The organism is Palleniella muris, assembly GCF_004792655.1.
Classification (GTDB): Bacteria; Bacteroidota; Bacteroidia; order Bacteroidales; family Bacteroidaceae; genus Prevotella; species Prevotella muris_A.
The window spans coordinates 57672-115342 of the sequence record NZ_SRZC01000010.1 but is presented as its reverse complement, the minus strand read 5'-3'; the positions used below and the strand labels follow the sequence as shown (position 1 = coordinate 115342).

The following is a 57671-nucleotide window of genomic DNA, read 5'->3' as shown; positions in this document are numbered from 1 at the left end:
CATAACGACCGCGGACGGCATAAGGATACATATCCTCCGTGATGACACACCGCCGTTCAGTTGGTTTGGCAACATCATCATCGGCCGAAGCGACTACGAATCAAACAGCCACGCCATCATCACTCACGAAACGGCACACATCCGCCGCCTGCATTCCGCCGACATCCTGCTTTGCAATGTCCTTGCGGCAGTGCAATGGTTCAATCCCGCAGCGTGGTTACTGAAATCCGAGTTGCAGGACATCCACGAATACGAGGCCGACGAGGCAGTCCTCGACAGCGGAGTCAATGCCACCGCCTACCAGATGCTCCTTGTGCGCAAGGCTGTAGGCGACCAACTGTTCGCAATAGCAAACAACCTTAACAAATACTCACTCAAAAAACGAATTACAATGATGAAGACCGAGAAGACAAATCGTTGGGAATGCGTGAAGGCATTAGTAGCGCTCCCTCTGGCAGCCGTGGCTGTAGTGGCTTTCGCCAACCCTGAAATGGAGAAGATGGAGGAAAGCATCGTAGAGAATTCCGAGACACTCGTGCGTGCCGCTGACAAGCATGTCTTCAGCCAACCGGCAGAAACCGAAAAACCAACCGTTGCCGCAAAGGAGGAAACTCCTGCCGTAAAGGATGTGCAGCCGAAGGATGATGACAAGGCGTATGACGTCGTGGAAGAGATGCCGCAGTTCCCCGGAGGCCCTGCAGCGTTGATGAAGTTCCTCGGTGAGAACATCAAGTATCCGAAAGAAGCTGGCACAATATGTGTGGCAGGACGCGTCATAGTTTCGTTTATCGTTGACACTGACGGTTCCATAACAGATGTGGCTCTCATGAAATCCTTGTCTCCGGAGTTTAACAATGAGGCTGTGCGTGTAGTGAAAGCCATGCCGAAATGGATTCCGGGCAAACAGAAAGGCAAGCCGGTGCGTGTGAAATACTTCATTCCTGTTGTCTTCCGAAATGACACAGCGACAAAGTCCGGCAGTGCATCGCAGGCTGTTTCCGTAGGCACAAATGACACAAAAGCCCCGTTGATCATTGTCAACGGCAAGCCAATCAGCGAGACTGAGTACAAGTCCATCAAAGACATTAAGCCTGACAACATAGAGAAGGTGGATATTCTGAAGAACGAAGAATCCACCAAGCAATATGGCGAGAAAGGCAAGAATGGCGTGATTCTTATCACATTGAAGAGATAAAAACACAACCGGAGGGGCGGATTGCCCCTCCATACCATATAAAATTAACACCACATTAGTACAAATACTTTTACCATGAAAACAAAGTTCATCGCATTGCTTGCCGTGCTGTTTGCGGCATTGCCCATGCAGGCACAGACCGAAACGGAGAGCAGTGAAGCACCGTACTGCATCTCCGACGGATATTTTTTCAGCAAAAAGCACGCCAGGGATGTCATGCCCGGTGGTTCTGCCATGGCATTCATAAAGACTCCTGACGGTGGCAGGATAATCGCAATCTATGCTCCGGAGGGATTTGTGCTCGACAAAAAGCTCATCGCCCAAGCCATCCCTGCCGATAAAGTGAAGTATGCGGAACAGATTTTGCGTGACTATAACGGGCGAAAGCCTTCTGTCAGAAGCAAATACGAAGGTATCGGGGTGGAAGTTGGCAAACCGTTCATCAAGTTCAGCTATAAGGACACCGATGAGAAAACATGGAGCAATGCATCCCTAAAAGGCAAGGTCTATGTGATAAACGTATGGCAAAAGGAGTGCGGACCGTGTCGCCGCGAGATGCCTGTCCTGTCGACATGGAAGGAAAAGTTCCCTGATGTGGTGTTCCTTTCCGCATCACGCCACAAGTCGGACGAGATACTCCCTATCACCAAGCAGCACGGATTCACATGGACTCACCTGCAGGAAGCGTCCGACATAGTTGCCCTTGTCGGGCAGCAAGGCTTCCCTCTCACCATCATCATCGACAAGGACGGTATCGTGCGCTTTGCCAAAGTGGGTGTCTCAGAGGATAACCAAACGGAGGCGGTAGCCACAATCGAGAAGCTGGCGAAATAGCCTTTCCGGTTGTGTCTTTGGCGGAACATATCAGAGATGAAGAAGATTGTACAATGGTAAAGCCACCGTCTCCACCCTTTCCAACAGCCTTCTTAGGGTTTTCCCATGCACTATTAGGGAATTTCCGTTTGTCGTTCCGGAAAAAATGAGTATCTTTGTGCCGGATAATAAAAAGAAACACACAAAGATTATGAAGACAAGAAACATCATTATGGCAGCATTCATTGCAGCAACCATGAGTGCATGCACAACGGAAAAGACAATCCTTAACACCGGCGGCGGACTCTTCGGAGAGTGGAAAATAGAGCAGGCTATGGGCAAAAGCACTGCCAATGGCGACCGCCCTGCCACTATAAATTTCGGCAATGACGGACGCATCAACGGCAATGCCAGTGTGAACTCCTTCTTCGGAGGCTACACAAGTGACGGCAGGAACATGTCCTTCACTCAGGTCGGCATGACACGGATGATGGGTCAGAGCATGGAAATCGAGGACGCTGTCACACAGGCTATCAACACCACCGCACGCATCAGCATCAATGGCAACAGCGCACAGGTGTATGACAAGGACGGCAATGTCATCATGAAACTGACAAGAGCTGAGAAGTAAGTAATTTTATTTATACGCAGAAAAAAGAGCGACAGGCTTGCACAATCCCTAAGGACTATGGCAGACCATGTTGCTCTTTTTTTTGTTAACATATCACAAAAAATCACTTATTCACCGCAAATGACTATCTTTGCAGAAAAGAAACTGCACGTCATTAATAAGGAATATATTAATACCGTTTTCAAATCAAGGCACTGCTTCTGTAAGTTTTCTTATTTTAATTATATGTATCTGACGCATTTGACTGTACTGTAAATTCGCAAAAAAACTGTGCTTTTATACAAAATTACATCTTATGCGCACAGAATTACATATATCTTCCGCTTGTTTTTGCTAATTTTGCAGCATAATAGCATAGTTTCTTCCATAATAAGGAAGAGACGCATTGTCTATGTAAAACAAACTTATAGCTAAACCAAGAAAAGAATATGAAAAAGATTTTGTTGTCGGCTGCTTTTGTTGCTTTCTGCATCATGGGAGCCAACGCCCAACGAATGACCGACAAGTTGAATCGGGGACTGGTTGCGGTAAAGACAGACAAGGGTGTGTTCTGCAGTTGGAGAATCACAGCCGAGGAGTATTATGACGTTAAATACAACATCTATCGTGACGGCACAAAACTGAATGCAGAGCCATTGGATGCATCCAATTTTACGGATACTAACGGCTCTGCAAGCAGCACATACACCGTGGAGGCTGTTGTGAGAGGAGTGGCACAAGCAAAAAGCCCTGCCACAAAAGTATGGGAGAAAAACTACAAGACGATAGTCCCGAAGCACGACCCGTCACTTAAAAGTACTTATGTGCCTAACGATGCTTGTTGCGCTGATGTGGACGGCGACGGAGAATTGGAGATTCTCATGAAATATGACAACCAGAGCGAGATAAACGCCAGCTACCCACGTGACGGCTACAATGGCGAGTATTCGCTGTTTGAATGCCTGAAGCAGGACGGCACGGTGCTGTGGTGGGTAAACTGTGGTCCTAACATGGGAGACTTCCAGAACAACGAACAGAACATCGTGGCTTTTGACTGGGACAAGGACGGCAAGGCGGAAGCTGTGTTCCGTGCTGCTGACGGCACGACGATTCACATGGCTGACGGCACGACACATGTTATCGGTGATGCTTCCAAGAACTACCGTGCTGCAACAGGCGGCGGAGCCAACTGGTTCATGCATGACGGAGCGGAATATCTTGTCTACGTGAACGGACAGACGGGAAAGCCTTATCAGGTGAAGGACTATCCGCTAAAGAGACTTGAGGAGGGAGAGACAGACCTTGACAAGGCTTGGGGTGACGGCTATGGGCACCGCTCGACAAAGCATTTCTTCGGTGCTCCGTTCCTTGACGGCCGTAATGCAAGCATCTTCCTTGCACGCGGTATCTACACCCGCCATAAGATGATTGCACTTGATGTCAATCCTGCCACACATGAACTTGTGGAGCGTTGGCGTTGGAACTGCAATGATGCCGGTTCGTCATGGTACGGTCAGGGTTATCATAATTTCGGTATTGCAGATGTTGACTGGGACGGAAGGGACGAGATTGTCTTCGGCTCTATGGTGATAGACGACAACGGACATGGACTCTCAACAACAGGATTGGGACATGGTGACTCGCAGCATTGCAGTGATTTTGACCCTTACACACATGGTCAGGAAATCTTCGCCTGCAACGAGGATCGCCCTAACAACAATTTCCGCGATGCAACAACATCAAAGATTTATTACCGCACAACTGGTGGCAATGACGATGGACGCGCCAATATGGGCAATTTCCTTAATGACTATCCGGGAGCACAGGGCGTGACAAGCCGTGACGGGAATCTGATAAGTTCGGTGACGCATACCGGAACTGTCGGCGATGACAAGGCTTCGGTAAGCATCACACAGAATTTCCGCATATATTGGGACGGCGACTTGTGCGAGGAATCATTCGATTACAGCAACGGCAAGAACACCCAAGGTGCGATCTTCAAAGCCCGCGAAGGAAGAATAGCGTTGCTTGAGGGCAGCAAGACAAACAACGACACCAAGGGCACACCTTGTTATCAGGGCGATGTTTTGGGCGACTGGCGTGAGGAGGTCATCATGCGCGACGGTGACAACAACATACGTATCTACACCACAGACATAGAGACTCCGTGGCGCAACTACTCTTTGTGGCATGACCATCAGTATCGTAACGCCATGGTATGGCAGATGTGCGGATACAACCAGACACCGCACCCAAGCTATTTCCTTGGTGAATTGGAAGGCATTACAAAAGCTCCGGCACCATTGACAATGACAGGACGCACAGAGGTTGCTAACGGAACAACCATTGGCAGCAATGCGAACGACAAGCACCTGATTATGTGTGAGACAGGCAACATGACGGTCAATGTAGCGGATGGTGCAACGCCTTACATCCTTACTGTGAATGCTCCGACATGGGTGCAGGGACATGACAACAACAATAATATCACCACTGAGGTGTTCACACATACCATAACAGGCGGAGCATTTGCCGGTGAGATGCGTCTCATCAAGCAGGGTGACGGCATACTTACATTGCCAAATGTCACAGAGACATACAGCGGTGAGACAGACATTTGGGCAGGAACGCTGAATTTCGACGGCACATTGCAAAACAGTCCGTTGTGGCTGAACCGCTTTGCTGTGCTGAACACCAACGGCGGACGCTTTATGAAAGGCATAAAGATGGATTATGCCTCAGAGGTGAATATCGGCACTGACGACAAGGCAAGCTCTATGGAGACAACAACCTTGGCTATGGGCTTCGGCTCCCGACTGAAGATTGACATCTTCGGCGATGGACTGCAAGCCGACATGGTAAAGGCGGAAGCACTGACCATTGAGAAGAAAGACTGGACTAATGGTCCACAGTACCTTGCACCGGTCATAGAGCTTACAGACCACAACATGCAGAGCGGAAGGTATCTTATTGCCGAAGTGGCAAAGATAGAAGGAAACCTTGACGACCTGATTGTTGAGGGTATGGATGACTACAAGAAGGTGTTTGCCTACGAGAATGGCAAGCTCTATCTTGACATCACTGCCTATGAAGCAGGCAACGCGACTTGGACTGGCAGCGAAGACGGCAACTGGGACCTCGATGACACACAGAATTTCGTGGACGGCACATCGGGCGAGAAGAGAACGTTCGTGCCTGGAGATGATGTTACTTTCGATGACAATGCCACAAACACCAACGTTAATGTCATGGCAACTGTTGCACCGGGCAATGTTGTTTTCAACAATGAGAACAAGAACTACACCATCAATGGCGAAAGCATCCTGAGCAAGGGCACTCTGACAAAGAACGGTGCTGGCAATGTGACACTCAACAACATCAACACATTCGAAAGTGGTGTTGTTATTAACGGCGGCAAGCTTGTTGCCAATGTGTTTGCAAACGCAATCGGTACTGACCTTGGCTCACTTGGCGACATAAACACAAGAGTCACTATCAATAATGGTGCTACACTTTCAACCAATGAGAGCACAACATTGGGTCAGCCTGTTTCTATCGGTACAGGCGGAGGCACAATAGAAGTGGCAAGCGGCAAGACACTGACAATGGGCAGAGGCATCTCCGGTGCTACCCAGACTCTTACAAAGACGGGGGCTGGAACACTTGCACTCGGCAACAGCAACAGTGTGACAAAGCTTGTCATCAACGGTGGCACCGTACAGGCTTCAGAGAACAGCAGCAGTGTGCAGCAGTGGCCTTCCACTGTAGAACTGAGAAACGGCACTATGCGTGATGCAGACAACATCTACTCTTTCTCTTCAAACAATGTAAACATCATCGTACCGGAGAAATGCACAGGTCACTATTACCTTGACGGCAGATGCGACTATAAAGGCAAACTGACAGGTGCTGGTTCTATCACTGTCTATGCAAGAAGCGTAAGAAACCAATTGCAGGGCAACTGGTCAGCATTCGAGGGTACAGTAACAGCAGCTTACTCTAAGAGTGGTTCTTATGATCCTGATTTCATTTGGGATAATTCTTATGGATTGCCTAATGGCACTCTGAACATCAATTCCGGAGTTGTCGTAAATGCCGGTTCACGACAGATGACAATAGGAAACATGAAGGGCGCAGGAGAGCTCCGCACTACGGGCAATGTCACTATCGGCGGACGCAATGAGACAATTTCCTATACAGGAACATTCGCCGGCATGGCTCTTACCAAGACCGGTGACGGAGAATGGAAGGTGACAAAGGCATTGGGCACACCTAAGAGCGTGACCGTCAACAAGGGCATCATGTCATTGCCTGCCGCAGCCGGCAGAGGCGTATCACTGCCTGATTTGTCATCAGCCAACACTATCACTCTTACAGGTGAGACAGTGAAGATGCGCGGCCAAGGCACAGTAGCTTCCATCAGTGTGCAGAATGGCGCAATGTTAGAGCCAGGCTACTACACAGGAACATCCGCAACTCATTACGGACTGATTACGGCAACAAAGAATGTAAATATCGCCGAGGACGGTGTACTTAGTCTTTACATCAACAATGCACCTGGCAAGACCAATGTCAACTCTTCTATGGACATTGCGGGCAAGATGACACTCAACGGCACATTGAAAGTAGGAATGAATAGCAACTATTCTCCTTCTGTAGGCGATGAGTTCACACTTTGGACGGCCGGTTCATTTGAAGGCATGCCTAAGTTTGAGCTTCCTTCATTGCCGGCAGGCATGGCATGGGATTACTCTGCTTTAAGCACCTCCAACGGTGTGCTGAAAGTTGTGGTAGCAACAGCTATCAACCATATTCCTGCCAACGAGATTATAAGATGTGATGTCTACACCATTGAAGGCGTAAAAATCGGCACACTATCCGCAGTGCGCGCCAATGTAGAGACTGTGGCAAAAGAAAATCTGTCACTTGCCGGCGGCACTTACATAATAAGAATGACAGCTAAAGGCTGTAACGAGACAATAAAGATAATTGTGAGATAAAAATATCAAAAGAGCCCTGAAAGTTACGCAATAACTTTCAGGGCTCACTGTTTACAAATAATCCTGAGGCAATTCTCTCAGCCTCAGCACGTGCAGGCTTGCCGGTTGCGGTCATCGGCAGGGACTCCACCGAAGCATAAAGGCGGGGCTGCCAATAGGGAGGGAGTACGCGTTTGCAGACATTACGCACTTCATCCATGTCGGAAGACTGAGCAAGCAGGACAACTATCTCGCCGAATTTTGCATCCTTGCGCTTAGTTATCATGAACGGAACGGAGAGGCATTGGCACAACTTGCGCTCCACTTCCTCTATCTGAATCTTTATCCCACCGCTACATATCACATTATCCTTCCTCCCAAGAATACGGAAACGACGGCCGTCGGGCGCAATCTCCGCACGATCATTGGTCACAAGCAACGATGAACATACCGCCGGTGCATCGATGGCAAGGCAGTCATCGGCATTAAGACTGACACTGACATTCTCAAACGGTGTGTACCATTGGCTTGCCTCCGGACCATTTATCCTACGCAGAGCGATATGGGAGAGTGTTTCTGTCATTCCGTAAGTGCTCCACACTGCATTGGGGAATGTGCGCAGTTCCTTTTCCAACGCTTCGTCAATGGCTCCACCACCTATTATTATATTACGCACACGCATGAGAGCCTCGCGCTCCTTCGGACAGCGGAGTGTATTGTAAACCTGCATCGGTACCATTGCCACAAGGGAAAAAGGCTCATCTTCGTGCGTACCGCCATCAGCCACAAGCGATGAAAACGGATGACCTGAGGGTGGCACACTGACAAGGCGGAGTCCGCAAACTATCGAACGTACCACTATCATCTTCCCTGCAATAAAGTCCAACGGCATGCACAGCAAGGCACTTTCCCCGGCTTTCAGACCAAGAAAAGAGCATGTAATCCGTGCGCTTGCCTCCATACGCTTCTTCTCTACCCACAAAGGTTTGGGCTTTCCGGTAGATCCACTTGTGTGGACAAGCAGCTTATCGGCAGGCGAATGCCAGTCGTCTATAAACTCTTCTACTGTCATTCCACATCACAGTTTTATCACAGGACAGACGGAGTTTGTCTCAGGCTTCCCCGTATACCACAGCTTGTCACCACGGATTTCCAACGGCATCGGTATGTTATCCGTGAAGAGCATTCCCGTTCCCAATCCTTGCGGCATCGTTATTCCCGAGCCATAGGCATGGGCAGTGAAATGGGCGATGGCGTTAAGCCCGACATTGCTCTCCAACGCGCTTGTCACCCAGCTTCCCATGCCACGCTCACAGGCAAGACTTATCCACTCCTCCGCACCGTTCAGTCCTCCATGCAGAGATGGTTTAAGAATAATGTAAGCAGGGCGGATTATGTCCAAAAGTTCCTGCTTGCGTTTGCTTTCGTTCACCCCAATCAGTTCTTCGTCAAGCGCAATGGCAAGCGGCGATTCTTTGCAAAGCCTTGCCATTGCCTCCCATTGTCCTTGGCGGATGGGCTGCTCTATGGAATGAATGTCATAACGTGCGAGCCTTTCAAGCTTTTCCAAAGCCTCTTGCGGAGAGAATGCACCATTGGCATCCACGCGGAGTTCTATCTGCTCCTTTGTAAAATTCTCGCGGATATGGCGTATAAGCTCCAGTTCATGGTCGAAATCTATTGCGCCAATCTTCAGCTTTATGCAACGGAAACCTTGGCGCATCTTCTCCTCCATGCGCGCAAACATCTCGTCAAACGTTCCCATCCATACAAGTCCGTTGATTGGAATGCCTTCTTCACCGCGTCCGAACGCTGTGTCGAAAAGCACCGGAGAGCATGCCTTGTAATTCTGGAGGGCAGTCTCCAAACCGAAAAGCATGGATGGATAAGGACGCATCAGGTCGTAGTCAATGATGCCGGAAGCCTCAAAACGGTCGCACATCTCACGCAACACGGAGGCATAATCCGGAATATCATCGCAACTGAGGTTTGGCAAGGGCGCACACTCCCCTATCCCAACCCGTCCGGACTGTTGTTCACCGGAGGTCAACCGCAAGAACCATGAACGCCTTGTAGTATAGGTTCCGCGCGATGTTCCTGCAGGCTGCTTAAAGTGCAGGACACGCTCCGTTATGTCTATCTTGTAAGCCATTGATTCATTTTTACTCTAATATTCAAAATGTTTTATTTTCCCGCAGATTACGCTGATTTACGCTGATAGTTGTTTGTGGCATTATCTGCAGGAACGCATTCATTGCAAACGTTTTACGCACCACAATTCTGACATCAGCGGAAATCTGCGTAATCTGCGGGAAAAACATTATCTATAATCATTCACTCTGCGATGGATATTAGCGTTTATGTCATCGCATGTGAAATTCACGAGTATGCCAACTCGTTTGTCGGTCAAGCGGAGATATGTCATCAATTGCTTGAAAAAGAGATTCTTTGTTTCCTCTACAGACTTTAACTCCACAATTACCTTTTCCTCTACAAGCAAGTCCAGTCGGTAATCAACCGGCAACCGCTTTCCATCATAAAACACTTCAACTGCTTTCTGACTTTCCACCTTCAATCCACGCTTGCGCAACTCATAGACCATGGCTGCCTCATAAACATTCTCCAACAAGCCAGGCCCAAGTTCATTATATACATTGTATATTGCTCCACGTATCTGATACGTTATTTCATTTTCCGTCATATTATTTTCTTTTATTGTCACGCAGATCTCGCAGATTTCCACAGATAGTTGTTTATTGCATTATCAGCGTAAATCTGCGAAATCTGTGGGGGATATTCATTGCAAACGTTTTTCACCCCACCATTCTGACATCTGCGTAAATCTGCGGGAAAACATTACTACGGCAGTTTTGGATATTTCTTGAAATCAGGCTTACGCTTCTCCAGGAAAGCCTTGCCGCCCTCCTGAGCCTCGTCAAGGAAATAGTAAAGCATCGTTGCATCACCGGCCAACTCCTGAATACCCGCCTGTCCATCAAGCTCGGCATTAAGTCCGGCTTTTATCATGCGGAGAGCCAGCGGACTGCGCTCCATCATTGTCTCTGCCCACTCTACACACTCGTCTTCCAAGCGTTCCAACGGCACGACTTTGTTCACCATGCCCATCTCCTCTGCCTCTTTCGCTGAGTACTGGCGGCACAGGAACCATATCTCACGTGCCTTCTTCTGACCAACAATGCGGGCAAGGTAGGACGCTCCGAAACCGGCATCAAACGACCCCACCTTCGGTCCTGTCTGTCCGAAAATGGCGTTCTCACTTGCTATCGTAAGGTCGCAGACAAGGTGCAGCACATGTCCTCCGCCAATGGCATAGCCGTTGACCATGGCAATTACCGGCTTTGGCAAACGGCGAATCTGCATCTGAACGTCAAGCACACTCAGGCGTGGCACGCCATCACCGTCAATATATCCTCCACGTCCCTTGACATTCATGTCACCTCCGGAGCAGAAAGCCTTGTCGCCTGCACCCGTAAGAAGCACCACACTGATGTCCTGCATCTCACGGCAGAGCGAGAATGCCTGCGACAATTCCCATGTGGTCTTAGGAGTGAAGGCATTGCGATAGCGTGGACGATTGATTGTTATCTTCGCTATTCCGTTATATTCCTCAAACAGGATTTCCTCGAAATCCTTGATTTTCTTCCATTCTCTGTTTTTCATTGTTCTATATAATTAAGTGCTTTAATTTTATGCAAAAGTACAACAAATTACGGACAAAACAAACAAAACCATTAAAAAACTGACATGAGCATATTACATTGCATCTTACGATTCCACACTCTCCATTTTAAGAATTTTGGAATCAAATCTAAAAAACTTATAATAATTTCGGAATTGAATCCCAAAATCTTAAAAACATTTTTGGAATTATAGTTTTTTATTTCTAACTTTGTGACATAAAAACAAATAATCATTATCCACACATTACGTATGATAGCATTCCCTTGTTGCAAAATAAACCTCGGTCTGAATGTCATTGCGAGGCGCGCCGACGGTTACCATGACCTTGAGACCGTGTTCTACCCTATCCCATTGTGTGACGCACTTGAGATAACGGAGATGGACGAAAAGTTCCCTTCCGATGTGGCGTGCGACCTGCTGACAAAGGTCAAAACTGCCGGCAATGGCGAGGAAGCGGAATCCTGGGAGCCGTTATGCCCGGAGCAAAAGAACCTTGTCGTGAAGGCGTACAACCTCATCGCCAACGACAGAAAACTGTCTCGCGTGCATGCCCACCTCTTCAAGAACATCCCGTCACAGGCAGGTCTCGGAGGTGGTTCGAGTGATGCTGCGGCAATGATAACGCTCCTCAACGAGCAGTTCAGCCTCGGTCTGAGCATCGAAGAGATGGAGCGTTACGCAGCAAAGTTAGGTGCTGATTGTGCCTTTTTCATCACTTCCCGACCGGCTTATGCCACAGGAATCGGCGACCGCCTGTCCCCTATCGGTGACGCTGCGGACATCCTCCACGGCTACTACATAGCCTTGGTGAAACCCGACATAGCAGTCTCCACAGGCAAGGCTTATGGCATGATTACTCCACGCCGTCCGGCGATGTGCTGCAAGGACATCATCAAGCTGCCGGTAAGCCAATGGAAAGGTCTGCTGACCAATGATTTTGAAGAGCCGGTGTTCACAATGCACCCTGAACTTGGCGCGATAAAGGAACGCCTTTACACACTCGGTGCGGACTTTGCGCTGATGTCCGGCAGCGGTTCCACACTTTTCGGACTCTTCAAGGACTGTCCGCAAGGCATTGAAGAAGCGTTCCCCGACTGCTTTACGGCTGTCATAAAGTTATGACTATGGCAATATACAAACCATAGAATGCAAAACAGAGGGTACATCAAAATACAGATGCGCCCTCCATTATTGCTTCTCTTTCTGTAGTATTAATGCCAAAATACCACGGTAATTATAATTGTCTTGCCAAACATAGTGTTTTTAGAATGAGTCTCCAACTCATCAATATATTTCAATACGAAATCTTCTACACCTATATAATATATACCATTTTCATCATACCATGGGATTATTTTGTCCCGCACTACAACAATCTTACGGTGAAAATCTTTTATGCGTCGCAGTGAGTTGGTTTCCTGCAAGCGTTTGTCCTCGTCCGGAATAGCGAAGGCAGACTGTATGTAACAACGCTTGCTCCCTTTGTTAGCAACGAAATCCACTTCCAGCTTTCAGGGATTACACTTGATTTTATTGCGGATATCCGCATTTTTGTCAAGTGCAAAGATAATCAAAAACGTATTAAACCCAAATCGGTCATTAGGATTATTTTTAGAGTCAAACAGAATTGATTTGCGAAAATATGCAAGCGCATTGCTCATGGCTTTCCCATTACTCCATAATTGTGTTTTTTCATAATCCCCATATTCTGCCATAATCGCTTCCATGCAAAGTGTGGCGCTGCCACACTTTGCATGAACATTTTTACAATAAGGCGTGAGTGTTCTCGCAATTCTGTTTTGTAAAGGCTGTTTTCTAATGACAGTCATTATAAAACAGCCTTTACAAAACACATAATATTAGTTGGTTATGAAAGCAAACACGGATGTTTCTTTCCAATGACCGAGTTGGGTTAAAAACAAAAAAAACAGGGAAGAATTTCAATCTCTTCCCTGTTTTTCCCTATTTTCCTTATATCTGAGCCTTTACCAATGGTAAGAAAAACCTACAGTGATTTTGAACTATATATCGGGGTTCAGCCCTCTGTTATCACAACATCGGCAGGCCGGCGTTGGTTCTCGTCAAAGATAAGTTCGTCGATTTTACCCTCGACAGTGAGCTTTCCGCTCGTAGGATTCTTTATTGAGACGACATCGCCCTTGATAGTTCCGTTCACCGTTGAATACTCGAAGAGGAGGTTCGCGTCATCGCCGAAGGTGCAGTCCTCGAGGATAAGCCCGTCAACATAGCACAGAAGCTGCTCGCCGGTGAGGTGGCAGCGCACAAGACGGATGTTCTTGCCGTACCATGCGAGATACTCGCCATTAAGCTCACTGTCGTAGATTGTCACGTTCTCCGCCTCCCAAAAGGCATCCTTTGAGTTGATTACGGCATTGTGTATCTCAACATTCTTGGCATACTGGAAACCGTAATTGCCGTCCTGGCGATAGTTTTCGAGACGGATATTCTCCGTGTGCATGAAGACATAGTCACAATTCCCTATGGAGACATTGTGCATCTCCACATCCTTGCAGTCCCAAAGAAACTGCTCGCCGTTAGGGAAATCGGTGTTCTCAACATAGATTCCCTCCATACGGCGGAAGAGTTTCGGCGCGTCAACCTTACAGTTTGTCATGCGGCAGTTGCGCGAATACCACAAGCTGGAGCGCGCACTCTCAGCGAAATAGCAGTCGTTGACTTGGAAACCATTTGTCTCCCAGAAGACATATTTTCCCTCGAAGGTGCAGTGTTCCGCCTCGATGTTGCTTGTCTCCTTGATGCTTGACTCACCGACATGTATCGTAACATTCTCGAGCCGCACATCATGGACAGCATACAAAGGGCGTTCGCCGCCATATTCCTTGTCTTTTATTATTGTCATGATAAATGTTTTTACTGTTATTATATAATGTATTTTATGGTCATTCCCTTATCTTCAGCCTGAATTTCAGCCTCAACAAGAATGCTATGCCACGGAATGTAAGTTCTATTGCCATGGCAATCCACACGCCATGCAGCCCCATTGTAGGTGCGAGCAGTAACGCCAACGTAAGTCTTACGCCCCAGATGCTTGCGAGATTCAGCACACTTGACCCCATCGTCCTTCCTGCTCCGACGAACACACTGTAAGTGACTATGGCAGCAGCGAAGCCCGGTTCCGCCCATGCCTCTATGCGCAAGACCTCCGTACCAAGGCGTATGACGTCCGCATCGGAGGTCACAATCGCCATCATCTCCGGTGCAAAGACCCACATCACGACACCCATAAGTGCCATGATAGCCATGCCCAACATGACTGAAATCCATGCAAAGCTGCGCATAAGCTCCTGTCTTTTCGCCCCCATGCTCTGCCCTACGAGTGTTGTGGCGGCCTCTGCCACGCCGTAACCCGGCATATAGCACAGGCTTTCGACATTCACACCGAACGTGTTGGCAGCGATTGCCACACTTCCCATAGGTGCTATGATGCCCGAAATGGCAACCTGCGCACCGGACATCACGCCACGTTCCAGACTTATCGGTGTGCCTATCTTCAGCACATTGGACAGTGTATCCCAATGAGGCTTGAACTTCTGCACCTTATCGAGTGAGAAGCGCAGGTTCCTGTCGTGTGCCACAAGGAAATACATCATCAGAACCATCGTGATAAAGTATGCCGCCCATGTGCCCAAAGCGGCACCGAGAACGCCCATATCCAGCACGAAGATGAACAGGAAATTGAACAAAACGTCCAACACACACATCATCACTCCGAGTGCACTCGGTGTCTTCACATTGCCGCTGCAACGCAGACTGCCGGCTGCAAGACTGTTCATCATCAGCAAAGGCATTGCCAATGCAACGATGGAGAAATAGAGCGTGGCATTCCCACGTATAGCCTCTTCCGCCCCAAGCCATACCGGCAGATGCGGGGCGATGAGAAGTCCCACAAGCGTTATGCACGCACTGAATGCCAGTCCGCACGAAATGCCTTGCCTGACAATGCTCCTCGCACGCTTGGCATCATTCGCTCCTATCTTGTGCGCCACCTGAACATAGAATCCTGTGGCAAGACCTGAAATCACACCTCCGAACAGCCAGCATGTCGTGGACACAAGTCCCACGGCAGCAGCCTCATGAGTGCCGAGGTGACCGAGCATCGACGCGTCGATAATCTGCATCACGACAGACGACAGTTGGGCTATCATCGCCGGCATACTCAGCATGGCTACAAGCGCAAGTTTCTGACGCAAGGTCATCACTTGCGTGCTGTCGCGAACCATCTCAAGCAGTTGGTCCTTTGTCATCCTTCCCAATCCGCTTCTCCCTTATTCAGCTTTAGGATACTCACAATGGAAGGCGTTGGTCAGACGCTCTACATAACGGCGTGACTCCCACTTTGCCATCGGGAGGTCATGAAGCAAGCAGTTGCCGCAGGTGGCAGGCGTTGTGCCCGGCACTTCGCCTTCAAAATCCACGACAAACTTGAATGCACGGAGCATAAATTCACGCATTTCCTCACATGAATGGCTGCCTTTCATGATGAGATAGTTGCCGGTCTGACAGCCCATAGGTCCCCAATAGATTACCTTGTCCTTCCATTCCTCATCGTTGCGGAGATATGTTGCGACAAGATGCTCCATGGTGTGGAGTGCGCCCTGTGCCATTGCCGGCTCATGATTGGGAGCAGTCATGCGTATGTCGTACGTGGTGACGGTCTCACCGCCTACTTCGTCCTGACGGGAAACATAGATTCCCGGCTGCAGATTGGTATGGTCTACTGCAAAACTTGGTATGAGTTTCATTTCTTTTCCTTATTTGTTTGTTTTGATTCTGAGTGCAAAATTACTAAAAATAAGTTAGCCGGCAAAATTAATTCAATCTGAATTATTGGTTCGGTAAAACGCAATGCATCTCTATTGTGTACACAAATGTCCGGAAGTTTCTGTGCGAAAAACCGCGTCAGCGGTTCCCAAGGCAAGCCACTTTTGAAGAAAAACCTCATAAGCTAATGATATACAATAACTTTGCTGCTTGTCATTGTTATTTTACCGGACGACACCAATAAATCAGAACGAATCCGAATCATCCAAACATTCAAGAACACACTAATGCAGCTTATTGTACTCCTCGTCGCTCACCTTCCCCAACCACTCATTAGGCTCTGAGCCGGGCTGTGTGTTCTCAACAGCGACATGAGTGGCTATGTGCTGAAACCAAGAATCCTTTGCAGCACCGTGCCAATGCTTCACACCTTCAGGAATATCGATGATGTCACCGGCCTTCAGTGCTACCGCCGGCTTGCCCCACTCCTGATACCATCCCTTGCCGGAGACACAGACAAGTATCTGGCGCGCCCCGTGATGTATGTGCCAATTGTTGCGGCAGCCCGGTTCGAAAGTGACATTGTTGCACGGCAGGACTGTCGCCTCGCCATCCCTCAGGTTCTTCGGACGGAGGGGAGCAAGGTGGCTGTTGCCGACAAAGTACTGCGCATAGCCCACATTCGGCTCACCCTTTTGCCAATCACCGGCACAAGCGTCGGCAGCGGAGTCATGCTGCGACAGCCCGTTCTCTGTAAGGAAACGGCAAAGCTCGTCCACCTGATCCTGCGTGTTTCCCATGTTCACAGCACCACGCTTGTGGGACGCAAGCTGTGACGCAACGCCTTTCAATGCCGAGAGGGCTGCCACTGTGACAATCTCACGGTCGGCATGGGACAACTGGTCTCCGGCAAAAATGTCACCGAAAAGATGCGCCTTCAGGTAGTAATCGTCCTGAGGACAGAAATCATAGTTGAACGCTCCTCCCGACAACTGTGTCTGAACCTTAGTCCCAAGCTCCAATGCAGCCTTGGCATCGTCCCAGACAGCCGGGCGAGTCCATGGCTTTCCGTCCTTCCACTCCGGTTTTCTGTCATTCAAAGCCTTTGACAACACTCCCAGAGCGTTAAGGGAACGTAGGAAACCCGTGTAGGCATAAAGATGAGAGAATGCCTCTTTCATCTCGTTGACCGTGACACCTCCGTCAAGTGCCTTGCGCACTGCCGTTTCCAGACGCGCAAGGTCGCCCTGTGCCTCAAGACTTGCAACGGTGGCAAGATGCAGCTGACGCTCGGTCAGGGTCTGTGCTTTTATTGTTGACATAGCAAATAATATTAATAATGTTGTGAATATTCTGTTCATTGATTCTTGTTCTTTTTATGGTCAAACAAAATAAATTGTGAAAACACGCATGCCTTTACTGTCAATATTTCCATGCAAAATGTGGCGGAGCCACACTTTGCATGGAAGCGATTACGGCAGAACATAGGGATTATGCAAAAACACAATCAGTGAATAATTTGAAAACCACGAGTAATGCACTTGCATATTTCCGCAAAGCAATCCTGTTTGACTGTATGTTTCTTTTATGACTTTTCCTTCCACCGAAGCCTACTTGTCGATGTTTACAATCTCATACTTCCGTGAGCCAAGCCCGATTTTCTCGCCCCAAGTCAGGATATGCGTGCCATGCTGCTGTGCTATACGGTCAAGCAGGGGCTGCGGATTGTTGTGCGCGTCCTTATGGATTTTGGCGACAATGTCATAGCAAGCCTGGTCACAGGCGACAGGGTCAAGGGAGGCGACTATGCCATAATCGGCAATCAAAGGCTTCTGCGGATTGGCATTGCAGTCACAGTCGATGCTCATGTTGTTCATAACCGCAATATAGACAATCCGCTCACCGTTGCCGAAATAGTCATGCACAGCCTGGGCTGCGGACGCCATAGACTCGACAAAACCGTCCTGATCGTCAATATGGCTCCACATCTTCGCCACATCGTCAGTCACTCCCGCCGAATGGATGTACGCCTTTCCGGCAGAGGAAGCGACACCGATGCTCGCATTCTTCAGCACTCCTCCGAAACCGCCCATCTGATGTCCCTTGAAGTGGGCGAGGTTAATCATGAAGTCATAGTACGCCAGATGCTTGCCGACAATGTCGTATTTGATGTGCGCAGTGTCCTTCACCGGGATGTTCATGTCCCCTTCCTCGTCCATGATGTCCACAGGCGCAACGGCTGTGAAGCCATGCTTGCGGACGGTCTGCCTGTGCGCCTCGGTAGTGTTCCGTGTGCCCGGATAGGCGGTGTTGCACTCCACAATGGTGCCATGCACCTCGTCCAGCAAAGGTTTGATGAACATTGGGCGAAGATAGCCTGTCTTCTGCGACTCGCCTGTGCTTATCTTCACCGCCACGCGCCCTTCGGCAGTCCGTCCCAAGGCTTTGTAGATGCGGACAAGAGACTCCGGAGTTATCTCACGGGTGACATAGACCTTGCTCTGCGCATGCGCACCCAAAGCGAGGAATGCCATAAAAGCAAAACTCAAACAGCGTTTCATATTCTTATATATCATATTCATTAATTCAATCGGCATACACACTGATAAACAACAACTTACATATAACACACAACGCAACGTGATTGATGCTCCGGCGAAAGGTAACACTTTGTGCGGTAAAGTGTTACACTTTGCATGGCAAAAGGTAACCTTTCACAAGGCAAAGTGTTACCTTTCGCAAAGCGGACTGTATGGCAACGTTTTTCCCTATGCCGTGCGATACTGCGTGGGAGTCTGCCCCGTGCACCGCTTGAAGAAGCGCACGAAATGCTGAGGGTACTCAAAACCGAGTCCGGCACTTATCTGCGTGATGCTCAGTTCGCCGTCACTAAGCATCTCCTTGGCGGCAAGGAGCAGGCGGTCAGTGATGAAATCCTTGGCGGTGCGCCCTGTCTCCGCCTTCACAAGTTCACCGAAATAGCCGGTGGAAAGGCAGCATTTGTCGGCGAAATATGCCACATGGGGCAAGCCATTCGTGCGTGCCTTGTCGCGGACATACTCGTCAAGCATCTTTGTAAAACGCTGAACGACACTGTGGTTTATCTCCTCGCGAGTTGTGAACTGACGGTCGTAGAAGCGGAGGCAATAGTTCAGCAACAGTTCTATGTTACTGACAATCAGCTCACGCGTGTGCTTGTCGATGGCATGGTGCAGCTCCTGCTCTATCATTCCCAACACTCCGCGATAGACTTCAATCTCCTGTGGGGAGAGATGCAAGGCCTCGCTGCTCGAATAGCTGAAGAACTCATAGCGTGAAATCTGCCTGCCAAGCTGCGTACGCGCAAGGAAATCGGGGTGGAACACAAGGGCTGTCCATTTCGACCGCACACCTGTCGGTTCGACATGTATGGTCTGCCCCGGGGCGAAGGATGTCACGGTCATCTCGTCAAAGTCGTATTTCGTGCGCCCATACGACAGGCTGCACCCTTTCGTCTCCTTGAGGAAAAGGGCATAAACCCCATAGTGCATGTCGCACTCCTCTTCCTCCGCGCCGCTCTCCCCGTCAAAATACGCCACGGAGACAAGCGGATGGAAGGTCTCAAAGCCAAACCTGTCGTTGAAAGCCTGTACAGAGTCGATGTTTACTGTCTTCATTTTCTTGATTTCTTTATTCCGTTTTCTATGTAAATACCCTTTGCAGGAATCTTATCCAATGCCTTTCCATCAAATCCTCGGACAGCGGTGGCAGCAGTTGTTGTGCCTGTTTTCACTCTCTCCACCGGTGTTTCTCCGGCAAGAGAAAGTGTGACGGTGCAGTCGCCTGTGCCGAGGATGCTCCTTATCTCGGACGCGGAAAGATTGTCAATCCTGCCAAGGCGCGTGAAATTCCACTCGTTTGTGTCGTAGTATATGCAGACGTTGTTCCCCAGATAGAGGATTATGTCGCCGGGAACGGTGGTGATGTACTCATCATTGCGTGGGAGAGCGTGCCCTATGTCGCCTACCTTCTCGAAGTTGCCATAGTCATGCGCATTGTAGGTCAGCGATCCCTGCTCCAGCAATGCCACGAGAGCGGCGGCGGAAGAGTTGTCGGCAAGCGTGGCGGTCATTGACCTGCCGTTGACGCTGATGATTATCTTTTTCATTGTCCGGGTGTCTGTTTTTGTTATGTCATCATTCCTTTCAAAGCAAGAAACTCCTGGAATCCCGTTACATCCTGCCATGGCATGGAGTGAAACGAGCATGGCGCAAAAGACGGAAACAAGTATCCTCATGGCGCATACTTTATTTGAGATATGTCCTGTAGAACTCTCCTATCTTGTCAAAAGGTATCACCTCGAGATTGTCATACAGGTCGGTGTGCACGGCATCCGGTATGAGCAGCAGCTCCTTGTTGCCTGCTTTTGCCGCCACACTCTCGCCATTGCGCATCATGTCGCGGTAGGCGTCCTTGGAGAAATAGCAGGAGTGGGCTTTCTCACCGTGAATCATCAGCACTGCGGAGCGTATCTCGTCACTGTATTTCAGTATCGGTTGGTTAAGGAACGACATGCAGCCTGTCTTCGTCCAACCGCCGTTTGAGTTGCCGCTGCGCGGATGATAGCCGCGTGATGTCTTGTAGTAGTTGTGGTAATCCTTCAGGAACCATGGAGCGTCGGCAGGCAGTTCGGCAGGCACACCGCCACCCTGCTCATGGCTGCCCTGCGCAAATTCCTTCGTGCGCTGTGCGTTGAGAGCGACTTTTGCCTCATGGCGCGCATCGGCATTGTCACCTCCGTCGAAATAGCCGTTGGCGTTCACACGGCTCATGTCGTACATTGTCGATGTCACTGTAGCCTTAATGCGTGTGTCAAGAGCCGCAGCATTTAGTGCCATACCGCCCCATCCGCAGATACCAAGGATACCGATACGCTCCGCATCGACATCATCACGGCAGGAAAGATAGTCCACCGCAGCTTGGAAATCCTCGGTATTGATGTCAGGAGACGCCATGAAGCGCGGCTCTCTGGCAGACTCTCCGGTGAAGGAAGGGTCAAAAGCCAATGTGACGAATCCCCTTTCTGCCAGCGTCTGGGCATACAGTCCGGAGCACTGTTCCTTGCAAGCGCCAAACGGTCCGCATACGGCAACGGCTGCCATCCGTCCTTCCGCATTCTTAGGAACGTAAAGGTCTGCCGCCAGTGTGATGCCATAGCGGTTTGTAAAAGTGACCTTCCTATGGCTGACTTTTTGTGACTGTGGGAATGTCTTGTCCCATTCTTGAGTGAGTGTAAGTGCAGTGTTCATGGTCTGTGTAGTGTTTAATGTTTGTGCTGCCACTGAGAAACACAGCAACGACAGCAATGATATTAATGTTTTCTTCATTAGTGTAATATTCTCTTCATTAACTCACGGACAAAAGGCATCTCTGCAGCCATGCCTTTGTTCCGGGTGCAAAATTACACATAATATCATTACAGTCCCATACCCCAATCATGGTTTGATTTACCGTAATTTCGGTTTTTGGGCATCCTACATGTCATTAACTCTTAGCATTCTCACACCTTATCATCCGCAAATTTAATGATTTCCTTTTGAAAAACAAGCATAAGTGGCATGAAAAAAACAAAGCTCATGAGAAAAATACATCTTGAGACAATACAATATCTCAGAAAACAAAAACGCCATACCATACTCTGTCTTATGAGTATTGGCATGGCGGCAAAGGGCACACATTTATATATAGACTGTTCAGCGTATTCTGTTCATGCAGCTTATATGGATGTACATACAAAAAAACGAGTGGAACATCACTTAAATTTCGCCTCTATGAACTGCGGAAGCTTCCACAGCATCTTCTCCAGCTTCATCAACACAGGATTCATGCCATGGGAACTGTACATGCGGACATCCTCACGCCACATCTGCTTCCTGCGGGCACTGTCCGTGCTAAGCCCGCCCATGCGCATACGGACGATGTACTCAGGAAGATAAGTAACGGACAGCTCGCCGCCAACAAGATAACGGAACAACAGGTCGGAATCCGCTGCTATCTTGTAGCTCTCGTTGTAAAGGCCTTTGCGTTCCATCACGCTACGGCGGATATAGCATGTCGGATGTAAAGGAAGCCAGCCGTGGCGGACTTTCCAAAGGCGGTACTTGCCGCCTATCCAGTTGCGGACAACCTTATCCGTACGCTCATGGTTCACAAACAGCCCATCACCGTAAAGGAAATCGGCATGGCTCTCGCGGAAACGCTCGGCGATATGGGAGACGGTCTCATCGGAATAAAGGAAGTCATCGGAATGGACAAGGCCGATGATGTCGCCGGTAGCCATGCGGATGCCTTTGTTCAGTGCCTCATACATCCCGCCGTCAGGCTCGGAGATGACCTTCATCTCAAAACCCGGATGCATAGACTTGAAACCGTCTTCTTTGGAAAGACGCTCCATTTCCCTTATTACCTCCAAAGACTTGTCCGTGGAAGAGCCATCAACAATGATGTACTCTATGTTCGGATAGTCCTGCGACATAACACTCTCGATCGCGCCGCGGATTGTCTCCTCACGGTTGTAGCAGGAAGTGATTATTGATATCTTCATAACAGTGATTTTCTCCTTATTTAAATAGATGCTGACAGGAATTTCAGATATTTCCTCAGACAGTTTTTATCTTTCTTTTTCTTATCATCACCGCCGGAATACCTTGGTAAATCCCAGCGGATTCTGTGTCCTTTGTTATCACACTGCCGACTGTGGCAATGGAGTTCTCGCGCATCGTTATGCCCGGACAGACAACAACGCGAGCACCAACCCACACACCGTCCTCAAGGACAATCGGGGCATTGCGATATGGCATTGAAGATATGGTATAATCGTGGTTACCGGTGAGAAGCAACGCTCCTTGTGACACACAGGCATTGCTGCCGATGGTCACATAGTCGAGATTGTCAATCCAGCAGTTCTCGCCCAGCCACACATTGTCGCCCACCGTAAGTTTCCATGGGAACTTGATGGTCACATTGTTCTTTATCACCAAGCCTTTGCCTATCTTTGCACCGAAAGCGCGGAGAAGAAAAACCTTTATTCCCATGAAAGGATTCCATGAGGCGCGTACAAACAGCGCATTGACAAAATACCACAGTGCTATCTTCAATCCGCCTGCTCCTTTATCAAAATCACCGGTGGTAAAAGCTCCCAAATCAACTTTTCCCATTGTCAAGCATGTTGTTGTACATTTCCACAAACTCCTCCGCCACCTTGCGCTCGGAATACTTTTCTTCCACAAGTCGGCGTCCGTTACGTCCCTTCGCCTCCAACTCCTCTTCCGAAAGTCCGAGGAAAGAGCGCAGGGCTGCCACCGTAGGCTCTGTGCCTACTGCTGTCCACCAGCCGCAGCCATAATCATGAAGGTCACTCCATGGTGTACCCTCAGTGGTCACGACAGGAGTGCCACTTGCCAATGCCTCAGCGACAACTATACCGAAATTTTCGCTATGAGTAGGCAGCACAAAGAGGTCTGCCCGACGGAACAGTTCCCATTTCCTATCGCCATAGACACCACCTTCGAAACGGATGATGTCAGCGATGCCAAGGTCGGAAGCACGACGCTTCAGTTCGTTGATGTAGGATTCCTCACCCTCACCGGCTATGCGCACAGTGTATCCATGTAGCTCAGATTTAAGTTCCGCCACCGCCTCGATGAGGAAGTTTATGCCTTTCTTCACATGCACACGGCTCAGGAACAATATCTCCTTGTTGCGCTTCCATGATGTCTTCATCTCTATGCTGTCGACGTCTACGCCATTGGCTATGACACTGATTTTATTATTGTAGCCAAGTGCCAGAAGATTCTCCTTTTCGCTCTCCGCTGTGGCATGAAGACGCTCGGCACGGACAACGGCACTCTTCTGATAAAGAAGCAATGCCGGGAATTTCCTTGTCCAATAATGCCTCTGCATAATCCATGGCTCAAGCATGCCATGAGGGGTAAGGACAACTTTATGTCCGCATGACTGTGCCCAACGCTGAAGCATGGCACAACTCGGTGTCCAACAGCAGTTGATGTGGACAATGTCCGGCTTCACATCATTCAATAGCTGTTGCCATTCGCATTTCAGACTACAGTAGTTCTTCCAAAAAGGAAGTCTGTGCACCGTGCTGTAATCCATCGGCAACTCATTGTCACTCGCATGGGAAGCTATGTGCAGTTCGGTCAACTGTCCCAACTCTTTGGCAAGCAGTTGCATGTAAAATGCCGTCCCTCCCCAAGTACGGTCAAGACTGGGAATATAATGTACTATCTTTATCATAAAATACTCAATGCATTATTTACCATGTTAGTTGGCAGAAGTGTTATCGCCAATGCCTTAGCCTCACGCCCCATACGCTCTATGTCCTCACTCTCGCTTTCGGCAATCGCTTTCAGACAATCGTCCATCGAGCCAAGAATCCTGCCGTTATGCCTATCCTCAATGTAACTGTATTCAACACACTGCAATGTTTTCAGCGAACGCTTGAAAGTAAAGACTGGCAAACCATATCCCATTGCTTCGACAATGGACAGTCCCACCCATCCCGGCTGGAAATAAATGTCGGCTATTGAGAAGAGTTCGCGTTTCACCGCCACATCGTACACCGCCCCGAAATCATGGACATTAGGATATTTCGTGAAATCAGGCTTGTTTGCTCCATCGCCGATAATGATGAAGCCAAAACACTTGTTGTCAAGTTTTTCGATTGTCTCAAGCAGTAAGTCAACCCTGCGGTAAGGAGAAGTGAAACGGGCACAGAAAATAAGTAGCCTTTCTTCCGTAATGGCGTATTTCTCTTTCAATTCTGCCTTGGACATGGGCGGAATGTATGAGACAATGTCGTCCATTCCTGTCACAGTGTTGTTAAGTGCCACAATCTTTTTCTTTGGGAAAATCTCTTTCCACTGCTTCTCCTCCTTCGGCATGTAAAGCCATACACCATCAGCCATTGCTCCCATCCATCTCAGCTTCCAGTCCAGTTTCCGTTCTTCTTTAAGATAGCGCTTCACAGAAATGCCCTGACCATACAGCACGATGTGTTTCCTGTGAATGAACTTCGTCAGCAGCAGCAGCCATGTGGTGAGATGTGCAAAATGAAGCATCAATACAAGTGTGTCATATTCCTTATGCAGCAATTTGACGGGATTGTACCACAGCACTCCATGCCATTGCATGTTCGGAATGAATCTGACACCCTCACTTTGCACCTTAAAACCGTTCTTTGCCGCTGCTTCCTGAGAGTTATAGACATATATGTCTGCCTTTCCGCATTGCTCGCGCAGCCCTGCGAAGAACTCCTCACGATAATGCGGCACCTCTGGCTGCAATATCGCTAAATTCCTTAAATTCATAAACTTCTTTTTATCACATGAACCAAACAACCGGCTGAAATCACAATAAAAGCATGTTACTTGCCATTTGCATCCATGTGTGTGTTAAAACAAATACAATTAGTCAGCCAACAATATTTCAAGGCATTTTGCCAAATGCTTCTGACCGTCTTCATTCAAATGAATACCATCGCGGTACATTGCCGGAGTCTCGCCGTCCTCCAGTCCCTTCACACAACGAACATTGTTTTCTTCCGCCCATTGAAGGATTGCTTTTCCCATGTCATTGTATTCTCCGGCTTCCAATTCTCCTTTCTCGGCATGGAGATATATAAGGAAAGGGATTTCCATTGAGTCAGCAATAGCCTTCAATTCACCAAACCCGTCATTTATCGGATATTCCATAGGTGACTTTGGCTGTACCACAGCATTCTCAACATGGTTTGCAACGGTCTCATCCGGATCCAACCGATGCATTGTCCGGTCCCAATACTTGGCTAACTTCGGAATGATGTATCTGTCCAACAATTCCCAAATAGCAACTTTGTACTGCCTGTCAGGATAATTCGGGAATTTGCCGACAACCGGTACATGGGACATACGGTCGTAAGCGTCATGGCTGCTGCACACCAGCACCATTGCCTTAGCACCGAAAGTTCCTTTCTCTTTCAGATATGCAGCACAGTTGTCCGGTCCCCAACTGCCGGCTGAGATATTCAGCATCTGCATACCCGTCTCTAATGAGAAAAGCGTGGACGCCAAGTCATCCTGATCAGTCATGGTACCACCAAACAGCACAGAGTCACCAAGACCTAGAATAATCTGTCTTGATGTGTCCGGTTCCTCACTGTTACGCTGTGAGAAAGAGTTAGTCTTGATGTGCGCACCGAACCGGTATCTGTCCTGATCAGGCAAGGCTATGTATTCGTAAGACGGGCTTTCACGGTAAAGAAGAGCATCACAGAAACCGAAACAGCGGAGGATAAGTTCTATACACAAAAGCAATACCAACACCGCCAGCACATTCCTACAGTTCACCATGTTCTTACACCCCATTCCCCTGTTTACTTAACGCCATCAGCTGCGGTCTGTACATCTGAGCCTCACTCAAAACACCGACACACATCCAACAGACAACACACATGTACCATCCGCCTTGAAACATATAGCCCTCCAGAACCGTATGCACTGTAAAGAAACAGAATATCGCATACATCAAGACATACTCCGTATCATACTTCACTTTCTTCACAGAGGTAAATGTGCGAAGCCACAGTATCAAAGCAACAACAAATCCCACCACACCCGTCTGGGCAAGAATGGCAATCCAGCTGCCGCCTGACTCGTCACGACCTATAGCACGTTTCATACCTACACCATTGACGGCATAACCTACACCAAAAACAGGAGAGGAGTTAAACTCTGCCATACGCTTATTCCACAACGCATCACGTGACGTCACTCCCGACTCTTTTTGTGTTTCCTGTTTCAATATCATGCGTTCCGCACTCTTCATGAAAAAAGGAAAAGACAGCACACCTATCAGGCCGAAAACCATCAGATATTTGAAAATAGCCTTTGCATTGAACGAAAGCCACCAGAAAAGTAATCCAGAAGATACAGCAGCGAGCCCAAATGCGGAACGAGAGGCTGAGAGAAGGCAGACATAGACAGAAGCAAGAAGCATGAATAAGAGGAAATACTGATATTTGGCATTTTTCCCCCTATTTCGGAACAACAGGTAAGAGAAGAAAATGATACTCATGGCTGCGGCCGCACTGTTCCACATCGGGAACTTGGCATAGCCGGAAAATTCGTCTACACCTCCGAACTCTGTCATACTTCCGCCATAACGGATTATCTGGTTATTGACCCCCTGCAACTTTGCTATCAGACTTATTATCACTGTCCCCGCAAAACCGATGACAAAATTCCGCATCAGCTTCTTCTTGAACAAATGCCAGCGCAAACTTGTCACAAAGGGACCGCACAACACAAGAATTGCCGTAAACAGTATCAAACGCAGGTCAAGAGCCATATTGACTATGGAAGCAAGCCACACCACGGCAAGGAACACCACATAGATGGAATATCTCTGCTCCATACGCACACTATACCTGCTCATCTTATACCCTAACAGGGCAAGCCCGATGTAATATACAAAGCCTGGAATATTATAAGGATAGAGATTACTGAAGATACAGAATGTTATCAACAGCTCTATCTTGTTATTCCCATAGTAGTTCTTTACAGTTTTCCACATATCATAATATCACTTTACAGCCTGCAGCCTTACAACCGCAGCTTCAAAACCAAGCACATCCATAGTGTGGCGCACTACCGTCTCTTTGTCCATACGGGAGGACTTTATATCATCAATAACAGTCTTCAGGCATCGCCCGAACTCTTCCTCGTCACCAAAGCTTTGCAGGCATCCGGCAACCTTGAAAGCGGAATAGCCTCTTGCCGACACCTTGTGGGCAATCACAGGCATGCCGTTGCGGAATCCATCCATCACACGGAGCTTCATGCCGCCTCCCAGACGGGTGGGACACAAGAAGATGTCACAATTCCGAAGAACTGCATCCATATCCTCCGGATTTGGTATCAACTCTATATTTTCATATCCCCTAAGACGTTCCACCAGTTCCACTGGAGGGTTCTTTCCGGCAATGACAATGTCCATGTCCTTTGGGACGTATGCATAAAGTTCATCAAGAAAATAGTTGATGCCATCCAGATTCTGGACATTACCGACAGTGCCGCTTATGACCATCCGCAACCTGTCACAGCTGAAAGGCTTCAGCTGCAGCTGGTCAAGACACTCTCCCTTCTTCATGAAACAGCCGCCAACCACTTTCGCCGTGGCAGATTCTCCATAAAGTTCCGCAAACAAGTCCCTGTCCTCTTCTGTCAGAAAAACATTGCAGTCGCACAGACGGTAAGCCCTTCTCTCGTTCCTCCTTACAATAGGGAGAAAGACTGTACGGTTGAGTCTTGAAGGAAAATTGTCCCTGTAGTACTCCTGCTCACAGTTGTGGTTCAGCACAATTGTCCTTACGCCACGTTTCCTGCACAACCTCACCAAAGAGCCGGCAATACTGTTATGGTCAAAAATACACAAGTCATACTTTTCCTTATACAGCAACTCTGACGCTGCGGACTGAAATCTGTGCATCTCACCTGTGACAGGAGACAGCAACTTGGCAAGCATGCCACGCTCCCCTACTCCACGGAAACATACGTCAGGAAATTCCTCTGCCTTACCATGTGCCAGATATTCCGCACAGACAAGAGCGTCAATTTCACTGCCGCTGAAAACCTCGCAAAACGCCTCAAGATAGTTACGGCTGGCAAAACATCCGCCACCGATGCCCCAAGGGTCATGTCTTAATACATATAATATTCTCATTAGACTCTAATTATCAACGATTTTATTTTGCAGAAACCTCCTGAAACAACCAAAGGTCATTGCAACGCCACGCAGCACATCAACTGTCGAATCTTGTTCAGTTGCTTTTTCCATCTGTGATTATTTCGTTATACAATGTGCGCTTCCCTGCAACAGAACAAGCAAACTCATGCTTGTATGTCAATTTGAAAAACCATGTGTTGGCTTTCTTCAACTTCCATTCTGACGCAACATTCTCATAAGGTTCATCAGCCTTGTCACGCAGCCAATGCATATCCTCATTTGTTACAGGAACCTTATCTACAAGTTCTTTACAAACTCTATTTGTCTCACACATGACATGCATTCCATAATCAAAGAAAAGATAATCAATATCACGGTCATACTTCTTCCAATACTCTTCCAGAAATTGCTTCATGTAGACAAATACGGGGCAATTCACGTTGTTGCTCCCTATAACCTGCATATTCCATCGCCCCATCGGGAGATACCTGTGATCATAGACACCGGACTTTACCGTAAAAAACTCCTGCTCATATATCCATGACGGCACTTGCCTTGTACAAAGCACAGTGCTGTCCAGCCAAAGACCACCATACTTGCACAACAAGGCGATTCTTATATAATCAGAAAGATGTGCCAGGCCGATTTCCTTACGCTTCACTCTCTCTTCAAGAAAAACAGGCAAAGTGACATAGTCGCTATAATTATCTTTTGTAATAAGGACAACATCCCTGTTCGAGTATTTTATAATACTATTATATGTCATCTTTATTATTTCCGGCATTTCATTCTCACCTTGCCACCATAATGTCCATATCTTGTAATCAGTGACAGATGCAACATCTGTATCTGTCACTCTTACAGGAATTCTCCTGATGAACCTTAAATTCAATTTATGCTTTATGTCATATAAGTTATCATTTTGCTTAAAAACAAGCTTTAAACTTACATACAGAAACTGCAAAGACTCCTCCCCCCCCTTATTGAAAGTCTTTGCCAAACATTAATGAATATGCCTATTACTAATTTGAGTTTGCTTATCATTTTCTTTTTCTTTTTAATTATACATGATGCAATTATCCGGTATGTCTTCCAGAACAACGGAATTTGCTGCTATTGTAACATTATTTCCAATGTGTATTGGACCTGCGACTACTGCTCCTGTAAATATTCTTACATTATCTCCTATCACCGGTTTCCCGTTATGATTCCAACCAACAGTAACATTCTGATGAGCATAAAAAGGATACGATATGAGGCAATCCCAGCAAACAGTAAAACAGTTTCATTGCTATCTATAATATTTATTGATGCTATAGTTACTTACAAGCAAGCACATTTGCACAAATACAACATCCGGTCATATCCACTACAAATTCATTATCCATTCCGCAAGTTTCTCCTGCAGTTTCATTTTCCTGTATCCCAAAGTCTTCTTCTTAGGGTTCGTGACATCCCTGACCGTCATGCCGGCTTTCTTGTTCCAGCTCTGTGCAACACGGTGGATGCACACCACATCCTTCATGCTTGTATAGCCTGGCTGGTCAAAATACTGGTAAGGATAGACATGAATGCCGTTACTCAGAACCTGCATGCTGTTCACACAATCTCTCGAGTCAAAACCATAGTTCTCTGCAAGACGCATCTGGAGCATCGGGATTATTGTCATGTCATAACGAAGCTCCTGCGGCAGCCGCTCATTATGCGAGCGGATAAAATGCCTGTTCTCATAAAATTCCAGACACTCCTTGATGAACGGATGATGCTTCTCCGCACCGAAACAATGGGAGGTCAGGGTCACATAATCTTCCTTTCCCTGCTCCTTGTGCACATAGTACTCACGCCCGATGAACATACCATCATTCAGGAAAGGGTCAAACGGTTTGAACATGTCAATGTCTGTATCGAGCCATATACCGCCATAATGGAAGACGGCATACAGACGCACGAAATCCGCTGCAAACGCCCACTTGCCGACACTTACCGCCTCATTGGCAAACACATTGTTGCACTCTGCCAGTTTTCCGGCATCCCACAATACAAACTCATAGTCCGGAAGCACTTTCTTCCAGGTGTCCATACACTCTTTAAGAAACTGCGGATACGGCTCGCCACTGAACCAACTGTAATGTATAATTTTCGGTATCATGATATTCCTTTTATTTTCAGATAAATTTTATTAGTAATGAAATACAGGCACACACTGTTATACGCCAGCCTTAGCTTACAGTTTTCAAAACAAGGGAAGCCTATGCCCCGGTACAAGTCCATAATCTCACGCACACGCTTCTGAAATCCAGCCCGGTCCAGCCCGGTCACAAGGGAAGCCGAATAAAGCCAGTTCTTAACGAGCATTTCAAGACGCACGTCAAGCCATGCGGATGGCTCAATGTCATGTTCGGAAATGAATCCATGCAGATTGCGCAGCACAAGATACAGGTCGTCAACAGCATTCCGGCGGTATTGGACGCTGTGTGTCGCAGAGCCTTCACGTATCAGATAATGGTACAACGGCTCTGCAATGGAAACAGGACACCGGCAAAGCATCTCATACTTGTATTGCAGTTCCAAATCCTCCGCCAGCCGTATTCCTCTTGTAAACATAAGTCCGTGATTCCGCAGGATGTCACTCCTGAAAATCATGCACACATTGAAAAAAGAAATCTGACAGCGAAGGAACTCCTCCTTGCCAACGTCCTTCATTTCTTTACCCGCATTGGAGTACGTCATGTCTCCTTCATGCCTGACATGCCCAAACATGACAAGGTCATTCTTTGTGCCATGGGGGCAATTCTCTTTCAAAATATTCACAGAGTCCGGTTCAATCCAGTCATCAGAGTCAACAAACCATATCCATTCGCCGGTCACTGTGGCAAGACCGCTGTTTCTCGCGGCAGCAACACCCTGGTTCTCCTGGTGAATGACTTTTATGCGGCTGTCCTTTCCTGCATAAACATCGCATATATGCGGAGAACTGTCACGGCTTCCGTCATCAACGAGAACCAGCTCCCAATCTCCGCAAGTCTGACTGATGACGGAATCCACACATCGGCACAGATACTGTTCCACATTATAGACCGGAACAATAAAAGATATAAAAGGTTTTTGTGTCATTATTTTTATCTCAATCAATATGCAAACTCTTTTTTACCCACCGCTTCACTTCTGATGTCCGTCGTTCCGTAAAATAATAAATTGCATAAGTCACAAGCATGACACCTGCAACAATGGCACTGTACTGCAACAGACACATAACCGACATGTCCGCTTTCTCCTTCTCAAAGAAAAAGGCAAAAACAACCAAAAGAAGTATCCTGTGAATCAGATAAAGTGAATAGGAGAAATCAGCAAGGCGCGTGAAGGCTCCTTCCACCTTACAAGCCCAACTACTACGAGGTGGAAACAATATCACCTGCTGGCAGAACACGCACATGGAAGCACAGAGAAGCATTGTCGCCTGCATGTTAGTGAATGGCATGTCAAAACTGAAAACCTTTGTGGCAGAAGTCATCTGGCTCAATCCTAAAGAAACCACTATCATAATGAAACTTCCCAAAAGTATCCACTTGTTTCCATTCTTTGGACGGGTCAGCCACGCTACTCCCCCCATTAACCAAATCAAAAGATACAGTGCATTCATCTTGGTATAGACCAGACAACAGATGAAGAAGAGTATGAAGCCTATCATCTTCTTGCGTAATGACAAAGCCAACGCAAAGAGTACAATATAAAACCAAACTTCATAGCTCAAACTCCAAAAAGGAGAAACCAGTGCCTCGCACAGAATACACTGTAGGCTCAAGAGATTCCCCACAACTGTCCATCCGCTATACTCCTGACCTACAATTGGAGCTACAATCATGTACAACAATACAGCAGAAACAAGAGGAATCATTATACGGCAGAAACGGTCAACCGCATAGCTGCGTGCCTTGAAAGTGCCGGACATCATGCGCTCAAAGCCTTTACCACCTACAAGAAAGCCACTCAATATGAAGAATACAAACACTGCCTCCGGACCTAATCTGCCCAAAGTATAAAAAATAAAAGTACCTATCCCCTGCTGGTCATCCGGGAGGTAATTGTATTTTATAAAGAAGTCATTACGGGAATGACAAAACAACACCAAGAATGCCGCGATAAAACGCAGCGCATCAAGCCACGCCAAATGGCTGTAAGATTTATTTTCCTTTACCATTAATTATATTAATTTTATCTATTCATATTTTTTTTCATGGAATCATACAAATCGTATTACCTTCCCCCACAAAGTATCCCAATAAGTTTTGGAGATATAAGCCTCAACACATAATATATTGCCATACACACTGCCGTTGTGACAAACGGCACAATGAGATAGGCAAGGACATGACCGGCATAACTGTCCGGTAACAGTCGTGCAACAATCTTTCCTGTCTGTGCCAGTACGAATGTCTGATGGACAGCATATATAAAGAAGATGGTCGGAGAAAAACGTGACATGAATGTCACAACGCTTTCATTTGCCCTTCCTATCAATGCGAAACTGCTGTATGTGCCCGCTGCGATGAATAATGGGCATAAGAATCCTTGATGTCTTGGCACAACAACCATAAGCAACAGGAGGAACGTGATTGCCACAACACTTGCCTGATACTTCCTGTCTCTGTCTATAAGACTGATTCCATTGTACCTCAAGTACATACCCACATTGAAGAAAAATATTGCTGTAAGGCTTACTCCGGGAATGCTTTTCAAGTCGCCTGGAAGAAATACATATAGCAGAAATAAGACTGCCACCATTAATGTTCCGCATTTCCTGATAAAATAATAGAAAACGGGGGCCATGAGACACATCACAATAAGGTCTCTGAGAAACCATAATGGCGAATCGGAAGGCATGCCGTTTACCTTATCCCACCACAGATGCCACAGACCCTCGTTCCACAGACCTGAAAGGAATGCCAGCAAGTCATCCGGTGATTTCCCACGGAAAAGGATTGAGAACAAGTTGCCACCTATCAACACAAGAGAAGGGACAAGGTTCCACAGCAGATAAGGCACAAGCAATGTCCTTGCACGCTTTGACAGCTTTGCCTTATAAATCTCCCATGTCAACGGCCCCCTCCCAATAAAGAAATAGCCGGCTATCAGGAAAAAGCAGGGCACTGCCACCTGGGCTATCGTATTCACCGTCAAGCCCCAATATCCCAGACTGTCAAAAGTCGGATTCTCGTGGATGAAAACCACAAGGATTATCAAAGGAAGACGGAGGGCTTCTATTGCCAAATTCTTATTATTCATATGTTTTTTTAGTTTGTTTCCAAGTTAGTAATATTAACACTAAAACAGAGATTCATCATTCGATTTTTTTACAAACAAAACCGGGTAAAATATGCATGAGTTTTCCAATGCTCTATTTATCATAATGTGCATAAAACGGTTCAATACATACTTGCACGGCACCTGACATCATCCAAAATGACAGTTCTTTTGATATTTTCTACCGAAAAATCAGGTAATACATAGCCCTTTCCGGTGTAATTCGTGACAGATTGGATGTTAAAAGGTAACCTTTTGGCAAGTAAATGGTAACCTTTTGCACAGAATATTTCAAGAGCGGAACAACATTTTTACAGTAAACCATTAAATACCAAAGCATTAGCTACAACAAGAAATTCAGCGTTTTTTCGGTGTTACATGACTAACCCCCGTTTTTATGCGAGTATTTTAAGGCAAAAATGCCGTGAGTTTTCTTTCGTTCAATATATTTTTCACATCATTACGCTGAAAAACGCTGATAGACTTATCCGCGAGCATCTGCGGCATCAGCGTGACTAATGCCCTATTTACTTCCCAAGGCCCATCGTGTCACAAATCTGCTTGACCTTAGCATCTCACTGACGAACAGGCACAGTGCAACAATTATGAATGTGACAAACATTCCCATAACAAATTCTATCGCCAGTGAGGGATGCTCCACGAAATATCTTCCGACAACATGCAAGTCCTTCGGCAAAAAGAAATAATGCAGAAGATAAATGTCAAGTGTCCGTTTTCCTACAAATGAAAGAGCATTCACCAATCCATTATCTGAAGAAAAATAATAACGATGCCGGTAGAACATGGCAAAGAACAACAGCAACGCCGACATTTCAAACACCACCATACGGACATGGAAAAGCAACCCGCTGCATTCATAATCCAAGCCCCAGAACAAAACAGCAATAAGGATAAAGGCCATCACCGTCACTGTCACTGCTGCATCCCGCCATTTCCATGCACAAATAGCATTCAGATGCACACGTATCAGTCTGCCTGCCACAAAATAAACATAGTATCTTAACAACGGTAACCCTAACACCCCGCCCATATCACCAAAATACTGGCAGACAACAGGAAATGATACTGCATAAGAAACAACAGCTATAGCTACAAGCATAAACAAATACCTGATGCTGTCTTCCACTATTGATAATTTTCTCATCATCCATTCCATAACCACCTGAATCATGAGAAACTCAAATAATGAGAATGTGAACCAATAGCCGTACTTGAACTTATCAGTCAGACATCCCTCTACCGTGCCACCGTTCAATAACAGGAAAATGCTGCCGAAAACAATTGCCGGCACAAGCAACTGCTTGGCTCTTTTCAAAACATATTCAAATTTTACCCCCCCCCGATTTGTTAAATAAAGACCTCACACTGAACAGGAAACCGGAGATGAAGAAGAACAAAGGGAGCTGCACCGTGGATGTAAACAGTCTGAACGAAGAAAAGCTGTCCGTCTCCGCCACCCCATAGCAATACAGTGGAATATGCCCGAAAACAATAAAAAGGATAGCAACCCCACGCATCGCGTCAAGATATTCAAGTCGTTTCTTTTCCATTATTCACTGTCTGATTTACTTATTGAAAAGTTTTCTTATCCCCCTTGCCGTAAATTCCAGAACCTTGAAATAATTGCTTTCAACATCTGCAAGTGTGGCTATCCTGACAAGAAGATTCGGATGTACCAAGTCATGTTGCATCCGTTTGGAGAAATGTTCATCCAATACTTTCTGGCGTTCCTTTTCCCTATTCTCTTTTTGAGAAGAAGAAACTCCTCCTTGAGCAAATCTGCATACGAATTTCTCTATTTTCTTATATGTCCTGTCTTTGATAATCAATTCAAAGAACATTTGCTCCCAATCCGACACTATTCTCAAATCCTCTCTATAAGGTCGTTGTTTCAGTAATGATGTACGGATGAATGTAGCCTGATGGCTCAGGGAATAGACCGCCATCAGATACGTGGTCGGCTGGCTTACCGCGCTCCACACATCGTGACGCCCGTCGGCGAAAGTGCAGAGAGTGTCTCCTGAGATAAAATCCGCTCCTTCCAATAATGGAAGAACATTCTCAATTGTGTCATCTGAATAGAAAGAATCACCCGCATTAAGGAACAGACAGTATTCGCCATCAGCCTGAGCTATGCCTTTGTTCATGGCATTATATATACCATTGTCTTTTTCGCTAACCTTATAATCAATCATTTCACCATACTGTGCCAACAGCTCACAGGAACCGTCTTCCGAGGCTCCGTCTATCACAATATACTGAAATTCCTTACAGGTTTGCCTGTCCACGCTTTCCAGTGTGCGTGTCAAACCTGATTTATCATTATAACATACGGTTATGACTGAAAGTTTCATCATTTATATTTAAAAAAAATTTCTGCCTTGGCGGTTATCCAATAGAACAGATAAGAGCCAAAGACCAAAGCTAATAAGAATATAATAGTTTTTACTCCACATCCTACCGATATGTAATCATAAGACAACAAGGCTAAGTTTGTTCCATAATATATATGTAAAGTATTGCTGCCCAATACCCCCCCCCATTTTATCATACAAACCTGTAAAACAAGAATTTATCTTAAGTTTTTCCGAAATATCATTCGTCAGTGACAAAAGACAAATGAAAAAAGGTGTAATAAGTGTAGTCAGTAAGAAATTCACACTGATAATATGTCTGCAGAACAGCATCCCGATAAAGAATAACAAGTAAAAAAATACAATATACAAATGTTGCCTAATACAACCACGATACATTGCCAAATATATTCCACATATAAACATAGGCAAACGCTGTAACATGGCTAAGTGAGACCAGTGCAAAGAATAGTTCCATGTGATTGTACAAACAAGAATAACAATCAGGAAACAAGACCATGAACGCAACCATTTCACCAAATAATATAAAATAGGGAACAGCAAGTAAAGCTGCTGTATGGCACTGACATACCAATCTACTCCTCCATGACTGAACGTATAATCCAGCGTACTATACATCCAAAGGACTTCACCACCTGTCAGTTCTTTTCCCAATGCAAACATGTGCAGGACAAGTATAGCCCCCATGAGCAGATAACAAGGCAGAATTTTTATCAGCCTATTCTTATAAAAGCGAGATATGCTGTTCTTTTGAAAAGAATAAGTAAGGCCAAAACCACTGAGCAGAAAAAAAATGTCAACTCCAATAAATCCCCACTGAAGCACCATTCCTATATACCAAGGAAAACCTCCTACCCAACACTTATAATGATAAATTACCACAAAAGCGATGGCTAAAGCCATAAGCACAGAACGATGCCTGGAAACATATTCTGCCAAATTCATTGACATGATACCCTTACTATAAGCCTCTATCATGATTTTAAGATTTCTTTATATAGCCTGATATATTGTTTGGCAATAATGCCATAATCAAAACGCCTTAATACATCTGCACGTATGGTTCCACTGCTATATGCTGTCCCCATAGCCTGACGGATACCTGCCTGAAGCGCATTGACTGTAAAATCCTCACAAACTACGCCTGTGACTGTATTAATCTGCTCCGAGGCTCCGCTGCAAGGAAATGCCACCACAGGAGTACCGCAAGCCATAGCCTCAAGCGGTGTCTGGGCAAAACCTTCCTGGAAAGAAGAAAGTACAAAATAATCTGCTGCCGAATAATATCGGGACAGCAAATCCTTATCCGAAACCAAGCCGACACATCTGATTTCGATGCTGCTCTTTGGTATTTCATTGTAGCCTCCCAAACATATCAGCATAACACTGCTGTCATTCAGCCTTTCCAACGCCTCTATCAGCAATGAAAGCCCCTTGCGCTTATCCTCAATGGCAAAAGAGGAGAACAGAAAGACTTTCTTTTTCAACGGTATGCCCAGCTTTTCCCGACATTCCTCCTTGTCAAGCATCTTGTACAATTTGCCTTCCACCCCATTATGGATAAGCGTAACGGGGCAATTTCTCAAAATTTCATTGGAAAGGAAGAAGTCCCGCATCTCCGAAGATATTGCAACAAGATGCGGTGTTTTCCCACTGTTTACGGCCTTTTTCTTGATACCGGCATATATCTTGTCCAATTTAAGATAGGCATCTCCGGCATTCTGTTTGGCACTCACATAATGGAAACCTCCCAAACCAGGGTTTTCATCATGAATTGTCCAGACAACCGGCTTGTCTATCTTCTTGAAGAACGAAGGGAAGTCAACAAAGTCTGAAACCCAATGAAGATGGACGATGTCCGCCGCCTTTATTGCCGGATGCTCCGTAAGACAAGTGTATTCAGTAACAGGAGAAGTGAAAAACACCTTTCCAGAAGCCTCTGCCTTACGACGTAAATACTTCAAATACTCAAAACGTGGCCTTACCATGAATTTGACTGCTTTCATCAGCATACGTACAAGAACATTATCATGTTTCTTGTATATCGCATCCTTTTCTGCAACAGCAATGCCATCCACCTCCTCACCGTTCATCAGGAGCATGGATGACTCAACGTCAGAATCATTCAATGCGGCACTTATCCTCATGGCACACCATGTGGCGCCACCGTCAGGAAGTTTACATATATGAACAACTTTCATAAATCACCAATAACATCCGCCTTCGACACCATCGGCTTTTTGAGGCTTTTCTGTCTCATCGGGACGAATCCAATATTCATTATAATAGGTTGATGCGTACGGATGTATCTTAATACTATAACAGCATTATTATATATGAAATCACTTGTTGAAAAATTTCTTCAATCCACCAAAACGTCCAATCAATCCTGATACGAATGCGTCACGTATAAGACCTGTTTTTGAATCATTGCCCAAAGTCACTCTATAATAATTCCTATAAGCACGATATAGATAATGACTCATTCTAAACCCGCGCCATTTACTTGGCTGCTCCAGCATGATGTTGTATATCCGGTTACGTATGGCACAGTATAGCTTCCAGTCAACATCCACTACTACAAGATAAGCATTGAACGTATCCGCATTTCGAACAATATTCTGCCTGTCAACAGGATGATAATGAATGGCCTTGACGGCCGTCATGCGGTGGAAACCAGCCTTCTCTGCACGAATCTGATAGTTGATTTCATCCCCCCAGATGAACATCTCCTTTTTAGGGTAGCCTATTTTCTTTACCAGACTTGCAGAATAAAGTATGCCGTTGAAAGGAGAAGCCCATCCTTCCACGACTCCGTCCCCATCTGCTTTCTTACAGAATTCACTGTATGTGGTGTCAGGAACGAAAGAACAAGAGTCATGGTCTTCGTCAGACAAGACTATAGGAGCAATGTAGTCCCTGTCCTTCAAGAACGGAACAAGTTCTTTCAGACAATTCCTCTCAGGTTCGCCGTCATCGTCCATTACCCATATTCCATCAAAAGAATCGGATTCTGACGCAAGTTTCATACCTGTGTAAAATCCACCTGCTCCGCCTTCATTCCTCTCACATCTGTGATATTGAAAGAAAATGCCATTGACGTTAAGATTATAGTACCCCCATTGAGCTACCGCTTCAGGAGTGCCGTCGCTACTGGCATTATCTATGATAAAGACTGTTGCCGGTTTATATGTCTGCTCGCTCACAGCATGAAGACATCGATTTAGAAGTTCTTTACGGTTAAAGGTTACAATTACACAAGCTATGGAATATGTTTTCATCATCTATATTTAAAGATATAAAAAGCGTTGGAAAGTTTTTCTTAGGATTTATACTTTCAACTTTGGATGGATGGGTGCATGGATATTATAATTCATCACGGAACGATTTTATTAATATAAGGCATATTCTTTAAGACCAGGATTGTAATGAGACAAAATATATAAGTCAGAATAAAACCATAATATTGATTGGAAAACGCCAAGGCATAACGCTCAGAAACACACAACACTGCACCATGCAACAAGTAAACGCCGAAACTGCATCCTGAAATTCGAGCAATCACAGAAGGTGATACATGAATAAAGAAAAGAAACTTGGACCAAGATGTATATTTAAACCATATAAAAACAGCTATGGGAATAACAACACTCGGCATAAAATCATATACCATACCTTGATAAAACCATTGCCCCATACGGATAGTTTTATAAAGATGCAATCCATATACCCCAACAGCAAGCAGAGTAGCAGCAACGTAAATCCACCTTCTATATTTTAAGCAAATATCATTATGTCCCAACCAATAGCCCATCAAAGCAATGAAAATATAGTGACAACCAAGTGGAAACCACTCATAACTAGACAGCATCTTTAAGGTACATATAACTGCAAAATATGGATATACGGCACAAGCCAAAAATGAAAACAAAAAAACAAGCTACGCTCTCTGTCTGACATGCCATGATAAAGTATCCGAAGATATGGCATACTGAGATACAGACCAAACAAAGGAATAAAAAACCACATATTTGGATTAAAATGTCCCACAAGGAAATTTTGTATAAAACTTTTTATATCATAATTTTCCCCTCTGAAAGTAATATTAAAAAAGAAATATATGAGACTCCACACTACAAATGGAATACCAACTCGCATAAATCGTCTGATGTAAAACTGTTCCTGTTTCTCAGCCAAATTCATTGTATTACAACAACTTAACATAAAAAAAACAGGAACAGGCCAGAAAAAGAATGTATTTAGAAATAAATCCCAGTAATGCTCGATACTTAGTTCTCCACCTTTCCAATTGTCTATTTCATTGCCGGAATGCAACAACACTACACTCATACATGCTGTAATATTAAGCATATCCATCCAGACAAAACGTTTGTTACTCTTATTATTCATTTTTAATATTTAAATATTTGAAATGTAGGCAGCAGCTTATCAAACATTATACAGAGTTTTTGTTTGACAAATACTTTTCTATTATGCCATCGAACCTTTGCAAATGTCCTTTTCCATTCTTTTAATACCTCAGTGCGTTCTATACCATAAGACTCTATCAAGTCGACAGTCTTATTAAAATGTCTCACATCACCAGCATAATGATAATGGCTTAGGACCTCATATATAAGTGAAGTTATTAGTGGATAAGCTGTCACACCATGAGAGGTGAGAAAAGTATATTTTTCCATGAAAACACGTATTAATACAGAATATAATTCATCTGTATAGATACGCGACAAACTTCCCTCACGATAAGTTGCACAATAAGCAGCACGGCGGTCTGCGCAAATAGTAGTAGCATAATAACCTGTTAAATAAGCGAACTTACAATCTTCATGAATACGATATGTGTCAAATTGTATGCCATTCCGGTCAATAAGCTCTTGCTTAATCATTTTCCCCCAAGGTTCGCCCCAATTATAACGCAACATCCAAGCATTTTCTTCCGGCGCTGTCAAATAACTTTCAATAAACTCATTAACATAACCAGTGCGAATTGCATTATAACAAGTATCTGATTCCATGCTGTTTGCATTAAAGTAAACGACATCTTGCGGAGCATCCGCATATTCGTTCATAAGATCATTCATGCAATAATTGAAATAATCGTCCGAATCTGCAAAAAGTATCCATTTTCCCTTTGCTTTCTGTAAGCCATAATTTCTGGCTATACCGGCTCCACCATTTTGAGACATCACATAAACTTCCAATTTATAGCGTGAGGTATGATGACTTAAAATGATTTCTTCAATATTAAAATTATGGCTGCAATCATCAACGACTATTACCTGTACATCTTCTCGCTGAGGTATAGATGCTAAGCAACGATGAAGAAGATGAGGAAGATTATAATGTGGGACGATTATTGTAAAATTATATGTGAACATAATTATAGAACTTAAGTTTTATCTCCAAGCACAACTCCACAAATGCAAAGAAGCTAGTGTGGCTCAACTTTGCCGAAAACGGAACTCCATATAAAATATGGTCGGTATAGAGTATAATGTAATTAAAATTACCTCTTTATATATATTAGATAATCCGGAGTTTACCTACCACATTTAATTATTATCAATAAAATGCAGAAGCTATACTCTACCTCAAACCCAGCAATAATGAATAATGTCAAATATCATTACTTTCCACACATTAGGCGCATAAGTTTAAGTTTTGTCATTACTTTTTGTCGCATCGTTTTAGATAATCCAATATTATAAATACAAATAGATGTGAATAATACCGATGTTAATGTGACTACAACAAAACGTAAAAATCCTCTTTCCATGGATTGACAAAGCAGCAGAGGTATAACAACAGAAATCAAGATTATCAACATAAGTTTCGCAAACGCTTCATATATCAAAGATCTGATACTAAAACCTGTGTATTTTCGCAATAATAGGATATCAATAACCAAAGTTAAAGGGAAGATACAAGCTGCAACTATATAAGCACTTACCGGTGAGGCTCCAAAGTGCAAGCAAACATATATAATGGGGAGTATTGACAGATTGACTAATGAAGCTGTCATATTAAGCAATTTCACTTCACCAAAAGCATGAATACCTTTATTGACAGGAGAATCTATAGCCCCAAGCATCATCTGAAAAAGCGTCAAATGAATAAAAGGCACAACATACTCCGGAACTTGCCCCAGCCATAATTGGATGACATAATCGGTTTCGATCATGATAGGCATGCCTACCAGAAGAAGTAAATAAGTAGAATATTTAGCACTATTGAGAATGAGACGGTTCATCTCAGAAAAATTTTCCTGAGCACGACATTTCATAATTTGAGGTATGACTGCTGTCTGAAAGCCATTCATAAATGCATATACTTTATCACAAACCGTTAAAGCTATGCCCCGCGCAGCATTGACTGCAGTATCGAAAAACAGATTCAGTAAAACTGTTACTCCTTGTGCATTAAGCATATAAGCAGACATTCCTAATGAATTCCATCCTATATATTTCCAAAGGTCTTTGTATAATGCCTTATTGTAATATAGGCGCATATTACATTCCGAGAAATTCCGGTTACAATAATTACGGTATATTACAACACTTAACAGACCAATCAAAAAATAGAGAGACTGGTATAATATCAGTTTATCGGTTGCTACATAAAGTAACAATATCACGACAAACAACTTGGCTACCACATCAAAAATACTCATATAGGCAAAAGCTGACATCCGCTCATGCGACACAACGCTGGCACTATATGGCGACTGGATAACAGAAATGCAACTATAGAACAAAGATAGCTGATATACGACATTAGCAGCAAACATACGGTCACTATCAACAACTAATTTGTTATTAACAAACCATAGACCAACTGTTTCACCAACCAATAGCACAATACCAGCTATAACGAGATGAAGTGTAAAACAAGCAGAAAAAGTGTTTTTCAGCTCCTTCTCATCACCCTTGCCCAATGCAATTGTTAAGAAACGGCTTGTCCCCAAATAAAGAAGACTGTTAGCATAACTCATCAAAGATACAACTCCGCCTACCACACTCAATAGACCATAATCATGCACGCCTAAAGCATTTAATGTCACTCTTGAAGTAAACAAGCCGATCAAAAGAGTGACGGACATCCTTAAATACAGATACAGAGTATTTTTAGCTATTCGTTTATTATTGTCAGACGTAATGCTCATTGGCTAATATTTTTTACATTCATATTTTGTTCTTGCCATAGACAGCCTGCCCCACCTTTGTCTTACCAACATCATAACAGATAAAGATACCAATAACTTTTCATTTGGTAGCTGATGAAGCAAAAAGATTAGAATATTACTAATAACTAAATATTTGACTTATAGGTCAAGTATTTTTATATTTCCTATAAATCGAAAAAGCAACTTGAAAATTCAATTTAACATCACAATCCGTATAGCTTTTCTTTACTGTATTCAGAATCCTTTATAAACACGTCCTAATTGCATCATATGAAAAGCCATAGTAGTCAACGGTTGGGTATATTCCCAATACTCCTTCAAAAGTTTCGGTGTGTTCTTTATGGTAATAATACGTTGTACAAGTTCATCTTCATCCTTGAACATAAACATAGGATGATTATTAAGTTCATGGGCTCCACCATAGCAACTGGTCAATGCGGGTACACCATGAGCAATGGTTTCAATAGTGACTTGCGGCAGATTGTCTTCCCACACTGGCGGGACAATTCCTAAATGAACCCCTTGGAAAATCCGTGGAAAATCATCATGAGTATACCCATCAATTATTTCTACACTTGCATACTTCTCTCGTAAAGCCTCTATTCTCTGGCGGTCAGACAGCTTATCAACCTTCGAAGCAAACCGTAAAGAAATATTATGAGCTTCGCTTGCCGGAAGAGTCTCAAGTGCATCTAATAACAAATAAGCTCCTTTAACAACATTGATATAGCCCATATAAAGCAAGACAAAAGGTTCACCGGTTTCATCTCCAATTGAACGTGGTGGTAACGGATGGTCAGCAACTTTTGTTCCTATATAGCTCACTTGGATTTTTTTAGAATCAATACCAAAATGAGTTGCTATTTCCCCTACCCTTTGCGACACAGCTAACTCCACATCTATATAACAATTGATATTTTGAATCAGCTGTTTCCGATATTGTTGCAATTCACAAAATAATTGATTTTGACGTAAACGCTTTATGGGAGCAGGTAAAATATTTACATATTTATTATAGAGACGATTGTACAACCGGTCTATAATTGTAGCCTTTGAACCGGCCTGCTGACGCCGGCGATAGCTGACCATTTGATAAAATGCCGTGTTCAGTGTAAACGACATACACTGCCCACACGGATGTCTCTCAGAACGAAAGCAATTATACCCCTCCGTATTCCATAACTTTACATTTGAACAATAAAAACCATAATCATGCAGACTATGAACAAAACGAGTTTGCGGATAACATTCCTTGAGAGATAATACATTCGGTGCAAGTCCTTCAAAAGATTGAAAGTGAATAACATCAAATCCACCTTGCTCCTCAATAAATTGACCAATTAAATGAAGGAGGCTTTTGTCACGGTTCATACGCTTATACATAGCAGCAGGACCACCATGGGGAGCAAAAGCAGGTGAATTGACTATGGTATAGCTATTGAAACCATGATAGGGGGACAGTTGCCGTATATAAGCAGAACCAGAAGAATCATAGTAATAACCAGAAGAAAGAAAAATTATTTGCCATGGAAATTCATCTGGATGCTGCTCGATGTGTGCCAATATATTATTGACATAAACGGCAACTCCTCCGCCATTTTCACCTTGAGGAGTCCAATTATATATAAGAATTTTCATTGTGTTGGAACATTTTTGATACTACAGTTGCACGGTCAATGCATGTTCTATGATAGGAGCCATGTCATAATATTTGTATTCCGCTAATCGCCCACCAAAAATAACATTCCTCTCTTTCGCAGCCAGCTGGCGATACTGTTCCGCAAGATTATTATTACGTTCATCATTGACAGGATAGTATGGCTCCATACCAGGTTTCCACTCTGTTGAATATTCCTTGCTGATAACGGTCTTCTGACAATCGTACACCTCCTGCCCGAACATCTCGAAATGTTTGTGCTCTATAACCCGTGTATACGGAATCTCACGTTCTGTATAATTCACGACAGCATTTCCTTGGTAATTCGCCGTATCCTCAACTGTCGTCTCAAAAGATACTGTGCGGTACTGCAAGCGGCCGAGCTTATAATTGAAATATTCATCAAGAGGACCTGTATAAACCAATTTTTCCGCGATATCACGCCAATCCCCCAAAGAAAAGAAATCTGTATTCAGACGTACTTCGGTTCCATCCAGCAATCCTTCTATAAGTTTATTATAACCTCCAACGGGAATACCTTGATATTTATCGTTAAAGTAGTTATTGTCAAAAACCATTCTCACAGGCAGGCGCTTTATGATGAATGCCGGGAGTTCTGTACATTCCCTGCCCCACTGCTTTTCGGTGTATCCTTTGATAAGTGTCTCATAAATGTCTTTTCCAATAAGCAGCTGAGCCTGCTCCTCAAGGTTTTGCGGTTCCCTTCCGTTCATGCGCGCCTTCGCCTCGGCACGCTGTTCCTCCAATTTGCCCTCGGCTTCCTCCGGTGTCTTTACTCCCCACATCTGGTAGAATGTATTCATATTGAACGGCAGATTATACAGCTGCCCTTTATAGTTTGCCACAGGAGAGTTGGTATATCTGTTGAACTCTACTATAGAGTTCACGAAATTCCATACCTCCTTATTTGATGTATGAAATATGTGAGCACCATATTTGTGTACGTTTATTCCTTCAATACTTTCACAATAAACATTGCCACCTATGTGACTGCGTTTGTCTATCACAAGACACCTCTTGCCTATCTGTTGTGCACGATAAGCCAACGTTGAACCGAAAAGTCCGGAACCGACTATAAGATAATCATATTGTTTCATTTGAAAATATTTTGATTGTATTATTGGAACACTGGTCTACAACACCCATTAGTTAATATTATTTTTCAAAACAACGAAAAACAAATACACAGCGTTATAGCAGCATGCAGCCTGTTAATCCCTCCTGAATATATCCCTTGTATATACCTTCTCCTGCACATCATCAAGACAACTGTCGTATCGGTTGGCGATAATTGCCTGGCTCTGGGACTTGAACGCTGCAAGGTCATTAACGACACGACTACCGAAGAATGTCTCGCCATCTTTCAAAGTCGGCTCATATATGATGACATCAGCTCCCTTTGCCTTGATACGCTTCATCACGCCCTGAATTGAGGACTGGCGGAAATTGTCACTGTTAGACTTCATTGTAAGGCGGTAGATTCCTATAACGCACTGCTTCTCTTCGGAAGGCTTAAAATCACCACGGTTGAAATAATCGTAGTAACCTGCTTTGTTCAATACACGGTCGGCAATGAAATCTTTCCTTGTCCGGTTACTTTCTACAATCGCCTGAATGAGATTCTCCGGAACATCAGCATAGTTGGCAAGCAGCTGCTTGGTGTCCTTTGGAAGGCAATAGCCACCGTAACCGAAGGACGGATTGTTATAATGCTGTCCTATGCGAGGATCAAGACTGACACCGTCGATGATAGCCTGAGTGTCAAGACCTTTCACCTCTGCGTATGTGTCTAGTTCGTTGAAATAACTGACACGGAGGGCAAGGTAGGTATTGGCAAACAGTTTCACTGCTTCTGCCTCCTTCAACCCCATGAATAAAGTGGCAATGTTCTCCTTTATTGCACCTTCCTGGAGCAATGCGGCGAACGTCCTGGCGGCCTCTTCCAATGCCGGCACGTCGGCTACAGCACGGATGGCTGCATTCTCTTCCTCAAAATCACCATTACTGATAATCTTCGGATAGCCGACAATAATGCGGCTTGGATAAAGGTTGTCATAAAGCGCCTTGCTTTCACGAAGAAACTCAGGAGAGAACAAAAGATTGAATTTCTTGCCATGGAGCGAAGGAGTCTCTTCGAACTTCCCGGCGTACTTCACATAAAGGCTGCGACAATACCCCACAGGAACGGTACTTTTAATAACCATCACTGCTTCCGGATTGACATCAAGGACAAGGTCTATTACTTCCTCGACATGCCTTGTGTCAAAATAGTTCTTCACTGGGTCGTAGTTCGTTGGTGCTGCTATAACCACGAAATCAGCATCCTTATATGCAGCTGCCCCGTCAAGCGTTGCATTAAGGTTCAAAGGTTTCTCTGCAAGGTATTTCTCTATGTAATCATCCTGGATTGGAGATATCTTGCTATTCAGTTTTTCCACCTTTTCAGCAATTACGTCAACCGCCGTCACCTTATGGTGCTGTGCCAAAAGAGTGGCAATGCTCAAGCCGACATAGCCTGTTCCGGCTACGGCTATTTTTATATCCGCATTTCTTTTCATATAATTATAATAAAATATGTCTACAAGCTTGTTAACGAACTTGATTTATCATAATACTCTTTTAATAAGAATGTAAGTGATTAAATATTTCATCTCTCGCCTGCACCGAAAAGCAAGTCACTTTCCAGCGTTTCCTTCTACCCGCTGAGTTTTTTGTAATATCCTCCTTTATCGCTTCGCTGAGGTTATGGACTCTACACCTGATGCTGCCAGATGCATTATATGTATTAACTTTGCATCTGAAAATGATATTTAATATATTTTGAAGAATTATGAACTATTCTATTCGTGTCTAATTAATGTTCAAAGTCTCAATACTGCAAAATTGTGCCATAAGGTTCCTCTATTCTAAATTCCGAAATCAGATACTGTACATTGACAACAGACAAGGTGCAACATAAAGACCACTGCATCTGATATTTGTCACCTGTCTTACACACCCCTGTCATCAAACAAATAGCCGTAGTTGAGCATGAGCTGTTCACGGTCTGATTCATACTCATGACGAATTTCGGGGGAATGGACAGAATCATTGACTATGGCATCTATCTCCTGAAGGACGGCGGAGCCAGCCTGAAGTATCGGGAACATATTGTCCTTGACGTGCTCAACGGACGGAGCATAGTAACAGGCGATTTCCTCTATGATGAAGAAGAATGTGCCCAGCGCTTCATGGCAGGAGAGTTTGCCTTTTGCCAGTTCTGCAATGGTCTGTGCTCTGAGGATTTCAATGTTCTCAGCCTGCACAGCTATCTCTCTGATTGTCTTGACAGGGTGAAAATAGCGGTCAATGAGTGCCTGACGTTCCTGAAGGTTGCGCTTGTGCAGCATGTCAGCCTCCGAAAGACGTGCTGCAGAACCATCCCTGACAACCTCGAAGCGTTCGGCATGGACTCCAGAGATTGCGACACTCATGCCGCCAACATCCATCACAAGGCGGCGGTCACGGTCAATACGTATGACATAGCCTTCAAGTCCTTCAAGTCCACCTGAAGTGATACGGAGCAATATGCGGTTGCGGGCATAGTAATGGAAAGGATGCAGCAAAAAGCGTATACGCTCCGGGTCTGACTCAGAAAGCCCCATAAAAGGACGCATTTGCTTGTCCGGTATTTCCGCAACCTTTCCTGTGCTGCAATTCTTGCAAAGATACCGTCCGGGAAGTTCCTTGTCCAGATATTTTTGAATTTCCACATGATTTCCTTGCAGGAATATAAGTCCGCTCACTGTAGGTATTTCCTTCTTACGGACAGTTTTTGACTTGCCTTGACGGCGGTAGTAATGGATTGTCTTATGGACGAAGAATGGCAGTCGGTCTCTCTCCAAGATAGAGGAGATGCCTTTCACCTTGGCATGATGGACAAAAAGGTATGACCATGACGGCTTTTTCTCCTCGTATTTGCTTGAAATGCTCTCACAGAATGTTTCATCAGGAGACATATACGAATCCACCTCTGAACCGGTCTTCATTTCCGGTTCAGAAATAAGTATGCCATTGGGAAAGCCTTGCCTTCCGCCTGCTGTAGAATAAGAGTTCGTACTATCCAGTTTCATAAATCCCAATCTACTTTATGTCCTTGGCAACAACCATACATGATGGATACGGAAGCCTGATTGACACTTCGTTTTCTCTCATTTCCATATAGTTATAATCCTCCAAGCTATATTCCCGTCATGGAATGAGCCTAAGAAATTCCTAATCTATGCTTTTTCATGCAGACAATAATCACCCGCTTTCGCGAATATCAAATAACACTATCTTACAAGAAGAAAGGCATTATAGTGCAAAGTTAGTGATTTATTTTGATTTCATTACATAAGTTGATTGTTTTTTTTCTTTTTTTAAGAAAGTATCATGCAAATGTTTGTTGAATCAGCCATTCCGACGAAAAGGAAATGGCTGATTCTGTTTTTAATACAGAGAAATGCCTTTCTTCTTGTAAAAGAAAAGCCTTTCTGTTTTTAGCAAGTCAAACGCTTGTCTTTCATCACAATAGCCACATGCAAGAATCATGCTGCACCTTATTCTTCACTCCCTAATATTGCCTGCATGATTTTCCAATTTGCCTGATTAATTCGGTTTGTGCCTATCGATTCAAGATAAATCTGTGTTGTCCTGTACGAATGATGCCCCATTCCCTCACTTATTGTCGCAAGTGGGATGTTCATGTTCAAGGCTGCACTTGCCCACGAATGGCGGGCGACATAGATTGTCAGTGACATCTTGAAGCCAAGCATTTCACCAATCTTCTTCAGATTTCGGTTCACGTTCTGCAACACCTGCTTGTATGCCCTGTACTCATTGCCGTCCTCCTTCCGTATTATCGGGAGCAGATACGATGTGCCTTGTGTCTCGGAAGCATACGCGTCCACTATGCGCTGGACGGGCGGCTCCCACCCTATTGTCAGGCTTTGGTTCGTCTTGCGGCGGTTATACGAAAGCACTCCGTACCTGACATCACTCTTTTTCAGGAATGCCATATCCACGAACGCCATGCCCCGCATATAAAGACTGAACATGAACATGTCCCTTGCAAAAGCAAGAGCAGAACCTTGACGGAGATGAAGCTGCACAATATTCCTTATGCATTCAATGGATATTGCCCTCTTTGAAGTATGCACACTTGATGTGCGCACATGACGGAAGATGTTGCGTTCCTCCACAAGTCCGGTCTCCACCGCCTTATGGTAAAGGGTGCGGAGCGTGCGCAGATAGTAAGCTATGGTGTTCTGCTTCAGGCGTTGGCAGCACAGCCATGCCTCATAGCCCTCCACCATGTCGGAGGTAAGCGAGCCAAAAGCGATGTCGTTGCCACAGCGGAAGGCACTGAATTTCCTTAAAGCATCACTGTATGTCTTGGCAGTGCCCCAGCGTTTCATCTGTTCTTTTCTCTCAATCTGCGTCCGTATGAAACTGAAAACGCTTTGGCACGAAGGCAAACGACGCAGAGTCTCTGCCAATTCATCTATGCCATAGCCATATCCCTCCTTCTGCAAGACCACCGTCCTCATCTGCCTTAGCTCCCAACAGATTTTGTCTTGTATGAGTTGCAGATGCGCCTTGCGGCAGCTGTCTCTCGCTATATGCACCGAAGCGTGGCGGCTGTCCCACTCACACGGCAGGACATGATAATCTGTGCCTATGCAGCGTATCTCACGCTGGTTGATGATGTGATAATAAACCGTGCCTTCCTTGCCTGCTACCGAGGAGGGGCGAAACTTCACTTTGATTGTTGCCATAATTTTTGTTTGTTGTGATTTTATATAATGTATGAATATGGGATGATATTATCATAACGCAAACATAATATACTTGGCGTTTAAGTCCGTCTGTAAAATCAATATGCATTATCCGCACCGTTATTTCTGTTGTCCAAACCATTACACTAAAATACAACTGTTTTTCATATTGCAGCCTTAAATATTTGGCAGATAAAAACAAAAACATTATCTTTGCATAATAAATAATACGAAAAACTCTGGGCTTATGGGACGAAAACTACCGGGAATCGGAATTCAGACATTCGAGAAACTCATCAAGGAGGACTGCCTGTATATAGACAAAACCGAATTTGTCTATAACATGACACATGGAAAATCAAACTACATGTTCCTAAGCCGTCCGCGCCGGTTCGGGAAATCGCTGCTGGTGAGCACACTGAAAAGCTATTTTGAAGGCAGGAGAGAGCTTTTCAAGGGGCTGGCAATGGAGCACCTGGAGAAAGAGTGGACGGTGCATCCTGTGCTGCATTTCGACATGAGTACTGCAAAGCATGCAGGAGAGAAGGACCTTATATTGGAACTTGAGAGAAAACTGTTCCAGTATGAGAAAATGTATGGACGCGAAGAGGCTGACATCAACCCTAACCAACGGCTTGAAGGACTTATCAAGCGTGCATACGAGCAGACAGGCAGGCAGGTTGTGGTACTGATTGATGAGTACGACGCACCGTTGCTTGATGTCATGCACGAGGACGAGAACCTTCCGAAGCTGCGCAACATAATGCGTAATTTCTACAGCCCGCTGAAGGCATGCGACCCATATCTCAGGTTCGTTTTCCTGACAGGAATAACGAAGTTCTCACAGCTGAGCATCTTTTCTGAACTGAACAACATACTGAACATAAGCATGCTGCCGCAGTTTGCCGCCATTTGTGGCATTACGCAGGAAGAACTGGAGACACGGATGCGGACAGAGGTGGAATACCTGGCGGAACAGCTGGGAGTGACATACTGCGAGACGATGGAAAGGCTGAAAGCGCATTATGACGGATATCATTTCTCAAAGCAGTCTCCGGACATATACAATCCATTCAGTTTGCTTAACGCATTGTCAACAAATGACATAGCATCACACTGGTTCGGCTCCGGAACTCCGACATATCTGATTGAAATGCTCCGAAGGTTTAACGTGCAACCGTCGGACATCGGAGGGTACGATGCAGATGCTGCCGACTTCGACGCGCCTACCGAACACATGACAAGCATTGTGCCACTGCTGTATCAAAGCGGATATATAACAATAAAAGGGTATGATAATATATTGAGTCTTTACACATTGGACATTCCAAACAAGGAGGTACGCATTGGATTGATGCGAAGCCTACTGCCTAACTATCTGCACGAATACACAAGCCGTGGCAACACAACGATAGCCAAAATGTATGGTTTCATGCTAAAGGACGATATTGATGGAGCTTTGCTGTTGATGAAGACTTTCCTTGGAACAGTGCCATATACCTCCAACACCGATTACGAGGGGCATTGGCAGCAAATGATGTATGTCATCTTCTCACTGCTAGGCGCATACGTCGATGTGGAGGTGCACACTCGCAACGGACGCGTGGACATGGTTCTACGCACAGCGAACAAACTATACATATTTGAGCTTAAACTAAACAAAAGTGCGGAGACTGCCATGCAGCAAATCACACTGAAAAACTATGACGAAAGGTTCGCACTCACCGGGCTGCCGGTTGTAAAGGTCGGCATAAATTTCAGCAGGGAGACAAAAAACATAGAGGATTGGGTGATAGAATAATGCACACTTTTTCACAGCACCCACATTCATAATAAAGCAAGAAGTAGCTATTGGAGCCCCACAGCACAAGCTGTAATACCAATAGCTACTTCTTTTTGATTTCTGCCAAAGCAAAGGAAATGCTTCGGCAGGTTATCTATCTATTGCCTACTTAGACACAAGTTCCATTGTGTCAGTAGCAATCATCAGTTCCTCATCGGTAGGGATGACAACAACCTTGACCTTAGAGTCTGGTGTGGAGATGACAGCCTCCTCGCCATGGATAGCGGCATTCTTCTCAAGATCGAGCTTGATGCCCATCCACTCCATGTCCTTACATACCATCTCACGGATGTCGGACTGGTTCTCGCAAACACCTGCCGTGAACACGAGGACATCACATCCTCCGAGGGCAGCAGCGTAAGAGCCGATGTACTTCTTGATACGGTATGTGTACATATCTATTGCAAGCCGGCACTTAGGGTCGCCGTCAACACTGCCCTGGAACACCTCACGCATGTCACTTGACTTGCAGGAAATGCCGGCAAGACCGGATTTCTTGTTGAGGTAGTTGGAAATGCCGTCAGCGTCAAGCCCCTCCTTCTTCATTATGAAAGACACTGCACCGCCGTCAATATCGCCGGAACGTGTACCCATCATCACACCTTCCAGCGGTGTGAGACCCATTGATGTGTCCTGGCACTTGCCGTCCTTGACAGCAGCGAGTGAACCGCCGTTGCCGATGTGGGCTGTGATAACCTTTGTTCCTTCAGCCTCCATACCGAGGTATTCAAGGGCACGTGCAGAGACATAACGGTGGGATGTGCCGTGGAAACCGTAGCGGCGCACGCCATACTTCTCGTACATCTCGTAAGGGATGGCATACATGTAAGCCTGTGCAGGCATTGTCTGGTGGAACGCTGTGTCAAAGACACCCACCTGAGGAATCTCAGGAAGGAGGGCAGAGACTGCCGCCACGCCCTTCAGGTTTGCAGGATTGTGGAGCGGAGCGAGGTCGTTGCAAGCCTCGAAAGCCTTCAGTACCTCTTCGTCGAGGATGACAGACTTGGCGAACTTCTCGCCTCCGTGCACCATACGGTGACCTACAGCGTCAAGCTCGGAGAGAGATTTCAGTGCACCGTCGACAGGGTCGGTGAGAACCTTGAAGATAAGTTCCACGCCCACTGTGTGCTCAGGAATCTCCTGCTCGATGACTTTCTTGCTGCCGTCAGCAGCATTGAACTTGATGAATGCTCCCGGAAGACCGATTTTCTCAATACCGCCTTTTGCAAGGACAGTCTTTGTCTCCATCTCGAAGAGCTGGTATTTGATTGATGATGAACCGCAGTTCAGTACAAGGATTTTCATTTTTTATGGTTGTAGTTTTTGGGTTTATGGTTGCAGGTTAAAGTAGGAAGCCAACCTTCTGATAGGCTTCCAAAGATTTCCCATTTATCATTATTTCTTCGCATCCATAGCCTGGCAAGCGGTGATTGCCACGAGGTTGACGATGTCTTCAACAGAGCAACCGCGCGAAAGGTCGTTCACAGGGCGTGCGATACCCTGGAGGATAGGACCGAGAGCGACAGCATTGCCAAGACGCTGCACGAGTTTGTAGCCGATGTTGCCTACCTCAAGGTTAGGGAACACGAGCACATTGGCATGTCCTGCGATGTCAGAGCCCGGAGCCTTCTTCTCACCAACGGCAGGAACGAGAGCGGCATCAGCCTGCAGTTCACCGTCGATTTTCAGTGTCGGGTCAAGCTCCTTTGCCACCTTTGTAGCCTCAACAACCTTGTCGACAACCTCATGCTTCGCACTTCCCTTTGTGGAGAAAGAGCACATTGCCACACGCGGTTCAGCGAATCCTGCCACCGAGCGCGCTGTCTGTGCCGTGCAGACAGCAATCTGTCCGAGCTGGTTAGCGTCAGGCATAGGGGTCACGGCAACGTCGGCGAACACCATCACGCCGTTCTCACCGTACTGAGGAGTCTCGGTAATCATGAGCATTGCGCCTGAAACACATGTTATTCCCGGAGCAGTCTTGATAATCTGGAGAGCAGGACGCAGTGTGTCGCCTGTTGTAGAGAGCGCACCCGAAATCTGCCCGTCGGCACCTTCTGTCTTGATAATCATGCATCCGAGATAGAGAGGGTTCTTCACAAGCTCACGAGCCTGTTCTATTGTCATGCCCTTCTTCTCACGGAGCTTCTGCAGGAGCTGTGCCATTTCCTCAGACTTCTCATAGTTCTCCGGGTCGATGAATGTAGCCTTGCCGATGTTCTTCAGTCCGTTTTTCTCAACGAGAGCCTGCACCTTTGCAGGGTTACCAATAAGAATAAGGTCTGCAATACCCTGTTCAAGCACCTGGTCAGCAGCCACGAGTGTACGTTCCTCGTCAGCCTCAGGGAGCACGATGCGCTGCTTGTTAGCCTTGGCGCGTGCGATGATTTGTTCTACCAATCCCATAGTTTTAACGATATTAGATTTATTTTTAGTTGATTTATGTTTATTTTTTGCAAAAGTAATAAAAAAAAGCGAACAGCAAAAGGATGTCCGTTTTTTTTTGTTTTTTAGTCGGTTGACGAGTGTTTTTATACGAGGCAAAGCTGTATATAATGTTGCTCCAGCATTAAGCATGCCACTGTTCAACACAACAATCCATCCACACCCATTTTCCTCTTCACTCACTTTTGCTTATCCGGCAATCAGTCCGGGATAAACCGTTTTTATTTGTCCCCATGGCATACTTGCACGGAGAGCATCCAACGGCAGCTTTGAAATATTTCCCAAAGAAGGACGGATTTGCGAAATTCAGCATATCACTGATTTGCTGTACAGTATAGCGGTTGCTTCTCAGCAACGCCTTTGCTTCAATAATCACGTAATCTTTTATCCACTCCCCGGCGTACCGTCCACTGATTTGCTTAACAACACTGGAAAGATATTTTGGAGAAACACAAAGCCTGTCCGCATAAAAACTTATCCCACGTCGTTTAAGGTGGTTTTCTCTTACAAGTTCCAGAAAATCATCACAAAGTCCTTGTTGCCTGCTTTTGCAACAAAATGCTTCTGTATGCTTCTTGTTATCAGCAAGCCATTGATAGCCAATTGCAAACAGCACCTGCATATATCCGTTCAGGACTTCTTTCTTGAATGTAAAATCGGAATGCTGCATTTTCCCATTCATCACCCGATAAAGCATCAGACATTCGTCAACCTCCTTCCTGCTAATGCCCACTACAGCATTGTTGCTCACATACCGCTTCATATCCAGTGCCATAGGTGAATTGGCGGCAATGATGTCCATGCTGCCAGAGAAGGCTATGAGGAACAGACGATAGTCAGGAGTGTACTCCAAACATTCCCCGACAGTTCCCGGCAAAGCAAAAAGGACAGAGTTCGGCTGAAGCCTGTACTCACGGAAGTTGATGCGTACTTTTAGGCAACCTTCCACACAAAACAGAATCATATTGAAGTTTATCTTGAATGGATATTCTGACGAACAGAACTTTTCCAGTTCTGCAGTTCCGTCCGGCACATTCAAGTTGTCTGTCAACATGAATTTATCTTCAAATATCTGAGCCTCGTTTGAAATCGGGAGCATCATCATCTCCAAATCTTTGAATACTGACGTTTTTACCATTTTACTTTTGTGCTTAGCTTATGCAAAGATACTACATTTATCCCGGTTATTTGCAGGAAAATACCGAAGAAATATATGACATCCGACCAAAAGGACATTTTCCTCTCCGACAAGGACAGCACTTTATGAAATAAATTATCGACCTTTGCAGCGTGAAAAATAAAGATAATTAACAAAAACAAACACAAAGACATGAAACAGTTAGTTTTATCGCTCGTCCTCACGGGCATCATAGCGAGTTGCAGTGATAAGGCAGAAAAGCAACCACTGCCCTGTGTTATGTTGACATCTCCGGCAGCTATAGGGGCACACAGCAGCAACAGTTACTCCGGTGTGGTACAAGAAGCGCACGAAATAGCTTTAGGATTCAAGACTCCCGGAGAATTAGTGCGGGTAGTTGTGAAAGAAGGTCAGTATGTCCATCAAGGTCAGCTTATAGCCATGCTTGACGATGCTGATTACAAACTCGGAGTGGAATCTGCAAAAGTACAATACGAACAGATGAAGAAAGAAACGGAACGGTTGGAAAAATTACATAACGCTAAAAGTTTGTCGGATAATGACTATGACAAAGCTATCAGTGGTTTGCAACAACTCAAAGTGCAACTTCAGGCAAACCAGAATAAATTGGATTATACACGACTTTACGCTCCGGTCAATGGCTATGTGAAAAGTGTGAACTTCAGTCAGGGAGAAATGGTAAATGTTGGTACTCCGGTCATAACACTTCTTGACCTGAACGGTCTGGAAGTGGAATTAAACGTGCCTTTTGCGCTTTATAAACAACGTGACCATATAAAACGCATAGTATGCCATTTTTCTGGCGACACAAAATATACCCCGGAGATGAAACTATTGAGTGTAATCCCACAATCGGACGGAACCCAGCTTTACAAGATGCGTCTTGCTTTTACGGATGCAGATGCGGCAAAAGTTGTAACTGCCGGAATGAACGTATCTGTGGATGTGGAAACAAAGGATAGTGAAGCGGCAGAAAAAGCATTCAC

At 45.4% G+C, this 57671-nt stretch carries 51 protein-coding genes (2 of these 51 cut by a window edge); 7 read left to right on the top strand and 44 right to left on the bottom strand.

What is annotated here, in order from left to right; translation table 11 throughout:
• The 4 genes from E5358_RS07505 to E5358_RS07490 all read left to right on the top strand — a co-directional run.
• Nucleotides 1-1195: the 3' portion of a M56 family metallopeptidase gene (locus tag E5358_RS07505; RefSeq protein ID WP_135939613.1), read on the top strand. Its footprint begins 377 nt before the window's first position; the window shows 1195 of its 1572 coding nt (coding positions 378-1572); the start codon falls outside the window, past its left edge; its stop codon occupies nt 1193-1195.
• 75 nt (nt 1196-1270) lie between these two features.
• Nucleotides 1271-2029 (top strand): TlpA family protein disulfide reductase, encoded by a 759-nt coding sequence (locus E5358_RS07500; protein ID WP_135939612.1) that lies wholly within the window; start codon nt 1271-1273, stop codon nt 2027-2029.
• A 190-nt stretch (nt 2030-2219) separates the two neighbouring features.
• Nucleotides 2220-2639, top strand: coding sequence for an META domain-containing protein (locus tag E5358_RS07495; protein ID WP_168354612.1), 420 nt, complete (start codon nt 2220-2222; stop codon nt 2637-2639).
• Nucleotides 2640-3067: 428 nt separating this feature from the next.
• Nucleotides 3068-7618, top strand: a complete 4551-nt coding sequence (locus tag E5358_RS07490; RefSeq protein WP_135939610.1) for a rhamnogalacturonan lyase family protein — start codon at nt 3068-3070, stop codon at nt 7616-7618.
• Between the two features lie 37 nt (nt 7619-7655).
• Here the strand turns inward: E5358_RS07490 and E5358_RS07485 are convergent, their stop codons facing one another.
• From E5358_RS07485 to menB, 4 genes are all read right to left on the bottom strand, one after another.
• The gene (locus E5358_RS07485) at nt 7656-8669 is read right to left on the bottom strand and encodes an AMP-binding protein (RefSeq protein ID WP_135939609.1); all 1014 of its coding nucleotides are present in this window, start codon (nt 8667-8669) and stop codon (nt 7656-7658) included.
• 6 nt (nt 8670-8675) lie between these two features.
• Nucleotides 8676-9749 carry an o-succinylbenzoate synthase gene (locus E5358_RS07480; RefSeq protein ID WP_135939608.1) on the bottom strand — a complete coding sequence of 358 codons (1074 nt, stop codon included), beginning with the start codon at nt 9747-9749 and terminating at the stop codon, nt 8676-8678.
• Nucleotides 9750-9917: 168 nt separating this feature from the next.
• On the bottom strand, nt 9918-10298 hold the full coding sequence (locus tag E5358_RS07475; protein WP_135939607.1) for a GxxExxY protein: 381 nt from the start codon (nt 10296-10298) through the stop codon (nt 9918-9920).
• 158 nt (nt 10299-10456) lie between these two features.
• On the bottom strand, nt 10457-11278 hold the full coding sequence (menB, locus tag E5358_RS07470) for a 1,4-dihydroxy-2-naphthoyl-CoA synthase (RefSeq protein ID WP_135939606.1): 822 nt from the start codon (nt 11276-11278) through the stop codon (nt 10457-10459).
• 270 nt (nt 11279-11548) lie between these two features.
• On the opposite strand from menB, the gene ispE reads away from it, so the two are divergent.
• The gene (gene ispE / locus E5358_RS07465; protein ID WP_135939605.1) at nt 11549-12421 is read left to right on the top strand and encodes a 4-(cytidine 5'-diphospho)-2-C-methyl-D-erythritol kinase; all 873 of its coding nucleotides are present in this window, start codon (nt 11549-11551) and stop codon (nt 12419-12421) included.
• Between the two features lie 389 nt (nt 12422-12810).
• On the opposite strand, the gene E5358_RS07460 is transcribed toward ispE, so the two are convergent.
• The 37 genes from E5358_RS07460 to E5358_RS07280 form a co-directional block, all read right to left on the bottom strand.
• On the bottom strand, nt 12811-13128 hold the full coding sequence (locus E5358_RS07460) for a hypothetical protein (RefSeq protein ID WP_135939604.1): 318 nt from the start codon (nt 13126-13128) through the stop codon (nt 12811-12813).
• Nucleotides 13129-13334: 206 nt separating this feature from the next.
• A complete protein-coding gene (locus E5358_RS07455) occupies nt 13335-14180 on the bottom strand; it encodes a DUF3737 family protein (protein ID WP_135939603.1) in 846 nt (281 codons plus the stop codon).
• 40 nt (nt 14181-14220) lie between these two features.
• Nucleotides 14221-15585, bottom strand: coding sequence for an MATE family efflux transporter (locus E5358_RS07450; protein ID WP_135939635.1), 1365 nt, complete (start codon nt 15583-15585; stop codon nt 14221-14223).
• A gap of 21 nt (nt 15586-15606) precedes the next feature.
• The gene (locus E5358_RS07445) at nt 15607-16083 is read right to left on the bottom strand and encodes an S-ribosylhomocysteine lyase (RefSeq protein ID WP_135939602.1); all 477 of its coding nucleotides are present in this window, start codon (nt 16081-16083) and stop codon (nt 15607-15609) included.
• A 303-nt stretch (nt 16084-16386) separates the two neighbouring features.
• Complete coding sequence (locus E5358_RS07440) at nt 16387-17424, bottom strand: carboxymuconolactone decarboxylase family protein (protein WP_277821207.1); 1038 nt, start codon at nt 17422-17424, stop codon at nt 16387-16389.
• 288 nt (nt 17425-17712) lie between these two features.
• The gene (locus tag E5358_RS07435) at nt 17713-18663 is read right to left on the bottom strand and encodes a DUF362 domain-containing protein (protein WP_135939600.1); all 951 of its coding nucleotides are present in this window, start codon (nt 18661-18663) and stop codon (nt 17713-17715) included.
• Between the two features lie 207 nt (nt 18664-18870).
• On the bottom strand, nt 18871-19758 hold the full coding sequence (locus E5358_RS07430) for a helix-turn-helix domain-containing protein (protein WP_135939599.1): 888 nt from the start codon (nt 19756-19758) through the stop codon (nt 18871-18873).
• Entirely contained in the window at nt 19755-20249 is a 495-nt protein-coding gene (locus tag E5358_RS07425) for a cyclophilin-like fold protein (protein ID WP_168354611.1), read from the bottom strand. The genes E5358_RS07430 and E5358_RS07425 overlap by 4 nt, the downstream gene beginning before the upstream one ends.
• A 139-nt stretch (nt 20250-20388) precedes the next feature.
• Entirely contained in the window at nt 20389-21468 is a 1080-nt protein-coding gene (locus E5358_RS07420; protein ID WP_135939598.1) for an alpha/beta hydrolase, read from the bottom strand.
• Nucleotides 21469-21893: 425 nt separating this feature from the next.
• On the bottom strand, nt 21894-22685 hold the full coding sequence (locus E5358_RS07415; RefSeq protein ID WP_135939597.1) for a glycosyltransferase family 2 protein: 792 nt from the start codon (nt 22683-22685) through the stop codon (nt 21894-21896).
• Nucleotides 22686-22740: 55 nt separating this feature from the next.
• Nucleotides 22741-23298, bottom strand: a complete 558-nt coding sequence (locus E5358_RS07410) for a WcaF family extracellular polysaccharide biosynthesis acetyltransferase (RefSeq protein WP_135939596.1) — start codon at nt 23296-23298, stop codon at nt 22741-22743.
• Nucleotides 23285-24391, bottom strand: a complete 1107-nt coding sequence (locus E5358_RS07405) for a glycosyltransferase (RefSeq protein ID WP_135939634.1) — start codon at nt 24389-24391, stop codon at nt 23285-23287. The genes E5358_RS07410 and E5358_RS07405 overlap by 14 nt, the downstream gene beginning before the upstream one ends.
• On the bottom strand, nt 24391-25467 hold the full coding sequence (locus E5358_RS07400; protein WP_135939595.1) for a glycosyltransferase: 1077 nt from the start codon (nt 25465-25467) through the stop codon (nt 24391-24393). The genes E5358_RS07405 and E5358_RS07400 overlap by 1 nt, the downstream gene beginning before the upstream one ends.
• Nucleotides 25468-25566: 99 nt before the next feature.
• Nucleotides 25567-26502, bottom strand: coding sequence for a hypothetical protein (locus tag E5358_RS07395; protein ID WP_168354610.1), 936 nt, complete (start codon nt 26500-26502; stop codon nt 25567-25569).
• Nucleotides 26492-27709, bottom strand: a complete 1218-nt coding sequence (locus E5358_RS07390; protein WP_135939593.1) for an O-antigen ligase family protein — start codon at nt 27707-27709, stop codon at nt 26492-26494. The genes E5358_RS07395 and E5358_RS07390 overlap by 11 nt, the downstream gene beginning before the upstream one ends.
• 9 nt (nt 27710-27718) lie before the next feature.
• Complete coding sequence (locus E5358_RS07385; protein ID WP_135939592.1) at nt 27719-28858, bottom strand: glycosyltransferase; 1140 nt, start codon at nt 28856-28858, stop codon at nt 27719-27721.
• A gap of 97 nt (nt 28859-28955) precedes the next feature.
• On the bottom strand, nt 28956-29753 hold the full coding sequence (locus E5358_RS07380; protein WP_168354609.1) for a capsular polysaccharide synthesis protein: 798 nt from the start codon (nt 29751-29753) through the stop codon (nt 28956-28958).
• A gap of 165 nt (nt 29754-29918) precedes the next feature.
• Nucleotides 29919-30053 (bottom strand): LbetaH domain-containing protein, encoded by a 135-nt coding sequence (locus tag E5358_RS15330; protein WP_277821206.1) that lies wholly within the window; start codon nt 30051-30053, stop codon nt 29919-29921.
• Nucleotides 30054-30230: 177 nt separating this feature from the next.
• Nucleotides 30231-31010: a glycosyltransferase family 32 protein gene (locus E5358_RS07370; RefSeq protein ID WP_135939590.1), complete on the bottom strand. Its 780-nt coding sequence runs from the start codon at nt 31008-31010 to the stop codon at nt 30231-30233.
• Nucleotides 31007-31975, bottom strand: a complete 969-nt coding sequence (locus tag E5358_RS07365) for a glycosyltransferase family 2 protein (protein ID WP_135939589.1) — start codon at nt 31973-31975, stop codon at nt 31007-31009. The genes E5358_RS07370 and E5358_RS07365 overlap by 4 nt, the downstream gene beginning before the upstream one ends.
• A gap of 10 nt (nt 31976-31985) precedes the next feature.
• Complete coding sequence (locus E5358_RS07360; RefSeq protein ID WP_135939588.1) at nt 31986-33059, bottom strand: acyltransferase family protein; 1074 nt, start codon at nt 33057-33059, stop codon at nt 31986-31988.
• A 56-nt stretch (nt 33060-33115) separates the two neighbouring features.
• Entirely contained in the window at nt 33116-34144 is a 1029-nt protein-coding gene (locus E5358_RS07355; RefSeq protein ID WP_135939587.1) for an acyltransferase family protein, read from the bottom strand.
• A 541-nt stretch (nt 34145-34685) separates the two neighbouring features.
• On the bottom strand, nt 34686-35498 hold the full coding sequence (locus tag E5358_RS07350) for a hypothetical protein (protein ID WP_135939586.1): 813 nt from the start codon (nt 35496-35498) through the stop codon (nt 34686-34688).
• Nucleotides 35499-35505: 7 nt separating this feature from the next.
• Nucleotides 35506-35733 carry an acyltransferase family protein gene (locus E5358_RS07345; RefSeq protein WP_135939585.1) on the bottom strand — a complete coding sequence of 76 codons (228 nt, stop codon included), beginning with the start codon at nt 35731-35733 and terminating at the stop codon, nt 35506-35508.
• 15 nt (nt 35734-35748) lie between these two features.
• The gene (locus tag E5358_RS07340; RefSeq protein WP_135939584.1) at nt 35749-36540 is read right to left on the bottom strand and encodes a glycosyltransferase family 2 protein; all 792 of its coding nucleotides are present in this window, start codon (nt 36538-36540) and stop codon (nt 35749-35751) included.
• 114 nt (nt 36541-36654) lie between these two features.
• Nucleotides 36655-37536, bottom strand: a complete 882-nt coding sequence (locus E5358_RS07335) for an acyltransferase family protein (protein WP_135939583.1) — start codon at nt 37534-37536, stop codon at nt 36655-36657.
• Nucleotides 37533-38759, bottom strand: coding sequence for a glycosyltransferase (locus E5358_RS07330; RefSeq protein WP_135939582.1), 1227 nt, complete (start codon nt 38757-38759; stop codon nt 37533-37535). Before E5358_RS07330 ends, E5358_RS07335 begins: the two co-directional genes overlap by 4 nt.
• 141 nt (nt 38760-38900) lie before the next feature.
• Entirely contained in the window at nt 38901-39839 is a 939-nt protein-coding gene (locus E5358_RS07325; protein ID WP_277821210.1) for a glycosyltransferase family 2 protein, read from the bottom strand.
• Nucleotides 39840-39934: 95 nt separating this feature from the next.
• Nucleotides 39935-40372 (bottom strand): hypothetical protein, encoded by a 438-nt coding sequence (locus E5358_RS07320; RefSeq protein ID WP_135939580.1) that lies wholly within the window; start codon nt 40370-40372, stop codon nt 39935-39937.
• A gap of 59 nt (nt 40373-40431) precedes the next feature.
• Entirely contained in the window at nt 40432-40968 is a 537-nt protein-coding gene (locus tag E5358_RS07315) for an acyltransferase family protein (protein ID WP_135939579.1), read from the bottom strand.
• 2 nt (nt 40969-40970) lie between these two features.
• Nucleotides 40971-41957 carry a glycosyltransferase family A protein gene (locus tag E5358_RS07310; RefSeq protein ID WP_135939578.1) on the bottom strand — a complete coding sequence of 329 codons (987 nt, stop codon included), beginning with the start codon at nt 41955-41957 and terminating at the stop codon, nt 40971-40973.
• 248 nt (nt 41958-42205) lie between these two features.
• Nucleotides 42206-43741, bottom strand: coding sequence for a lipopolysaccharide biosynthesis protein (locus tag E5358_RS07305; protein WP_135939577.1), 1536 nt, complete (start codon nt 43739-43741; stop codon nt 42206-42208).
• A gap of 255 nt (nt 43742-43996) precedes the next feature.
• On the bottom strand, nt 43997-45400 hold the full coding sequence (locus E5358_RS07300; protein WP_135939576.1) for a glycosyltransferase: 1404 nt from the start codon (nt 45398-45400) through the stop codon (nt 43997-43999).
• A gap of 21 nt (nt 45401-45421) precedes the next feature.
• Entirely contained in the window at nt 45422-46537 is a 1116-nt protein-coding gene (gene glf, locus E5358_RS07295) for a UDP-galactopyranose mutase (protein WP_135939575.1), read from the bottom strand.
• A 114-nt stretch (nt 46538-46651) separates the two neighbouring features.
• The gene (locus E5358_RS07290) at nt 46652-47998 is read right to left on the bottom strand and encodes a nucleotide sugar dehydrogenase (protein ID WP_135939574.1); all 1347 of its coding nucleotides are present in this window, start codon (nt 47996-47998) and stop codon (nt 46652-46654) included.
• Nucleotides 47999-48430: 432 nt separating this feature from the next.
• Nucleotides 48431-49552 carry a hypothetical protein gene (locus tag E5358_RS07285; RefSeq protein WP_135939573.1) on the bottom strand — a complete coding sequence of 374 codons (1122 nt, stop codon included), beginning with the start codon at nt 49550-49552 and terminating at the stop codon, nt 48431-48433.
• A 468-nt stretch (nt 49553-50020) separates the two neighbouring features.
• Nucleotides 50021-51238, bottom strand: coding sequence for a tyrosine-type recombinase/integrase (locus E5358_RS07280; protein ID WP_135939572.1), 1218 nt, complete (start codon nt 51236-51238; stop codon nt 50021-50023).
• Nucleotides 51239-51485: 247 nt separating this feature from the next.
• Between E5358_RS07280 and E5358_RS07275 the strand changes: the two genes are divergently transcribed.
• On the top strand, nt 51486-53039 hold the full coding sequence (locus E5358_RS07275; protein WP_135939571.1) for an ATP-binding protein: 1554 nt from the start codon (nt 51486-51488) through the stop codon (nt 53037-53039).
• A gap of 147 nt (nt 53040-53186) precedes the next feature.
• On the opposite strand, the gene E5358_RS07270 is transcribed toward E5358_RS07275, so the two are convergent.
• From E5358_RS07270 to E5358_RS07260, 3 genes are all read right to left on the bottom strand, one after another.
• A complete protein-coding gene (locus tag E5358_RS07270) occupies nt 53187-54386 on the bottom strand; it encodes an acetate/propionate family kinase (RefSeq protein WP_135939570.1) in 1200 nt (399 codons plus the stop codon).
• Nucleotides 54387-54476: 90 nt separating this feature from the next.
• The gene (gene pta, locus E5358_RS07265; RefSeq protein WP_135939569.1) at nt 54477-55487 is read right to left on the bottom strand and encodes a phosphate acetyltransferase; all 1011 of its coding nucleotides are present in this window, start codon (nt 55485-55487) and stop codon (nt 54477-54479) included.
• A gap of 214 nt (nt 55488-55701) precedes the next feature.
• Complete coding sequence (locus tag E5358_RS07260) at nt 55702-56664, bottom strand: helix-turn-helix domain-containing protein (RefSeq protein ID WP_135939568.1); 963 nt, start codon at nt 56662-56664, stop codon at nt 55702-55704.
• A gap of 192 nt (nt 56665-56856) precedes the next feature.
• Between E5358_RS07260 and E5358_RS07255 the strand changes: the two genes are divergently transcribed.
• On the top strand, nt 56857-57671 hold the 5' portion of the coding sequence (locus E5358_RS07255) for an efflux RND transporter periplasmic adaptor subunit (RefSeq protein WP_277821205.1). 247 nt of this gene lie beyond the right edge of the window; the window shows 815 of its 1062 coding nt (coding positions 1-815); its start codon is at nt 56857-56859; the stop codon falls past the right edge of the window.

Bases quoted from the DNA above. Each gene is read 5' to 3' on its own strand.
- E5358_RS07500 (WP_135939612.1), top strand. From the start codon at position 1,271: ATGAAAACAAAGTTCATCGCATTGCTTGCCGTGCTGTTTGCGGCATTG.
- E5358_RS07495 (WP_168354612.1), top strand. From the start codon at position 2,220: ATGAAGACAAGAAACATCATTATGGCAGCATTCATTGCAGCAACCATG.
- E5358_RS07490 (WP_135939610.1), top strand. From the start codon at position 3,068: ATGAAAAAGATTTTGTTGTCGGCTGCTTTTGTTGCTTTCTGCATCATG.
- E5358_RS07485 (WP_135939609.1), bottom strand. From the start codon at position 8,669: ATGACAGTAGAAGAGTTTATAGACGACTGGCATTCGCCTGCCGATAAG.
- E5358_RS07480 (WP_135939608.1), bottom strand. From the start codon at position 9,749: ATGGCTTACAAGATAGACATAACGGAGCGTGTCCTGCACTTTAAGCAG.
- E5358_RS07475 (WP_135939607.1), bottom strand. From the start codon at position 10,298: ATGACGGAAAATGAAATAACGTATCAGATACGTGGAGCAATATACAAT.
- menB (WP_135939606.1), bottom strand. From the start codon at position 11,278: ATGAAAAACAGAGAATGGAAGAAAATCAAGGATTTCGAGGAAATCCTG.
- ispE (WP_135939605.1), top strand. From the start codon at position 11,549: ATGATAGCATTCCCTTGTTGCAAAATAAACCTCGGTCTGAATGTCATT.
- E5358_RS07460 (WP_135939604.1), bottom strand. From the start codon at position 13,128: ATGACTGTCATTAGAAAACAGCCTTTACAAAACAGAATTGCGAGAACA.
- E5358_RS07455 (WP_135939603.1), bottom strand. From the start codon at position 14,180: ATGACAATAATAAAAGACAAGGAATATGGCGGCGAACGCCCTTTGTAT.
- E5358_RS07450 (WP_135939635.1), bottom strand. From the start codon at position 15,585: ATGACAAAGGACCAACTGCTTGAGATGGTTCGCGACAGCACGCAAGTG.
- E5358_RS07445 (WP_135939602.1), bottom strand. From the start codon at position 16,083: ATGAAACTCATACCAAGTTTTGCAGTAGACCATACCAATCTGCAGCCG.
- E5358_RS07440 (WP_277821207.1), bottom strand. From the start codon at position 17,424: ATGTCAACAATAAAAGCACAGACCCTGACCGAGCGTCAGCTGCATCTT.
- E5358_RS07435 (WP_135939600.1), bottom strand. From the start codon at position 18,663: ATGAAACGCTGTTTGAGTTTTGCTTTTATGGCATTCCTCGCTTTGGGT.
- E5358_RS07430 (WP_135939599.1), bottom strand. From the start codon at position 19,758: ATGAAGACAGTAAACATCGACTCTGTACAGGCTTTCAACGACAGGTTT.
- E5358_RS07425 (WP_168354611.1), bottom strand. From the start codon at position 20,249: ATGAAAAAGATAATCATCAGCGTCAACGGCAGGTCAATGACCGCCACG.
- E5358_RS07420 (WP_135939598.1), bottom strand. From the start codon at position 21,468: ATGAAGAAAACATTAATATCATTGCTGTCGTTGCTGTGTTTCTCAGTG.
- E5358_RS07415 (WP_135939597.1), bottom strand. From the start codon at position 22,685: ATGAAGATATCAATAATCACTTCCTGCTACAACCGTGAGGAGACAATC.
- E5358_RS07410 (WP_135939596.1), bottom strand. From the start codon at position 23,298: ATGGGAAAAGTTGATTTGGGAGCTTTTACCACCGGTGATTTTGATAAA.
- E5358_RS07400 (WP_135939595.1), bottom strand. From the start codon at position 25,467: ATGAATTTAAGGAATTTAGCGATATTGCAGCCAGAGGTGCCGCATTAT.
- E5358_RS07395 (WP_168354610.1), bottom strand. From the start codon at position 26,502: ATGGGGTGTAAGAACATGGTGAACTGTAGGAATGTGCTGGCGGTGTTG.
- E5358_RS07390 (WP_135939593.1), bottom strand. From the start codon at position 27,709: ATGTGGAAAACTGTAAAGAACTACTATGGGAATAACAAGATAGAGCTG.
- E5358_RS07385 (WP_135939592.1), bottom strand. From the start codon at position 28,858: ATGAGAATATTATATGTATTAAGACATGACCCTTGGGGCATCGGTGGC.
- E5358_RS07370 (WP_135939590.1), bottom strand. From the start codon at position 31,010: ATGATACCGAAAATTATACATTACAGTTGGTTCAGTGGCGAGCCGTAT.
- E5358_RS07365 (WP_135939589.1), bottom strand. From the start codon at position 31,975: ATGACACAAAAACCTTTTATATCTTTTATTGTTCCGGTCTATAATGTG.
- E5358_RS07360 (WP_135939588.1), bottom strand. From the start codon at position 33,059: ATGGTAAAGGAAAATAAATCTTACAGCCATTTGGCGTGGCTTGATGCG.
- E5358_RS07355 (WP_135939587.1), bottom strand. From the start codon at position 34,144: ATGAATAATAAGAATTTGGCAATAGAAGCCCTCCGTCTTCCTTTGATA.
- E5358_RS07345 (WP_135939585.1), bottom strand. From the start codon at position 35,733: ATGGAAAAGAAACGACTTGAATATCTTGACGCGATGCGTGGGGTTGCT.
- E5358_RS07340 (WP_135939584.1), bottom strand. From the start codon at position 36,540: ATGATGAAACTTTCAGTCATAACCGTATGTTATAATGATAAATCAGGT.
- E5358_RS07335 (WP_135939583.1), bottom strand. From the start codon at position 37,536: ATGATAGAGGCTTATAGTAAGGGTATCATGTCAATGAATTTGGCAGAA.
- E5358_RS07330 (WP_135939582.1), bottom strand. From the start codon at position 38,759: ATGAAAGTTGTTCATATATGTAAACTTCCTGACGGTGGCGCCACATGG.
- E5358_RS07325 (WP_277821210.1), bottom strand. From the start codon at position 39,839: ATGAAAACATATTCCATAGCTTGTGTAATTGTAACCTTTAACCGTAAA.
- E5358_RS07320 (WP_135939580.1), bottom strand. From the start codon at position 40,372: ATGGGCTATTGGTTGGGACATAATGATATTTGCTTAAAATATAGAAGG.
- E5358_RS07315 (WP_135939579.1), bottom strand. From the start codon at position 40,968: ATGAATAATAAGAGTAACAAACGTTTTGTCTGGATGGATATGCTTAAT.
- E5358_RS07310 (WP_135939578.1), bottom strand. From the start codon at position 41,957: ATGTTCACATATAATTTTACAATAATCGTCCCACATTATAATCTTCCT.
- E5358_RS07305 (WP_135939577.1), bottom strand. From the start codon at position 43,741: ATGAGCATTACGTCTGACAATAATAAACGAATAGCTAAAAATACTCTG.
- E5358_RS07300 (WP_135939576.1), bottom strand. From the start codon at position 45,400: ATGAAAATTCTTATATATAATTGGACTCCTCAAGGTGAAAATGGCGGA.
- glf (WP_135939575.1), bottom strand. From the start codon at position 46,537: ATGAAACAATATGATTATCTTATAGTCGGTTCCGGACTTTTCGGTTCA.
- E5358_RS07290 (WP_135939574.1), bottom strand. From the start codon at position 47,998: ATGAAAAGAAATGCGGATATAAAAATAGCCGTAGCCGGAACAGGCTAT.
- E5358_RS07285 (WP_135939573.1), bottom strand. From the start codon at position 49,552: ATGAAACTGGATAGTACGAACTCTTATTCTACAGCAGGCGGAAGGCAA.
- E5358_RS07280 (WP_135939572.1), bottom strand. From the start codon at position 51,238: ATGGCAACAATCAAAGTGAAGTTTCGCCCCTCCTCGGTAGCAGGCAAG.
- E5358_RS07275 (WP_135939571.1), top strand. From the start codon at position 51,486: ATGGGACGAAAACTACCGGGAATCGGAATTCAGACATTCGAGAAACTC.
- E5358_RS07270 (WP_135939570.1), bottom strand. From the start codon at position 54,386: ATGAAAATCCTTGTACTGAACTGCGGTTCATCATCAATCAAATACCAG.
- pta (WP_135939569.1), bottom strand. From the start codon at position 55,487: ATGGGATTGGTAGAACAAATCATCGCACGCGCCAAGGCTAACAAGCAG.
- E5358_RS07260 (WP_135939568.1), bottom strand. From the start codon at position 56,664: ATGGTAAAAACGTCAGTATTCAAAGATTTGGAGATGATGATGCTCCCG.